The following is a 55,820-nucleotide window of genomic DNA, read 5'->3' as shown; positions in this document are numbered from 1 at the left end:
CCCGCAGAAAATGGCGTACGACCCGGGCCCCCATGCGTGACCGGGTGCACACGCCATTTTTGAGGAGTCTGCCCGGAGGGCCCCCACCCCCACCCACCGGGTAATCCGCGCCGCCCCGCGGGGCAACCCGCACACAAGCCCGTCCGGCGATTGAGGACGGAACCCCGCACCAAGGACACCCCGCACCCCGCAGGGGCCCCACACCCACACCGCCGCCCGCCCAGGGCTACGCCTCAGCGCGCCCGCTCCACCCGCCGCTCGTCCCACACGGGCTCCGTCGTCTCCCGGACGTAACCGTCCGACCCGAAGACCAGGTAGCGGTCGAAGGACTTCGCGAACCACCGGTCGTGCGTGACGGCCATCACCGTCCCGTCGTACACCTCCAGCCCGTCCTGGAGCGCCTCGGCCGACTCCAGGTCCAGGTTGTCGGTCGGCTCGTCCAGCAGCAGCGCGGTCGTGCCGGCCAGCTCCAGGAGCAGGATCTGGAAGCGGGCCTGCTGGCCGCCGGACAGCTTCTCGAACGGCTGGTCCCCCTGCCGTTCCAGCTCGTACCGCCGCAGTACGGACATGGCGCCGCCCCGGTTCTTGGCCTGCTCCGTCCACAGGATCTCGACGAGCGTCTTGCCGAGCAGCTCCGGATGGGCGTGGGTCTGTGCGAAGTGCCCGGGGACCACCCTCGCCCCGAGCTTCCACTCCCCCGTGTGCGCCACCGGCTCGCCCGCCAGCAGCCGCAGGAAGTGGGACTTGCCCGACCCGTTGGAGCCGAGGACGGCGACGCGCTCCCCGTAGTAGATCTCCAGGTCGAACGGCTTCATCAGGCCGGTCAGCTCCAGGTTCTTGCAGGTCACCGCCCGCACCCCGGTACGGCCGCCGCGCAGTCGCATCTTGATGTCCTGCTCGCGCGGCGGCTCCGGCGGCGGACCGGCCTCCTCGAACTTCTTGAAGCGGGTCTGCATCGCGTGGTAGCGGTTCGCCATGTCGGGGCTGTTCGCGGCCTGCTGCCGCATCCGCAGGACGAGCGCCTTCAGCCGGGCCCGCTCCTCCTCCCAGCGGCGCAGCAGTTCCTCGAAGCGCGCGAACCGTTCCTTGCGGGCCTGGTGGTACGTGGCGAAGCCGCCACCGTGCACCCAGACGTCGCTGCCGGCCGGGCTGGGCTCCACGCTGACGATCTTCTGGGCGGCCCGGGAGAGCAGCTCCCGGTCGTGGGAGACGAAGAGGACCGTCTTACGGGTCTCCTTCAGCTTCTCCTCCAGCCAGCGCTTGCCGGGGACGTCCAGGTAGTTGTCCGGCTCGTCGAGCAGCAGCACCTCGTCGGGCCCGCGCAGCAGCGCCTCCAGCACCAGCCTCTTCTGCTCACCGCCCGACAGGGTGCGCACCTCGCGCCACTGCGCCTTCTCGTACGGGACGCCGAGCGCCGCCATGGTGCACATGTCCCAGACCGTCTCGGCCTCGTAGCCGCGCGCCTCCGCCCAGTCGCTCAGCGCCTGCGCGTACGTCATCTGCGCGGCCTCGTCGTCGGTGGTGAGGATCAGCTCCTCGGCCCGGTCGACGGCCTGCGCGGCCTCGCGGATCCGGGGCTGGGCGACGGAGACCAGGAGGTCCCGCACCGTGCGCTCGTCGCGCACCGAGCCGACGAACTGCTGCATCACGCCGAGGCCGCCGCTCACCGACACCGATCCGCCGTGCGGCTGGAGCTCCCCGGCGAGCAGCCGGAGCAGCGTGGTCTTGCCGGCGCCGTTCGCCCCCACGAGGGCCACCACGGCGCCGTCCGCGACGCGGAACGACGCATCGCCGAGCAGCACCCGCCCGTCCGGTAGGTAGTACTCGAGATGGCCTGCTTCAAGATGTCCCATGGACAGCATTGTCACGGGCCGCGAAGCCGTGGCCCAACCGGTTTAGGATGCGGCGCATGAGCTTTGGGCAAGGGGGGCCCTCCTGGGGGCCCGGGGGCACGGGTACTCCGGACTGGGCGGCGCTGGCCGAGGCGTCGGCGGCGCGCGCCAGGCGCAAGAGGTGGCTGATGATCGGCGGGGGCGCGCTGGCCACCGCCGCGGTCGCCGCGATCGTGGCGACGGCGGTCATCTCGACCAACAAGGACGACCCCGGCGGCGCGGCCGGGAAGAACGCGAGCGAGCTGCCGGCGGCGACCGATCTGCCCAGCCGGTCGGCGCAGCCGGAGCCGTCGTTCTCGTCGGTGGCCCCGCCGCCCCCGCCGGACCCCAAGGACTACATATCCGACGTGAAGAAGGACCGGACGCCCGTCACGGTCGACGCCTTCTTCCCCGGCAAGAAGCTGACGATGGGCGACCGCGTCTACTCCAAGGGCGCCACGCACCGCACCACGAACTGCGCCACGACCACTCAGGGCGCACTGGGCTCCATCCTCACGCGCCACGGCTGCGACCAGGTCATCCGGGCCACGTACTCCCGCAGCGGCGTGGCGGTGACCGTCGGGCTCGCCGTGTTCGAGACCGAGGCCCAGGCCAGGAAGGCCGCGCAGCAGGCGAGCGGAGGACTGGCCTCGCTGAGCGGATCGGGAGTGCCGACCTTCTGCCGCGGCGGTGCCGTCTGCCGCCGCACGGCCAACTCCTACGGCCGATATGCCTACTTCACGGTTGGCGGCTTCACCAACGGAAAGAACGTCACCAAGGCGGACAAGAACGTGTTCGCCGTCGGTGACGACCTGACGAACTTCACGTTCCGTCAGATCCGGCACCGCGGCGAGGTCCAGGCCTCGGCGGCGGCCACCGCCCCCGCCACCTGACCTGCCCGTCCTTCGGTTCAGTCACCTCTCCCGGATGCGGAGGACCGCTGCTGTGCGTCTCGTCTTCCTGGTCTCCTTCCTGCGCATCCTGCGCCACCGCGACGCCATCGGCGTCGACCTGGCGCCCGACGAGGCCGTGGTCCTGGACCCGCCGGACGCCTCGCTGCGGGCCGCCCTCACGGCGGCGACGGCCGGCGACCACGCCCCGGCGGCGGAGCTCCTCGCCTCGACGCGGCTACACGCCCAGTGGGAGCGCAGGGACGCGTACGTGAGCCGGCTGGCCCGGACCGCGCTGCACCACGACGGCTGGCTGGACGCCTGGCTGGCGGAGTCCCCCGACGACCCCGACGCGCTCCTCGTCGTCGCCGACTTCCACCTCCACCAGGCCTGGAAGGTCCGGACGGGCGCCCGCGCGAAGGACGTCGAGCGGGACCAGTTCCAGGCCTTCTACGCGCTCCTGGAGGACGCGGTGCCGGTGATCGGCGCCGCGGCCGAGCTCAACCCCGGCGACCCGGTCCCCTGGCGCATCGCGCTCACCCACGCCCGCGGCATGCAGGCCCCGCGCGAGGTGTTCGACGCGTACCTCGCCGAGGCCGAGGCCCGCGACCCGCACCACTTCGGCTGCCACGCGCAGGCGCTGCAGTACCTGTGCGCCAAGTGGTACGGCTCGCACGAGGAGATGTTCCGGTACGCGGAGCGGGTGGCCGCGTCCGCCCCGCCGGGATCGAGGCTGCACGCGCTGCCCCTTCAGGCGGCGCTGGAGTACCGGCTGTCCGAGGCGGACGAGCCGGAGGGCCCCGACCCGTACGGGCCCAAGGTGGAAGCGGCCCTCACCCGCGCCCTGAGCCTCTCCGACACCTACGACGGGGCGGCCGACCGTGAGGCGGCGGGCTTCCGCAACGAACTCGCTCTGCTGCTGATCATGTCGGACCGGCCGGCCGAGGCCCTCGACGTGTTCCGGGCCATCGGCGTGCACGCCACCGAGTACCCGTGGAACCGGCTCGGCGACCCGCGCACCGAGTTCCTCGAAGCGCGGTCCGACGTCCGCCTCGACCTCGCCGCACAGATCCCGTTGTTCGGCCGCCCTCCCGCGCCGCCCGCCACCGCCCCCGACTGGGCGGCCCTCACGCCGCGTGCGGTCGCGATCGTCCCCGCACCCCCGGCCACCGTCGCCCAAGCGGCCCTGATCTGCGGTTTCTCCCTGCGTACGGCCCCGGCGGGCGACGGGTACAGCTATGTCGAGGTGGTCCCCGAGACCGCCCGCGGCCGACGCGCGGCCCTGCTCCCCGAGGAGCCGCTGACCGCGGCGGCGGAGACCTTCACGACCGGTGAGAGCTGGCCCGCCCTCGTCCTGCACCGCACCCCGGAGCGCTGCACCGTCACCGCGCTCCACCAGGGCCGGCAGATCGCGACGTACACCTGGGACGCCGAGTCCCCCGCTCCCGACCACGCCGACGTGCAGGCGGTCGCCGAGGACCTCGCCCATCTGTTCCGGGTGGCGGACCCGCGCCCCCTGGCCCACATCCTGCGCGCCACCGGCGACCCGGTCCGCCACCAGGCCGACCTGGTGACCGCCGTCGGTCTCCCGCCTGTCCCGCCGGGCTTCGGCGGCGACACCGAGGTCCTCGGCGACATCCCCGGCGCGCGGGTGCAGGCCCGCCGCTCGATCCTGGCGGGGATGCGCGACACGATGACGGCGAGCACCGGCAGCCACCCGCCCGCGCCGGATGACGGCGCCCCGCGGTCCACCCGCTGGTGGCTCACCCGTACCGCCGCGCTGGTGGTCGTCGGCGCGGCCGCCGTCCTCGCCTGGTGGAGTCCGCGGATCGGCTGGGTCCGCTCCTCGCTCCTGAGCGGCGCGGCCCTGTACCTGGCGGCCGCCCTCACGACCGCGCTCCACAGACGCAGACGCAGACGTACGGCATCGCAGCCGAACCCCTGAGCGGCATTCAGCAGAACACGCCCTGAGCGGCCGTCAGCAGCAGCCGGCGCCCGGCAGCGTCCGCACATTGCGGGCCTCCACGGCCCGGGCCGCGAGCAACGCATCTGCCGGGTACGCGACTTCCTCCAGCGTCAGCCCGTGCGGCCGCACCACGTGCACCCCGGGATCGCGCACTCCGGCCGCCAGCACCTCGGCCGGCCAGGCGTACGGGCGGCGCCCGTCGCCCACGAACAGCATCGCCCCCACCAGCGCCCGCACCATGTTGTGGCAGAAGGCGTCGGCCTGCACGGTGCCCGTGATGATCCCGGTGGCCTGGTCCCGTGCCCAACTCAGCTTCTGCAGCGTCCGGATGGTCGTCGCACCCTCCCGCTTCTTGCAGTACGCGGCGAAGTCGTGCTCCCCGGTCATGCGCGCCGCCGCGGCGTTCATCGCCTCCACGTCCAACTCCCGGTCGTGCCACAGCACATGACCGCGCACCAGTGGATCGACACCGCCGGGCCCGTCCGAGATCCGGTACGCGTAACGGCGCCACAGGGCCGAGAAGCGGGCGTTGAACCCGGCCGGGGCCTCCTCGATCCGCCGGATCCGCACATCGGGCGCCATCCGGCCGGCCATCCGCCGCAGCAGCTTCTCGGCGTGCTCGGCCCACACCTCGGCCGGCAGGTCCACGTGCGCGACCTGACCCCGGGCGTGCACCCCGGCATCGGTGCGCCCGGCCACGGTCAGGTCGTAGGTGCGCGGGGAGCGGGTCACGGTCCGCAGCGCGTCCTCGATCTCCCCCTGGACGGTCCGACGGCCGGTCTGCTTCGCCCAGCCCGAGAAGTCCTTGCCGTCGTAGGCCAGGTCCAGCCGCACCCGTACGCTTCCGGGCTCCACCACGTCACTCACACCAGCGATCCTCTCAAGATCCGTACACAGCGAAACGGGCCCGCACCGCCCCGAAGGGTGATGCGGGCCCGTCCAGAGGTCTCAGAACGCTCAGGCGTCCTTGGACTCCTCGTCGGCCTCGGCCGGCTTGGCGTCCTCGACGGACTCGACCGGGGTCTCGTCCTTCTTGAGGGCGTCTTCCTTGACCGCACGCTTCGTGGCGGCCTCGGCCTCACCGGTGGCGGCCTGCGCCACGGTCAGGGCCTCGACCAGCTCGATGACGGCCATCGGGGCGTTGTCGCCGCGACGGTTGCCGATCTTGGTGATGCGGGTGTAACCACCGGGGCGGTTCTCGTACCGCGGGGCGATCTCGGTGAAGAGCGTGTGCACGATGCCCTTGTCCGTGATCGACTGCAGCACCAGGCGACGGTTGTGGATGTCGCCCTTCTTCGCCTTGGTGATGAAACGCTCGGCGACCGGACGCAGGCGGCGGGCCTTGGCCTCGGTCGTGGTGATGCGGCCGTGCTCGAACAGCGACTTCGCGAGGTTGTTGAGAAGAAGCTTCTCGTGCGCAGCGCTGCCGCCCAGACGGGCACCCTTGGCGGGCTGAGGCATGGTTTTCTCCTTGTGTGCTGCACCGGCCGTATCAGGTACCGGTGTCAGTTCCCGTGCGGCGGTCGCCACACGGAAGTATGCGGTCGCCGGCCACGATCAAGCCCGTCCGGCGACTGAGGACAGAAGCCCTCGACCGGTCCGGGGCACCCAGGAGACCCGGGCGCCCCGGCCGGAGGCGTACTAGTACTGCTCGGTCTCCACGAAACCGGCGTCCGCGTCGTCGTCCGCGCCGAACGCGTCGGCGGCGGCGGTCGGGTCGAAGCCGGGAGGCGAGTCCTTCAGCGCCAGGCCCATACCGGCCAGCTTCGCCTTGACCTCGTCGATCGACTTCGCACCGAAGTTGCGGATGTCGAGCAGGTCCGCCTCGGAACGGGCCACGAGCTCGCCCACCGAGTGGATGCCCTCGCGCTTGAGGCAGTTGTACGAGCGGACCGTGAGCTCCAGCTCCTCGATCGGCAGCGCCAGATCGGCGGCGAGCGCGGCGTCCGTCGGCGACGGGCCCATGTCGATGCCCTCGGCGTCGATGTTGAGCTCGCGCGCCAGACCGAACAGCTCGACCAGGGTCTTACCGGCCGACGCCATGGCGTCACGGGGACGCATGGCCTGCTTGGTCTCGACGTCGACGATCAGCTTGTCGAAGTCGGTGCGCTGCTCGACACGGGTCGCCTCGACCTTGTACGTGACCTTGAGCACCGGCGAGTAGATGGAGTCGACCGGGATCCGGCCGATCTCCTGGCCCACCTGCTTGTTCTGGACGGCGGAGACGTAGCCGCGACCGCGCTCGACGGTCAGCTCCATCTCCAGCTTGCCCTTGCCGTTCAGCGTGGCCAGGACGAGGTCCGGGTTGTGGACCTCGACACCGGCCGGCGGGGCGATGTCAGCAGCGGTGACCAGGCCGGGACCCTGCTTGCGCAGGTACATCACGACCGGCTCGTCGTGCTCCGAGGAGACGACCAGCTGCTTGATGTTGAGGATGAGGTCGGTCACGTCCTCCTTGACGCCCGGCACGGTGGTGAACTCGTGCAGGACACCGTCGATGCGGATGCTGGTGACAGCGGCACCCGGGATCGAGGAGAGGAGCGTGCGACGCAGGGAGTTGCCGAGCGTGTAGCCGAAGCCCGGCTCCAGCGGCTCGATGACGAACCGCGAGCGGAACTCGTCAACGACCTCTTCGGTCAGCGACGGACGCTGAGCGATAAGCATGTGTGAATCCTTCAGTCGTGGGCGCCCACTATTTGACACCCGACAGATGAAACAAGGATACGGGCGGCACACCCCCGTAGGGGGCATACCGCCCGTACCCACGCTACTGCCGCACGGCCGTCACCGGCCGTGACGGATCAGACGCGGCGACGCTTCGGCGGACGGCAGCCGTTGTGCGGCGTCGGGGTGACGTCCTGGATCGAACCGACCTCCAGGCCAGTGGCCTGCAGGGAGCGGATCGCGGTCTCGCGGCCGGAGCCCGGACCCTTGACGAAGACGTCAACCTTGCGCATGCCGTGCTCCTGCGCGCGGCGGGCGGCCGACTCGGCGGCCATCTGCGCGGCGAAGGGGGTCGACTTGCGCGAGCCCTTGAAGCCGACGTGGCCGGCGGAGGCCCAGGAGATCACGTTGCCCGAGGGGTCCGTGATCGAGACGATGGTGTTGTTGAACGTGCTCTTGATGTGGGCGTGCCCGTGAGCGACGTTCTTCTTTTCCTTGCGACGCACCTTCTTGGCTGCGCCCTGACGACCCTTGGGGGGCATGTCTTGACTCCAGATGGAGAGGGGAGGTGATCGGTCCTACAGCGAAGACCGCTGGATGCTGCGGATGTCCGGCGAACCGGACGCTCGCAGTGCGTCCGCTGAGGACTACTTCTTGCCCGGCTTCTTCTTACCGGCGATCGCGCGACGCGGGCCCTTGCGGGTACGGGCGTTCGTGCTGGTGCGCTGGCCGTGGACCGGCAGACCACGACGGTGGCGGATGCCCTGGTAGCAGCCGATCTCGATCTTGCGGCGGATGTCGCCCTGGATCTCGCGGCGAAGGTCACCCTCGGTGCGGAGGTTGGCGTCCACGTACTCGCGGATCTTGACCAGGTCCTCTTCGGCCAGGTCACGAACGCGGGTGTTCGGGTTCACGCCCGTGGTGGCGAGGATCTCCTTGGACCGGGTGCGCCCGATACCGAAGACGTAGGTGAGGGCAACCTCCACGCGCTTTTCGCGCGGGATGTCAACACCTGAAACGCGTGCCATTCAATGGCTCCAGTTGTCATGTCGGGGGTCTTCCACAGAGCCACTCCCGACCGCCGACCTCTTGCGAGGTGGTACGCCCGGGTCCCCGGCCCCCGCCGGAGGTGTCGTCAGCCGTGGCTTGGACGGGCTCTGCGTATGTACGTTTACGTGCGTCGCGCGAAGTACTGCGAGATGCAGGGGGTCGTGCGTCAGCCCTGGCGCTGCTTGTGGCGCAGGTTGTCGCAGATGACCATGACCCGACCGTGACGGCGGATCACCTTGCACTTGTCGCAGATCTTCTTGACGCTCGGCTTGACCTTCATGGGATGTCAGGTTCTCCGGGTCAGTGCCAGCACCCCGCCGAAGCGAGATGTGGGCAAGATCTACTTGTAGCGGTAGACGATCCGGCCACGCGTCAGGTCGTACGGGGAGAGCTCCACCACGACCCGGTCGTCCGGAAGGATTCGGATGTAGTGCATCCGCATCTTGCCGGAGATGTGCGCGAGGACCTTGTGACCGTTCTGGAGTTCCACCTTGAACATGGCGTTCGGGAGGGACTCGATCACGGTGCCCTCAATTTCGATGGCACCTTGCTTCTTGGCCACGCTTCGCCTTTCGAATCGGCTACCTTGATCGACTTTCGTCACTCGCATGTGGACACACGGATGCACGAGAGCCGACGAGTCAGTCTACGTCAGCGGACTCCAAAAGACGAATCCGTCAAGTTTGCCCACCGCGGGAGATCCTTAGACCTCGCGGGGGCGTCCAATCACCCCAGGGGGTCGGGGGCCGCCTCGACGCCGGCCCCCTCTCAAACGCAGCACTCGCGAGCTCGGCGCCGGGGCGCCTCACAGGCTTCGCACTGCTGCGCCGGGCCCCGCCCGCCGGCCCGACCATCAGCCCAGCGGGTCGGGCGCCGCCTCGACGCCGGCCCCCTCTCAAACACAGCACTCGCGAGCTCGGCGCCGGGGCGCCTCACAGGCTTCGCACTGCCACGCCGGGCCCCGCCCGCCGGCCCGACCATCAGCCCAGCGGGTCGGGGGCCGCCTCGACGCCGTATTGCGCCAGCCTCTCGCGGCCGCAGTCCGGAGCGGTGAGCACCAGCGGACCCTGCTCCGTGAGGGCGATCGAGTGCTCCCAGTGGGAGGACCAGCTGCCGTCGGTCGTGATGACGGTCCACTCGTCCTCCAGCACCTCGGTGCGGGCCGTGCCGAGGGAGACCATCGGCTCGATGGCCAGGCAGAGGCCCGGGACCAGCTTGATGCCCTTGCCGCGCTTGCGGGCGACGTAGTTCAGCAGGTGCGGGTCCATGTGCATCTCGGTGCCGATGCCGTGCCCGCCGTAGTCCTCGATGATCCCGTACTTCCCCGTCGCGGGGCGGGGCTGGCGACGGATGTACGACTCGATCGCCTTCGAGATGTCGACCAGCCGGTTGTTCACCTTCATCGCGGCGATGCCGGCCCACATCGACTCCTCGGTCACCCGGGACAGCTCGACGAGCTCCGGAGCGTGACCGGTGCCGACGAAGGCCGTGTACGCGGCGTCGCCGTGCCAGCCGTCGACGATGGCGCCGGCGTCGATGGAGATGATGTCACCGTCCTTGAGGACGGTCTTGTCGTCCGGGATGCCGTGGACGACGACCTCGTTGACCGAGGTGCAGATCGTCGCGGGGAATCCGCCGTACCCGAGGAAGTTCGACTTCGCACCGTGGTCGGCGATCACCTTGCGGGCGACCTGGTCCAGGTCCTGGGTGGTGGCGCCGGGCACCGCCGCCTCGCGGGTGGCCGCGTGAATGGCAGCGACCACCAGCCCCGCCTCACGCATCTTCGCGATCTGCTCGGGGGTCTTGATCTGCACCATTGCGCGGCGCCTTTCTGCATGAGCGGGGACGGGTGTTCCACGATACGGCCGCAAACAGTCGGCCGCGGCGCCCAAGGACGCCGCGGCCGACTGCACTGCATGTACTGCGGGGGTGCTCTCAGCCCTTGTCGGACTTCAGAGCCTCCATGGCCCGCTCGGTCACCTCGGTGACCTTGCCGAGCGCGGAGATGGTGACCACCAGGTCCTGAGCCCTGTAGTAGTCGATGATCGGCTCGGTCTGCGTGTGGTAGACCTCCAGCCGGGTGCGGACCGTCTCTTCGCTGTCGTCGTCGCGCTGGTACAGCTCGCCACCGCAGATGTCGCAGACACCCTCGGTCTTCGGCGGGTTGTACGTCACGTGGAACACGTGCGCGCTCTCGTTACGGCAGACCCGACGGCCCGCGATCCGCTTCACGACCTCGTCCTCGGGAACCTCGAGGTCGAGTACCGCGTCCAGCTTTACGCCCTCGTCCTTGAGCATCACATCAAGGGCCTCGGCCTGACCCACGTTGCGCGGGAAGCCGTCGAGCAGGAAACCGTTGACCGCGTCCGGCTGGGACATGCGGTCCTTGGCCATCCCGATCGTGACCTCGTCCGGCACCAGCTGCCCCGCGTCCATGAAGGCGCGGGCCTGCTTGCCAAGGTCGGTGCCCTGGCTGATGTTGGCGCGGAAGAGGTCGCCCGTGGAGATGTGCGGAATCGACAGGTTCTTGGCAAGGTACGCAGCCTGCGTTCCCTTGCCGGCACCCGGCGGGCCGACGAGGACGATTCGCATCAGCGGAGGAACCCTTCGTAATTGCGCTGCTGGAGCTGACTCTCGATCTGCTTCACGGTCTCCAGACCCACACCCACGATGATGAGGATGCTCGTCCCGCCGAACGGGAAGTTCTGGTTGGCTCCACCGAAGCCTGCCAACGCCATCGTCGGCACAAGAGCGATCAGACCCAGATACAGCGAGCCCGGCCAAGTGATCCTGTTGAGCACGTAGCTCAGGTACTCGGCAGTAGGTCGACCTGCCCGGATACCCGGGATGAAGCCACCATACTTCTTCATGTTGTCGGCGACTTCCTCGGGGTTGAACGAGATCGCCACGTAGAAGAAGGCGAAGAACACGATCAACAGGAAGTACGCGGTGATGTAGTACGGGTGGTCGCCCTTGACGAAGTGGTCCTGGATCCAGATCGCCCAGCCCGCTTTGGAGTTGGAGAACTGGACGATCAGTGCCGGGATGTAGAGCAGCGAAGAAGCGAAGATGACGGGGATCACACCCGCCTGGTTCACCTTCAGCGGGATGTAGGTGGACGTGCCACCGTACGACCGGCGTCCGATCATGCGCTTCGCGTACTGCACCGGGATACGGCGCTGGGCCTGCTCGACGAAGACGACGAGGGCCACCATCACGAAGCCGATCAGGATGACGGTGCCGAACTCGATCCAGCCGTCCGCGAGCTTGCCACTGGTCTTGATGGCCCAGATGGCGCCGGGGAAGCTGGCGGCGATCGAGATGAACATCAGGATCGACATGCCGTTGCCGATGCCGCGGTCGGTGATCAGCTCACCGAGCCACATGACGGCGGCGGTACCGGCGGTCATCGTGACGACCATGACGATCGTCGTGAAGATCGACTGGTTCGGGACGATCTGGTCGGCGACCGGGCAGCCGCTGAACAGCGCGCCGCTGGTGGCCGTGGCCACCAGGCCGGTGCCCTGCAGGATGGCGAGTGCGACCGTCAGATAACGCGTGTACTGCGTGATCTTCGTCTGGCCGGACTGCCCCTCCTTCTTGAGCGCCTCGAGTCGGGGGATCACCACGGTCAGCAGCTGAAGGATGATGCTGGCCGTGATGTACGGCATGATGCCGAGCGCGAAGATCGTGATCTGCAGCAGTGCACCACCGCTGAACATGTTCACCAGGCCGAAGAGGCTGTTGTTGCCCTTGCTTGCCTGATCAACACAGGTCTGGACGTTCTCGTAGCTCACTCCCGGAACCGGGATGTGTGCCCCGAGCCGGTAGAGCACGATGATGCCGAGCGTGAAGAACAGCTTCTTGCGCAGGTCGGGCGTCTTGAACGCCCGGGCGAACGCGGTGAGCACGGTGCCTCCTGCGACCCCCGCGCAATGCGTAGAGGTGACGGTCTTGAGGATCGACGAATACGTAACGGTCAAAGGTCCCCGGACGCGTGCGCCCAGGGGGTTATCACAGCAACGGACGCCACCTTACCGGCGTACATGCCCCCCTAGGAACGACCAACCGGGGATGCCCCATATGAGAGGCATCCCCGGTCGGATGTTCAGGCCACCGAATGGTCCGAGTTGTCTCAGACGAGCTCGGTGACGGTGCCGCCGGCGGCGGCAATCTTCTCCTTGGCGGAGCCGGAGACGGCGTCAACCGAAACCTGCAGCGCCACGGAGATCTCGCCCTGTCCGAGGACCTTGACGAGGTGGTTGTTGCGCACAGCGCCCTTGGCGACCAGATCGGCCACCGTGACCTCTCCACCCTCGGGGTAGAGCGTCGCGAGCTTGTCCAGGTTCACGACCTGGTACTCGGTGCGGAACGGGTTCTTGAAGCCCTTGAGCTTCGGGAGACGCATGTGGAGGGGCATCTGGCCACCCTCGAAGCGCTCCGGAACCTGGTAACGGGCCTTGGTGCCCTTGGTACCACGACCAGCGGTCTTACCCTTGGACGCCTCACCACGACCCACACGGGTCTTGGCGGTCTTGGCGCCCGGGGCAGGCCGGAGGTCATGCGCCTTCAGCGGCTTGTTCTCCGCCATGTCAGTCGACCTCCTCAACCGTCACGAGGTGGCGGACGGTGTGAACCATTCCGCGGAACTCGGGGCGGTCCTCCTTGACAACCGAGTCGTTCAGGCGCTTGAGCCCGAGCGAACGCAGGGTGTCGCGGTGGTTCTGCTTGCTGCCGATGTACGACTTCGTCTGCGTGATCTTGAGACGGGCCATTACGCACCCGCTCCCGCACGCGCACGAAGCAGAGCCGCGGGGGCGACGTCCTCGAGGGGCAGACCGCGGCGGGCCGCGATCTCCTCGGGACGCTGCAGGCCCTGGAGGGCCGCCACGGTCGCGTGCACGATGTTGATCGGGTTCGAAGAACCGAGCGACTTCGACAGGATGTCGTGAACGCCGGCGCACTCCAGAACGGCGCGCACCGGGCCACCGGCGATAACACCGGTACCGGGGGAAGCAGGCTTGAGCAGAACGACGCCCGCAGCCTTCTCGCCCTGGATCGGGTGAGGGATGGTGCCCTGGATACGCGGAACCTTGAAGAAGTTCTTCTTGGCTTCTTCCACGCCCTTGGCAATGGCCGCGGGAACTTCCTTGGCCTTGCCGTAACCGACACCGACGGTGCCGTCACCATCGCCCACCACGACCAGCGCGGTGAAGCTGAAGCGACGACCACCCTTCACAACCTTGGCGACACGGTTGATCGCGACGACGCGCTCGACGTACGCGGTCTTCTCGGCGGCAGCTGCGCCGCCGTCACGGCCCTTCCGGTCCCGCCGCTCGCCGCCACCGGCACCGCTTCCGCGGCGCTGGGGTCCAGCCATTGGATTTACCTCTCTCTGTTACGTCCGCTGTGCGTAGGAACCGGGGCTTAGAACTTCAGCCCGGCTTCACGGGCGGCGTCAGCCAGAGCGGCAATCCGCCCGGCGTACTGGTTACCACCGCGGTCAAACACGACGGCCTCGACGCCTGCGGCCTTGGCACGCTCGGCGACCAGGGCGCCGACCTGCTTGGCCTGGCTGCTCTTGTCGCCCTCGCCACCACGGATGGAGACGTCCAGGGTCGACGCCGACGCGAGCGTGTGGCCCGCGATGTCGTCGATGACCTGAGCCACCATGTGGCGGTTGGATCGCGTCACAACCAAGCGCGGACGCTCCGGCGAACCGGAGATGTGCTTGCGGACGCGGATGTGGCGACGCTTGAGGGCTGCACGCTTGTAGGCGTCGCCCTTGGCGATCTTCACGCCGTATGCCATCGCTACTTACCAGCCTTTCCGACCTTGCGGCGGATGACCTCGCCGGCGTACTTGACGCCCTTGGCCTTGTACGGGTCAGGCTTCCGCAGCTTGCGGATCTTGGCCGCGGTCTCGCCGACCTTCTGCTTGTCGATGCCCTCGACGGTGAACTTCGTGGGGGACTCCACCTTGAAGGTGATGCCCTCCGGGGCCTCGATCAGGATCGGGTGGCTGTAGCCCAGGGCGAACTCCAGGTTGGAGCCCTTCGCCTGGACGCGGTAACCGACACCACTGATCTCGAGCGCCTTGATGTATCCCGTGGTCACGCCGGTGATCATGTTCGCCACCAGCGTGCGGGACAGGCCGTGAAGGGCCTTGTTCTGACGCTCGTCGTTCGGGCGGGCGACGTTCAGGACGCCGTCCTCACCCTTGGTGACCTCGATCGGCGACGCGACGGTGTGCGAGAGGGTGCCCTTGGGCCCCTTCACCGCGACCGTGCGGCCATCGATGGTGACGTCCACACCGGCGGGAACCTGGATGGGGAGCTTGCCGATTCGCGACATGAGCTATTCCTCCGTTCCCGACTACCAGACGTAGGCGAGGACTTCCCCACCTACGCCCTTCTTGCTGGCCTGCTGGCCGGTCAGGAGACCGTGGGACGTGGAGATGATCGCCACGCCCAGGCCGCCGAGAACCTTCGGCAGGTTGGTGGACTTTGCGTATACACGCAGACCCGGCTTCGAGATTCGCTTGATGCCGGCGATCGAGCGCTCGCGGTTCGGGCCGAACTTCAGCTCGAGGACGAGGTTCTTGCCAACCTCGGCGTCCTCGACCTTCCAGCCCGTGATGAAGCCCTCCTGCTGGAGGATCTCCGCGATGTGCGACTTGATCTTGCTGTGCGGCATCGTGACGTCGTCGTGATACGCCGAGTTCGCGTTACGCAGACGCGTGAGCATGTCTGCGATGGGATCAGTCATGGTCATGAGTTGGCCTTCGGCCTCTCTCGCCGGGGTTTCCTGTATGCGCCATCCCTCTCCCCACTCATAGGCGGGACGGGTGCGGTGCGGGGACCTACGGCGTAGTAAGTCGGTCTTGGGCGGCAGGCGCCCAACCCCACAAGCCTACGGCATGTGAGGCCGGGCTCCTGCCGACCAGATGCTTACCGAGAGTCTCCGGTGATTCCCAACGCCCAAAGGGCGAAGGAGAATTACCAGGAGCTCTTGGTCACGCCCGGCAGCTCGCCACGGTGAGCCATCTCACGAAGGCACACGCGGCACAGGCCGAACTTGCGGTAGACGGAGTGGGGCCGGCCGCAGCGCTGGCAGCGGGTGTACCCGCGAACGCCGAACTTCGGCTTACGGGCGGCCTTAGCGATCAGAGCCTTCTTCGCCACGGTCAGTTCTCCTTGAACGGGAAGCCGAGGTGACGAAGGAGGGCACGACCCTCGTCGTCATTGGTCGCCGTGGTGACCACGGTGATGTCCATGCCCCGGACCCGGTCGATCTTGTCCTGGTCGATCTCGTGGAACATGACCTGCTCCGTGAGACCGAAGGTGTAGTTGCCACGGCCGTCGAACTGCTTCGGCGACAGGCCACGGAAGTCACGGATACGCGGCAGCGCGAGCGACAGCGTACGGTCCAGGAACTCCCACATGCGGTCACCACGGAGGGTGACGTGGCAGCCGATCGGCTGCCCCTCGCGCAGCTTGAACTGCGCGATCGACTTGCGGGCCTTGGTGACGGCCGGCTTCTGACCCGTGATCGTGGTGAGGTCGCGCACGGCGCCGTCGATCAGCTTGGAGTCGCGGGCGGCGTCGCCCACACCCATGTTGACCACGATCTTGACCAGACCGGGGATCTGCATGACGTTCTCGTAGGAGAACTCCTCACGCAGCTTGCCGGCGATTTCCTCGCGGTAGCGCGTCTTGAGACGCGGCGCAGTGGTGGTAGTCATCAGATGTCCTCACCGGTGCGCTTGGCAACGCGGATCTTGTTGCCCTCGTCGTCAAAGCGGTAGCCGACGCGAGTAACGACCTTGTTGCCGTCCTTCTCAACAACCAGCTGCACGTTGCTGACGTGGACGGGGGCCTCGGTCGTCACAATGCCACCGGTCTGCGAACCGCGAGCGGTCTGACCGGCCTTCGTGTGCTTCTTGACCCGGTTGACACCCTCGACGAGGACGCGGTCCTGAGCGGGGTAGGCCACGATGACCTTGCCCTGCTTGCCCTTGTCCTTACCGGTGATGACCTGAACCAGGTCGCCCTTCTTGATCTTCATGCTTACAGCACCTCCGGCGCGAGCGAGATGATCTTCATGAACTTCTTCTCGCGCAGCTCACGGCCCACCGGGCCGAAGATACGGGTGCCGCGGGGGTCGCCGTCGTTCTTCAGAATGACGGCGGCGTTCTCGTCGAAGCGGATGTACGAGCCATCCTGACGACGACGCTCCTTGACGGTGCGAACGATGACGGCCTTGACGACGTCACCCTTCTTCACGTTGCCACCGGGGATCGCGTCCTTGACGGTGGCGACGATGACGTCACCGATGCCCGCGTAGCGGCGACCCGAGCCACCGAGAACACGGATGGTGAGAATTTCCTTCGCACCCGTGTTGTCGGCGACACGCAGTCGCGACTCCTGCTGGATCACGTCTATCTCCTGATCGTCTGCCGGTTCCCGGCGGGGGCCGCTCCGTCACCGGAGCGGACCCCCGCCGAGCCTGGCGGAACCTGCCTGAGGGGAATGCCCCTCAGGAATTACTTGGCCTTCTCGAGGATCTCGACGATGCGCCACCGCTTCGTGGCGGACAGCGGCCGGGTCTCCATCAGGAGGACGCGGTCGCCGACGCCGGCGGCGTTCTGCTCGTCGTGAGCCTTGAGCTTGTTCGTACGGCGGATGACCTTGCCGTACAGCGCGTGCTTGACGCGGTCCTCGACAGCGACGACGACGGTCTTGTCCATCTTGTCGCTGACGACCAGACCCTCACGGGTCTTGCGGAAACCGCGGTCGGTGTTCGTCTCAGTCACAGTCTTCTCGCTCATCAGACGCTCTCCACCGTCTCGATGCCGAGCTCGCGCTCACGCATCAGGGTGTAGATCCGGGCGATGTCCTTACGGACGGACTTGAGCCGGCCGTGGTTCTCGAGCTGTCCGGTCGCCGCCTGGAAGCGGAGGTTGAACAGCTCTTCCTTGGCCTCGCGGAGCTTGTTGAGGAGCTCCTCGTTGCCCAGCTCGCGCAGCTCGGACGCCTTGGTACCGGCCGACATCACGACTCACCTGCCTCGCGCCGAACGATCCGGCACTTCATCGGAAGCTTGTGAGCAGCGCGGGTGAGCGCCTCACGAGCAATCTTCTCGTTCGGGTAGGACAGCTCGAACATCACCCGACCCGGCTTGACGTTCGCGATCCACCACTCGGGAGAACCCTTACCGGAACCCATGCGGGTCTCGGCAGGCTTCTTCGTCAGGGGACGGTCCGGGTAGATGTTGATCCAGACCTTGCCGCCACGCTTGATGTGACGGGTCATCGCGATACGAGCGGACTCGATCTGACGGTTCGTCACGTACGCCGGGGTCAGCGCCTGGATGCCGTACTCGCCGAACGCAACCTGCGTGCCACCCTTGGACATACCGCTGCGCTTCGGGTGGTGCTGCTTGCGGTGCTTGACCCTACGGGGGATCAGCATTTCGGTCAGGCCTCCGTTCCGGTGCTCTCAGCAGCCGGAGCAGCGGCGGACGCCTCGGCCTTGGGGGCCTCGGCGGCCGGAGCCGACTGCTGCGGCTTACGGCCGCGACCGCCACGCTCGCCACCACGGCCACCGCGGCCGGCCGGACGGTCAGCGCCGCCACGGGCCGGGCGGTTGCCCGCACGGGCAGCAGCGTTCTCGGCGCGGACCTCGGCGATGTTCTTGACGTCGCCCTTGTAGATCCAGACCTTCACGCCGATGCGGCCGAAGGTCGTCTTGGCCTCGAAGAAGCCGTAGTCGACGTTCGCACGGAGGGTGTGCAGGGGCACGCGGCCCTCGCGGTAGAACTCCGAGCGGGACATCTCGGCGCCGCCGAGGCGACCGCCGCACTGGATCTTGATGCCCTTGGCGCCGGCCTTCATCGAGCTCTGCATGCTCTTGCGCATGGCACGACGGAAGGAGACGCGGGAGGAGAGCTGCTCGGCGACGGCCTGGGCCACCAGCTGAGCGTCCACCTCGGGGTTCTTGACCTCGAGGATGTTCAGCTGGACCTGCTTGCCGGTCAGCTTCTCCAGCTCGCCACGGATGCGGTCGGCCTCGGCGCCGCGGCGGCCGATGACGATGCCCGGGCGGGCGGTGTGGATGTCAACGCGGACGCGGTCGCGGGTGCGCTCGATCTCGACCTTCGAGATGCCGGCCCGCTCCATGCCCTTCGTCATCATGCGACGAATGGCGACGTCTTCCTTGACGTAGTCCTTGTACAGCTTGTCGGCGTACCAACGGGACTTGAAGTCCGTGGTAATGCCGAGCCGGAACCCGTGCGGGTTTACCTTCTGGCCCATTACCGGGTTCCTTCCTTGCTGCTGACGACCACGGTGATGTGGCTGGTCCGCTTACGGATCCGGTAGGCACGGCCCTGAGCACGCGGACGGAACCGCTTCAGGGTCGGGCCCTCGTCCACGTACGCCTCGCTGATGACCAGCGAAGAGGCGTCAGGGTGGTCGTAGTTGTGTGCAGCGTTGGCGATGGCGCTGTCCAGCACCTTGCCAACCGGCACGCTCGCGGCCTGCGGGGCGAAACGCAGGACCGCCTGAGCCTCCGTGGCATCCATGCCACGGATGAGGTCCACCACTCGGCGGGCCTTCATGGGCGTGACGCGGATGTACCGCGCCTGGGCCCTGGCTTCCATGGTTGTCCCTTCGGTGTGAGTCATAGTCGTTTCCACCCCGCGCTTAGCGGCGCTTCGACTTCCGGTCGTCCTTGACGTGGCCGCGGAAGGTGCGAGTCGGCGAGAACTCGCCGAGCTTGTGGCCGACCATCGACTCGGTGACGAACACCGGGACGTGGATCTTGCCGTTGTGCACCGCGATGGTGTGACCCAGCATGGCCGGGACGATCATCGAGCGACGGGACCAGGTCTTGATGACGTTCTTGGTGCCTGCCTCGTTCTGTACGTCCACCTTCTTGATGAGGTGGCCGTCGACGAAGGGCCCCTTCTTGAGACTGCGCGGCATCTAAACCCGCTCCTAGCGCTTCTTGTTCGTCTTGCGGCGGCGGACGATGTACTTGCTCGATGCCTTCTTCGGCGAGCGAGTACGACCCTCCTTCTGACCCCACGGCGAGACCGGGTGGCGACCACCGGAGGTCTTGCCCTCACCACCACCGTGCGGGTGGTCAACCGGGTTCATCGCGACACCGCGGACGGAGGGGCGAACGCCCTTCCAGCGCATGCGGCCGGCCTTGCCCCAGTTGATGTTCGACTGCTCGGCGTTGCCGACCTCGCCGATGGTGGCGCGGCAGCGGGCGTCGACCAGGCGGATCTCACCCGACGGCATACGAAGGTGGGCCATGGTGCCCTCCTTCGCCAGCAGCTGCACGGAGGCACCCGCGGAACGGGCGAACTTCGCGCCGCCGCCGGGCCGCAGCTCGATGGCGTGGATGGTCGTACCGACCGGGATGTTGCGCAGCGCCAGGTTGTTGCCGGGCTTGATGTCGGCGGCCGGACCGTTCTCGACACGGTCGCCCTGCGTCAGGCCACGCGGCGCGATGATGTAGCGCTTCTCGCCGTCCGCGTAGTGCAGCAGCGCGATGCGCGCGGTGCGGTTCGGGTCGTACTCGATGTGCGCGACCTTGGCCGGCACGCCGTCCTTGTCGTGACGACGGAAGTCGATCACGCGGTAGGCGCGCTTGTGGCCACCACCCTGGTGGCGAACGGTCACACGACCGGTGTTGTTACGGCCGCCCTTGCTGTGCAGGGGGCGGACCAGCGACTTCTCCGGCGTGGACCGCGTGATCTCGACAAAGTCGGCGACGCTGGAGCCACGACGGCCCGGGGTCGTCGGCTTGTACTTGCGGATACCCATTTCTCAGTCCTCGTCCGATTCCGGACGACTCGACCCTCCGTTAGGAGGTCGGGCCGCCGAAGATGTCGATACGGTCGCCCTCAGCGAGGGTCACGATGGCGCGCTTGGTGTCAGCGCGCTTGCCGAAACCGGTCTTGGTGCGCTTGCGCTTACCCTGACGGTTGATCGTGTTGACCCCGGTGACCTTGACCGAGAAGACCGCTTCCACGGCCTGCTTGATCTGGGTCTTGTTGGAGCCGGGCGCGACGATGAACGTGTACTTGTTCTCGTCGAGCAGCGCGTAGCTCTTCTCCGAGACAACCGGCTTGACGAGAACGTCACGCGGGTCGTCGTAGGTCTTGCTGGTAACGGTCGCCTCGCTCATCAGGCGTCGCTCCCTTCGGTCTCAGCGGTCTGGGGGCCAGACACGAAGGACTCGAAGGCGGCCTGGGTGAAGACCACGTCGTCAGAGACGATCACGTCGTACGTGTTCAGCTGGCCCGGCTCCAGGATGTGCACCTGGGGCAGGTTGCGTGCGGAGAGCCACGCGGCCTCGTCGTTGCGGTCGACGACCAGGAGCACGTTCTTGCGCTCCGAGATCTTGCCGAACAGCGACTTGGCGGCCTTCGTGGAGACTCCACCCTCGACCACGCCGGTGACGACGTGGATGCGGGAGTGACGCGCCCGGTCGGAGAGGGCACCGCGCAGGGCGGCGGCCTTCATCTTCTTGGGGGTGCGCTGCGAGTAGTCACGCGGCTGCGGGCCGTGGACGACGCCACCGCCGACGAACTGCGGCGCGCGGGTCGAACCCTGGCGCGCGCGGCCGGTGCCCTTCTGGCGGTACGGCTTGCGCCCACCACCACGGACCTCGCCGCGGGTCTTGGTCTTGTGCGTGCCCTGACGGGCAGCTGCCAGCTGTGCGACGACGACCTGGTGGATCAGCGGAACGCTGGTCTTCGCGTCGAAGATCTCCGCGGGGAGCTCGACGGTACCGGCCTTGTCGCCTGCCGGCGAAAGGATGTCAATGGTGCTCATTACCTCAAGCCCCCTTGGCCGCGGTACGGACCAGGACGAGGCCGCCGTTCGGACCGGGGACCGCGCCCTTGATGAGCAGCAGACCCTTCTCCGCGTCAACCGCGTGGATGGTCAGGTTCTGGGTGGTGACGCGCTCGTTACCCATCCGGCCGGCCATGCGCATGCCCTTGAAGACACGCCCAGGGGTGGCGCAGCCACCGATCGAACCGGGGGAACGGTGCTTGCGCTGGACGCCGTGACCGGCGCCGAGGCCCTTGAAGTTGTGACGCTTCATGACACCGGCGAAGCCCTTGCCCTTGCTCTTGCCCGTGACGTCGACCTTGACGCCGGACTCGAACACCTGGGCGGTGATCTCCTGGCCCAGCGTGTACTCGCTGGCGTCAGGGGTGCGGAGCTCCACCAGGTGGCGGCGGGGGGTCACGTCGGCCTTGGCGAAGTGGCCCTTGAGGGGCTTGTTCACCTTGCGCGGGTCGATCTCGCCGAAGGCGATCTGGACCGACTCGTAGCCGTCGCTGTCGTTCGTACGGACCTGCGTCACGACGCACGGACCGGCCTTGACGACGGTCACCGGGACAACCCGGTTGTTCTCGTCCCAGACCTGGGTCATGCCGAGCTTCTCGCCCAGGACGCCCTTGATGTTCTTGCTCATCTCGGCCCGTCCCCTCAGAGCTTGATCTCGATGTCGACGCCAGCCGGCAGGTCGAGACGCATCAGCGAGTCAACCGTCTTCGGGGTGGGGTCGAGGATGTCGATGAGGCGCTTGTGCGTGCGCATCTCGAAGTGCTCGCGAGAGTCCTTGTACTTGTGCGGCGACTTGATGACGCAGTACACGTTCTTCTCAGTGGGCAGCGGCACCGGGCCCGCGACCGACGCACCAGTGCGGGTCACCGTCTCGACGATCTTCTTCGCCGAGGAGTCGATGACCTCGTGGTCGTAGGCCTTGAGCCGGATGCGGATCTTCTGTCCCGCCATGGCTACTAGTAGTCCTGTCTCTCGTAACGCTCTGGAACCCGAGGTTCTGGTAACTCCGCCTCCGACCCACGCGGTCGGGCGTGTCGCAACCCCTCTACGCAGAAGTCCCGAAGGATTTCCCAACCAAGGGGGTGCGGGCCTGAGACCGCGAAGCCGGGGGTGAAACCCCACCGGGCGCCTGGCCGGTGCCACACATACGCTTCCCGAAAGATTCCCGTACGTCCGGCCCTTACAGGGCCGACGAGTACTGTGGGACTCGCTTCCGGTCCTCCCGGCGGGAGGCGCGCAGCATTGACACTCAACCGAGCAACCTGGTCAGTGTGCCATACGGGGCACGAGCCTGGCCAATCGGGCGGAGATCCTACCCCCCGCGTCGCCGTGGTCAAACGCGGGCGGACGCCGGAGGCCGCCCCGCCCGTGCCACCACCGGGATATTCGGTCGAGCGCCGTGGGCCCCGCCCCTAGTGTGACCTGCCGGGAACGGCGACTCACGGGGGCACGGAACATGCGTACGCACTATCCACGGACACCGCATCTGCCCTGGTCACCCGGGGCCACCTCGGACGACGTGCGCCTCGCCGACCTCGGCGGGCTGACCGGCTCGCAGGTCGTGGTCACCGAGAAGCTGGACGGCGAGAACACCACGCTCTACGCCGACGGGCTGCACGCCCGTTCCCTGGACTCGGCGCACCACCCCTCGCGGGGCCGGGTCAAGGCGCTCCAGAGCCGCATCGGCCCGCGCGTCCCGGCGGGGTGGCGGATCTGCGGCGAGAACATGTTCGCCCGCCATTCGATCCCGTACGAGGACCTGGCGAGCCACTTCTACGGCTTCTCCGTCTGGGAGGGCCAGGTCTGCCTGGACTGGGACCGGACCGTGGACTTCCTGCGGAACCTGGGGATACCGACGCCGCGGGTGCTGTGGCGCGGCGTGTTCGACGCCCGTGCGGAGAAGGCGCTGCGCGCGCTGGAGCTGGACCCGGAACGCCAGGAGGGGTACGTCGTCCGGCCCACCGAGGCCTTTCCGGCCGCGGCGTTCAAGCGGCGGGTGGCGAAGTGGGTGCGGCCGGGCCATGTGACGACGGACACGCACTGGATGCACGCGGAGGTGGTGGAGAACGGGCTGGGACCGGCCGCCGCCCTGTGGGCCGTGCGTTCGGGCGCCCCGGTGGACCCGGCGGCACTGTCCCTCGCCACGGGTGCCGGCCCCGGCGACGCACCGGCCGCCCGCGCGACGGCCGACGCCCTGGACGCACGGGACCGCACCGGTGACGACCGGCTGGCCGGGGTGCTCGCCGCCCTGCTGCACCGCACCCGACGGGCCGCACTCGCGCCGGCGCTCGCCGGGCCGCTCGGGATGCCGCTCGCCCGCCGCGTGGCGGACCTCGTCGAGCTGTATCCCGCCCTGCACCGCCCGTACCCGGACGAGGAGCGCCACGGAGGCCTGGCCCGGATGTCGCTCGCCGCCGACCTGACGGTCCTGCACGCGCTGGCCGGCGCCCTGGCCGACGGGCCCGAGGCCCGTGAGCAGGTGGAGTGGTCGGCCCTGCACGCCCAGGACGTGGCCGAACCGGACGGACTGCCCGAGGCCTTCGCCGGCCTGGAGCCGGACGCCGCCGACCGCTGTCTGGCGCAGGCCCGTGAGGCGTACGCGCGGGGCCGCGTCAGCACCGCCGAGGAAGCGGTCGGCGCGACGTGGCGGTGGCGTTCCGGCGCCTTCCCCTCCCTGATCCACCTGGTCGGGCCCTCCGGCAGCGGAAAGAGCACGTTCGGCCGCGGTCTGCCGGGCATCGCCACGTACCTCTCGCTCGACGACCTGCGCGCGTCCCGCGGATCGCGCGCCGACCAGAGCGCCAACGCGGACGTCCTGCGCGAGGGCCTGCGCCGCCTGGACGCCGCTCTCGTCCCCGGCGCCACCGTGGTCTGGGACGCGACCTCGCTCAACCCGCACCAGCGCTCCCTGGTCCACGCGGTCGCCCACCGCAGGGACGCCCTGATCACCCACGCCGTGGCGTGGGTGGGCGCGGACGAGCTCACCGCGCGCAACGGGCGGCGCGCCCATCCGGTGCCCCCGGACGTCCTCGCCTCCCAGCTGCGCCGCTTCGTCCCCCCGTACCCCGGCCAGGCCCACCGCACCTGGTACATCGGGCCGAGCGGAACCGTGGAGGACCGGGCCTGATGCGCACGAGCGAGGAGATCTACCACCGGGTCCGCTGGGACGCCCGGTTCGACCCGGCGCGCTTCGTCCTGGGCGTCGCGCAGCGCGGCCGGGACCCCAAGCGGGTGCCGCTGGACCGCTTCACCCCGGGCGGCGACATCCCCTGGCACCGGGTGCTGTTCTTCGAGGCGGACGGCGAGGTGGTGTGGGACCGCTCCTCGGGCCTCGACCGGATCGACGCGACGGACGCGGGCCGGGTACGGGCTCCGCGCCGCCTGCCGTCCCCGTACTTCACCTCCCGCGCCCCGCACGCCTTCTCCCCGGCCACGGGCGCCTGGGAACCGGCGCCCGCGGGGCCCCCGGCCCCTTCCGCCCCCCTGACGGTCCTCACCTGGAACACCCTCTGGGACCGGTACGACAGCGATCGCATCGACACCGCCCGGCGGCGCCCGCTCCTGCTGGACGCCCTGCGCGCGGCGGACGCGGACGTCATCGCGCTCCAGGAGGCGGAGCCCGCGCTGCTCGCCCTGCTGCTGGGCCGCGACTGGGTGCGCGACGGGTACGTCCTGGCCACCGACCCTGCCGGCCGCGACGTGGCGGACTGCGGTCTGCTGCTGCTCAGCCGGCTGCCGGTGAGCGAGGCGGGTCTGTACGCCCTCGGGCCGCACAAGGCGGTGGCCGCCGTCGTCGTGGAGACGGCCGAGGGCCCCGTCACGGTGGCGGCGACGCACCTCAGCAGCGACCACTCCCCCGCCGGCGCCGCCCGCCGCGACCGTGAACTCGCCGACCTGGCAACGGGGTTGGCGGGCATCGAGGGCGAGCTGCTCCTCGTGGGCGACTTCAACGACGGCGGCGACCTCCCGCAGCGCCGCCTGGCGATGGCGGATGCCTGGACCGAGGTGCACGGCCCCGCCGACCGCACCCCGACCTTCGACCCGTCCGTGAACCCGCTGGCCGCCGTCTCCTCCCTGTCGGGCCGCGTCTCCCGCCTGGACCGGGTCCTGCTGCGTACGGAACGGCTGCGCGCCCGCTCGGCGGCCCTGACCGGCACGACGCCCGGCCCGGAGGGGCTGTACGTCTCCGATCACTACGGGGTACGGGTGGAGCTGGGCGCAGCCCCTGTGGCTGCCGACGCCGGTCGCGTCGCCGAGCGGGTCGCCGCGGCGCTGTCCGACGCACACGTCGAGGTCGTCGGCTCCCGGCGCATGGGCTGCGCGCTGCCCGGCGCGGACCTGGACCTGGTGGCCGCACTGCCCGGCGCCCCCGATCCGGCAGGGGTACGGCACCGGCTGGCCGCCGCGTTCCCGGAGGCGCGGGACCTGCGCGAGGTGACGGGGGCCCGGGTCCCCGGTCTGCGCTGGCGGCTCGACGGCCTCCGGGTCGACCTGGTCACCGTGGCGACCGGTGCCCTGGCCCCCGCCGAGGCGGTGGCCCGCCGGACCGAGCTGGGCGAGTCGGCGGCGGTGGCCCTGAGCGCGGTGAGCGACGCCGAAGCGGTGCTCGCGGCGGCGGACCCGCACGGGGTCGCCTTCGCCGCCCTCGCCAGGGACGTCAAGGCATGGGCGGCGGCGAGGGGCCTGGACTCCGCGCCCTGCGGAGGGCTGCCCGGCCTCGCCTGGGCCGTCCTCGCGGCCCGGACCGCACACGAGGCGGGGGACCTGCCACCGCTCGCGCTGCTCCGGCACTTCTTCGCGACCTGGGCGGTGTGGGACTGGGACGAGGCGGTGGGCTCGGCGCCTGCCGGGGCCACCGGGGACCCCGTCACGGTGCTGACCCCGACGGCACCGGTGCGCTCCTGCACCACGCAGGTCTCCGCCGCCGGCCGCGACCTCCTCGCCGCCGAGCTCTACCGCGCCTGGGAGATCGTGGAGTCCGCCGAGTCCGTCGACGACGGTGACGACCCGCGTCCCCTGCTCTGCGTCCCGCCGCGGCTCCTCGAACTGCACCCGTCCTGGGCGCTGGCCTCTGTGGCCGCGAACGGTCCGGACGAAGGGCGGCTGCGCGGCAGGCTCCTCGCCCTGTCCGCCGCACTCGCCGACGCGGGCGCCGCCGACTGCCGTATCTGGCCGCGCCCGCTCACCGCCGGCGGGCGCACGGGGTATGCGATCGGACTCGGGACGACCCCGCCACCGGCTCACCGCCTGGCGGAGATCGGGGCGGAGGTGCTGCGGGGCATACGGGGGGCTTCGCTGGCCACGGTCGGGCCAGCGGTGTGGGCGGAGCTCGATCTCGTACCGTGACCGGCCCCACCGGGTCGCGGCCGGCCGCGACCCGGTCAACGGCGACCCGATGAGCCGCGACGTGGCGGCCCACGACGTCCAAAGGCTTTTAAAGAACTCAGGGAAACAACCCCGCCAAACCCCACCCCACCCGTGCCCTGAGCTGCATCACTCGGGCGAGTGAACAATGGCAACTGGGCTGGATTCGAAGCCGGTTGGCTGGCATATGCTCGCCGCGACCACCACAGAACATGAGACGGCCTCGGCCGGGACAGCGAATCCCGACCGAGGCCTGACCACGAGGAAGAGAAGCACCTTCCCGATGGCTTCCCAGCAGATTATCGCGCCCCCGCGCGCCCAGCCCGGCTCCCCCGGCCCTCACCACGACGTCCCGCCGACCTCCGGCGTCATCCACGTCAACGCCCGGCACAGCACCGGCTTCACGGTCATCGGCAACCATCTCGCCCAACACCGCGGCCTCTCCCTCACCGCGATCGGCCTCGCCGCGCACATCCAGTCGCTGCCCGCCGGAGCGAAAGTCGGCATCAAAGCTCTCGCCATCCGCTTCCCGGAAAGCGAGACGCGCATCGCCGCCGCCCTCCGCGAACTGGAAGCCACGGGCTACCTCCACCGCAGCCGCACACGCCTCCCCGACGGCCGCATCATCACCCGCACGACCTCGTACAACCAGCCCGGCACCGCCCCGCCGCCACTCCCCGCACCCCGGCAGAAGCCCCCACCGCCGCGGCCCCGTCAGCCCACGCCCCCGCCGGTCACCGACCCGCACATGACGCGTAGGCCCGCCACCGCCGAACCGCCGCCGCGCACCACCCCGCTCCCTCCCCACTCCCCCGCGGTGGCAGCTCCGGCGGCCCCGGCACCAGCACCAGCACCAGCACCAGCACCAGCACCCGTCATGCCACCCGCCGCCCCCGTCTACGTACCGGCGCCCACCGCCCCCAGGACCCCGGCCCCGCCGCTCCCCCAGCCCCACGCCCCCACCCCGGAGCTCCTCCGCACGGCCACGGCCCTCCTCGCCGACCTACGCCGCCACGCACCCCAACTCACTCTCGCCGAGGCCGACCTCCCCACTCTCGCCCCCGGCATCGCCACCTGGCTCGAACGCGACGCGCATCCCGACACCATCCGCCACGCCCTCACCCAGGACCTCCCCGCCCCCGTCAAACACCCCGCGAAGCTCATCCGCCACCGCATCACCACCCTCCTGCCGCCCCCGCTCCCCGGGACACAGGCCCTCACCCCGCCCCGCCGCAAAGCCCTCGTCATCCCGCTCCAGAACTGCGACACCTGCGACCGCGCCTTCCGCGCCACCCACCCCGGCCACTGCCGCGACTGCCGCACCGAACACACCGGCCTGCACACGGCCGCCTGACGGCGGCCGCCCTCATCCCGAAACGGACCCGCATGGTCAGCTCACCGCACGAGGCGATGCACCGCATCTTCCAGGAGTACCCGGGCCTGTTCTCCCGCGTCTCCGAAGTCCTCGGCGTCGACATCCCACCACCCACCTCCGCCACCGTCCTGCCCACCGACCTCACCGAGAACAGCCCCGTCGAACGCCGCGTCGACACCCTCCTGCGCATCGACACGCAGGATGACGGCCCCTTCCTGCTCGCCATCGAGGCCCAGGGCAAGAAGGACCCGCGCAAGAGCACCAGTTGGCCCTACTACGTCAGCTACCTCCACAACCGGTACAACGGCCTGCCCGTCCTCCTCCTGGTCGTCTGCCAGGACCTCGCCACCGCCCACTGGGCCGCCCGTCCCCTCACCATCGGCCTCCGCCAATGGCAGACGCTCACCCTCAGCCCCCTCGTCGCCGGTCCGCACAACATGCCCGTGATCACCAACGTCGCAGAAGCCCGCAAGGACCTCGCACTCGCCACCCTCGCCGCCATCACACACGCCGACAATCCAGACGTCGGTGCCATACTGAAAACGCTGTCCGCCGCGCTTCGGGACACACCGGAAGCCCTTGCCGACCCGATCGTCGAACTGACCGCACAAGGCCTGGGCAACCGCCCGGCCGCACAACAGTGGAGGAACCTGGTGGCCGTGGACACCTCTTTCTACAAGTCCTTCATGTCCGAAGAAATCCGCGACGAAGGCCGTGCCGAGGGACGTGCCGAGGGACGCGCCGAGGGACGCGCCGAGGGCCTGCTTCTCCTCCTGGACGCACGCGGAATCGCCGTCACCCGCGCAACCCGCGAGCAGATCCGCACCTGCAAGGACCCCCAGCTCCTGCACCACTGGCTCCACCGCGCCGCCACCGCCGCCTCCGCCGACGAAGTCTTCGGCGAGGAGTAGCCCGTCAGCCGCAATGGCCGCCGGGGGGTCGGAATTGCCGACCGGCTCTACGGCGGTCATCGCGGGCCTCCTGGGTGACCCACGGGCCCGGGCCCCGCCCTCCCTCGGGCGTCGTCCTCCATGCCACAGAAAACATGTTGGCCGGACGCCCCTGAGGTGCGACGATGCGGCTGTTTCCCACGCGGAGGGCCGTTGTTCGCTTTCGTCTGCGCGAGGTGCGGTGCCGAGCTGACCGGTCCGCTGTCGCGAGTCTCCCTTCCGGTGCACGCCCATCAGGCCTACGGCAACGGCGTCCAGATGCCGGTGCTCATGGAGGCCGGGACGTTCGCCGTGGACCCAGAACCCTCGGGAGCACCTTGGCGCCTGCGGGAGGAGATCAACCCGGTGGAGGCGGCGGCCCGCGGCATCTACGCACCGCTCTTCTCCCTGTCCGACGGTGCTCCCGGGGCGACCGTGATCGCACCCGGAGATATCCGCGGTACCCGGCTGACCCCCGAAAACGGCAGCGGCGCCTGCTGCGGCCTTGACGGACGCGACGGCCCCAACATGGCCTGCCGGGCATGCGGGCTGGCCGTGGCGACCAGGATCGACGACTGTTCGCTCTGGCAGGCGGTGTGGCTGGCTCCGGACGCCGTGCGCCGCCTCCACACGAACGATGCCGCCGCAGCGCCGCAGTCCTGGGCGGAGCTGTTGGAGGAAGGAAAGAGCACGGCCCCGTTCGAGCCCATCGCCACTTGGGGTGGTTCAGAACTCGGGTCGAGCCACTACTGGTCGTGGAGCCCGCAATGGGAGGCAGCGGCCGGCCACGCCCTCGCCCATGTGCTGGCGGTCTCCGGAATGCGGCCTGTGAGGGTGCCGAACGGCCTGATCGCGGATGTGTTCCAACGCGCCCTCGATGCTCTGCTGCCCGTGGGGCCACCGGCACGGCGCGCCGTCCTCGCCGGACCGGGGCAGCCCGCCCCTGACTCCGCCGCGGACATCCTGCTCGTCCCGGTCCATCCGCAGACGGGGCGGACGTGGGCCCCCGCCCACCGGGCCCCGTCGACCTACCTGGTGCCGCTTCCCCTGGGGGTGTGGCTGTGGATGGCCTCTTCCCGGGAGTACGTGCCGACGCCCTCCTCGGGCCGCCTACCCCGCGACGTCCTCCGTGACGACCCGCTCCCGCCGCGCCCCGCGTTCCTGTTCCGGGCCGACCGGGATATCTTCCGGCACACCCTGGTCCGGTTGCCGGCCGTGCGCGAAACCTGGCTGCGCACCATCCTCGAAGACCTCACGCTCCACAAGTCGGCCGGCCTCTTCTGACAGTCCGGCACGGGCAGCAGCACCGCGCTCCCCCGCCCTCGACCGACCGCCGTCTGCGCCTGCGCCTGCGCCTGCGCCTGCGCCTGCGAAAACTCGTGAGCAACGAAGGACCTTGGACTTTATGCTCTCCAGTGACGGGGCGCGTAGCGCAGTGGTCGTCGCGCCTTCACCGCATGTGGGAGGACGCCGGTTCGAATCCGGTCCGCCCCGTCCCGCCTACGCGTGGTCGCAGCCGCGCGGCCACGGCACCCTCGCACCCGTCGCGTCGGTCACCTGCCCGCCGGCCCGCGACCGGCCGGGACGGGCTGAGGTGCTGCACGGCAGCCGTGGTGTCCGCCCTCCCCGGCGACGTCGACCGGAGGCACCCGCCGCCCCCCTCTGACAGACTCCCGCCATGCATGTACGTACCACTCAAAGCTGGGCCCTGCGCCCCGCCACCCCCGACGACCTCGAAGCCATAGTCGAGCTCCGGGCCGTCGTGATGCGCCCGGATCTCGTCCGCCTCGGCCGCTACGACGAGCACCGGGTACGTCAGCGCATGCGCGACTCCTATCTGCCCGAGTACACGTCGGTGATCGTCGTCGACGGCCAGTTCGGCGGCAGTGTCACCCTGCGCCCCTACGAGGACGGGCACTGCCTGGAGAGCTTCTTCATCGCCGAGGAACTCCACGGGCGGGGCATCGGCTCGGCCGTGCTGAGCGCCCTGCTCTCCCGTACGGACGCCGAAGGGGCGGTCGTCCGCCTCAACGTGCTCCAGGGCAGCGCGGCCCGGCGGCTCTACGAGCGGCACGGGTTCGTCCTGGAGCGGGAGGACCCGGTCGACGTGTTCATGGTGCGCCGGCCTCCCGTACGTACGGCCTGAGACGAGAAGAAGGGCCCCGTCCCACCGCTTGCGCGGCGGGGCGGGGCCCTTCTCGGTGCTCTTGTGCGGAGCTACCAGGTCAGACGCTCAAGGACTTACTTGAGGATCTTGGTGACCTGGCCGGCGCCCACGGTCCGGCCACCCTCACGGATGGCGAACTTCAGGCCCTCTTCCATCGCGACCGGCTGGATCAGCGCGACGTCCATGAGGGTGTTGTCACCCGGCATGACCATCTCGGTGCCCTCGGGAAGGGTCACAACGCCCGTCACGTCCGTGGTACGGAAGTAGAACTGCGGGCGGTAGTTGTTGAAGAAGGGGGTGTGACGGCCACCCTCGTCCTTCGACAGGATGTAGGCCTGGGCCTGGAACTCGGTGTGCGGCGTGACCGAACCGGGCTTGATGATGACCTGGCCGCGCTCGACGTCCTCGCGCTTGATGCCACGGAGGAGCAGACCGACGTTCTCACCGGCCTGGCCCTCGTCGAGCAGCTTGCGGAACATCTCGATGCCGGTGACCGTGGTGGTGGTCTTCTCGGTCTTGATACCGACGATGTCGACGGTCTCGTTGACCTTGAGGACACCACGCTCGATACGACCGGTGACGACGGTGCCACGACCGGTGATCGTGAAGACGTCCTCGATCGGCATCAGGAACGGCTTCTCGACGTCACGCTCGGGCTGCGGGATGGACTCGTCGACGGCCTTCATCAGGTCGAGGACGGTCTGGCCCCACTCCTTGTCACCCTCAAGAGCCTTGAGCGCCGAGACCTTGACGACCGGAAGGTCGTCGCCCGGGAACTCGTACTCGGAGAGGAGCTCACGAACCTCGAGCTCGACGAGCTCCAGGATCTCCTCGTCGTCCACCATGTCGGCCTTGTTCAGCGCGACGACGATGTACGGAACGCCGACCTGGCGGGCCAGGAGCACGTGCTCCTTGGTCTGCGGCATCGGGCCGTCGGTGGCGGCGACCACGAGGATGGCGCCGTCCATCTGCGCCGCACCCGTGATCATGTTCTTGATGTAGTCAGCGTGACCCGGGCAGTCGACGTGCGCGTAGTGACGCGACTCCGTCTGGTACTCGACGTGCGCGATCGAGATGGTGATACCGCGCTGGCGCTCCTCGGGAGCCTTGTCGATCTGGTCGAAGGCCGAGGCCTCGTTCAGGTCCGGGTACGCGTCGTGCAGCACCTTGGTAATGGCGGCCGTGAGGGTCGTCTTACCGTGGTCGATGTGACCGATGGTGCCGATGTTGACGTGCGGCTTAGTCCGCTCGAACTTTGCCTTCGCCACTGGGTCCTCCTGCGGAGTGGTTCTGTACGCCTTGCTTCATCGGCGCCAGGTGATCTTTGCTGGGATGCCGGGTCCCGGGGGCATTCGACGCATTGCATGCGCGCCGCGTCAAATGCCCCACCGGGCTCCGGTGACAAGCCTAAAGCGTGAACTCGGGAGAGTTACTCGCCCTTGGCCTTCGCGATGATCTCCTCGGCGACGTTCCGCGGAACCTCGGCGTAGGAGTCGAACTGCATCGAGTAGCTTGCGCGACCCGAGGTCTTGCTGCGGAGGTCTCCGACGTAGCCGAACATCTCCGAGAGGGGCACGAGGCCCTTCACGACGCGAGCGCCGCTGCGCTCCTCCATGGCCTGGATCTGGCCACGGCGGGAGTTGAGGTCGCCGATGACATCGCCCATGTAGTCCTCGGGCGTGGTGACCTCGACGGCCATCATCGGCTCGAGGAGCACGGGGGACGCCTTGCGGGCACCCTCCTTGAACGCCTGCGAACCGGCGATCTTGAAGGCGAGCTCCGAGGAGTCGACCTCGTGGTAACCACCGTCGAGAAGGGTGACGCGGACGCCGACCATCTCGTAACCGGCCAGGATGCCGAACTGCATGGCTTCCTGGGCGCCCGCGTCCACCGAGGGGATGTACTCCCTGGGGATGCGGCCACCGGTGACCTTGTTGACGAACTCGTAGGACGCGTCGCCACCCTCGATGGGCTCGATGGCGATCTGCACCTTCGCGAACTGGCCGGTACCACCAGTCTGCTTCTTGTGCGTGTAGTCGATGCGCTCGACGGCCTTGCGGATCGTCTCGCGGTACGCGACCTGCGGCTTGCCGACGTTCGCCTCGACGCGGAACTCGCGCTTCATGCGGTCGACGAGCACCTCGAGGTGAAGCTCGCCCATACCACCGATGATGGTCTGGCCGGTCTCCTCGTCGGAGTGCACCTGGAAGGACGGGTCCTCCTCGGAGAGGCGCTGGATGGCGACACCCAGCTTCTCCTGGTCACCCTTGGACTTGGGCTCGATGGCGACCTGAATGACCGGCGCCGGGAAGTCCATGGACTCCAGGATGACCGGGTTCTTGTCGTCACACAGCGTCTCACCGGTGGTGGTCTGCTTCAGGCCCATGACGGCGATGATGTCACCGGCGCCCACCGACGCGATCTCCTCACGCTTGTTCGCGTGCATGCGGTAGATCTTGCCGATGCGCTCCTTCTTGCCCTTGACCGAGTTCAGCACCGCGGTGCCGGCCTCGAGGCGACCGGAGTAGATCCGGACGAAGGTGAGCTTGCCGAGGTGCGGGTCGCTAGCGATCTTGAACGCCAGGCCGGAGAACGGCTCGTCGTCCGAGGGCTTGCGCTTGATGACGACCTCGGGGTCCTTGACGTCGTGGCCTTCGATGGCCTCGACGTCCAGGGGGGAAGGCAGGTAGCGGACGACCGCGTCGAGCAGGGGCTGAACGCCCTTGTTCTTGAACGCGGTGCCACAGAACACCGGGGTGACGGTGACCGAGTCGGCACTGCCCTTCGACGCGAGGGTGATCCGGCGGATCGCCTCGTGCAGCTGCTCCTCGGTGGGCTCGACGCCCTCCAGGTACAGCTCCATCATCGCGTCGTCGTTCTCGGAGACGGCCTCAAGGAGCTTGCCGCGCCATTCCTCGGCGGCTTCCTTGTGCGTGTCCGGGATGTCGATCGTGTCGTACATCTCGCCCTTGGCGGCCTCTTCGGGCCACACGAAGGCCTTCATCGACACGAGGTCGACGACGCCCTTGAAGTCGGCCTCTGCGCCGATGGGGAGCTGCATGACGAGCGGGACGGCACCAAGGCGGTCGACGATCATGTCGACACAACGGTGGAACTCGGCACCGGTGCGGTCGAGCTTGTTGACGAAGCAGATACGCGGCACGCCGTAGCGGTCCGCCTGACGCCACACGGTCTCGGACTGCGGCTCGACGCCGGCCACACCGTCGAACACGGTGACGGCGCCGTCGAGGACGCGGAGCGAACGCTCCACCTCGACGGTGAAGTCGACGTGACCCGGGGTGTCGATGATGTTGATGGTGTGGTCAACATCGTTGAGCGGCCAGTGGCAGGTCGTCGCGGCGGACGTGATCGTGATGCCGCGCTCCTGCTCCTGCTCCATCCAGTCCATCGTGGCAGCGCCGTCGTGGACTTCACCGATCTTGTAGCTCACACCGGTGTAGAAGAGGATCCGCTCAGTGGTGGTCGTCTTGCCCGCGTCGATGTGGGCCATGATCCCGATGTTGCGGACCTTGGCCAGGTCAAGCGAAGTGGTGGCCATAAGGCTCAATCTTCTCTCGGTCTCGATGGGGTAAGCGACTACCAGCGGTAGTGCGCGAAGGCCTTGTTGGACTCGGCCATCTTGTGGGTGTCCTCGCGCTTCTTGACGGCAGCGCCAAGACCGTTGGAGGCGTCGAGCAGCTCGTTCATGAGGCGCTCGGTCATGGTCTTCTCGCGACGGGCGCGGGAGTAACCCACGATCCAGCGCAGCGAGAGGGTGGCGGCACGACCGGGCTTGACCTCGATCGGCACCTGGTAGGTGGCGCCACCGACACGGCGGGACTTGACCTCGAGCGAGGGCTTGACGTTCTCAAGCGCGCGCTTCAGCGTGATGACCGGGTCAGCGCCGGTCTTCTCGCGGAGGCCTTCCATGGCGCCGTACACGATCCGCTCGGCGGTGGAACGCTTGCCGTCGAGGAGGATCTTGTTGATCAGCGAGGTGACAAGAGGAGAGCTGTAGACCGGGTCGATGATGACCGGGCGCTTCGGGGCGGGGCCCTTACGAGGCATTCTTACTTCTCCTTCTTGGCGCCGTAGCGGCTGCGGGCCTGCTTGCGGTTCTTGACACCCTGGGTGTCGAGCGAGCCGCGGATGATCTTGTAACGAACACCCGGCAGGTCCTTCACACGGCCACCACGCACGAGCACGATCGAGTGCTCCTGCAGGTTGTGTCCCTCACCCGGAATGTAGGCCGTGACCTCGATGCCGGAGGTCAGACGCACACGCGCGACCTTACGGAGAGCCGAGTTCGGCTTCTTCGGGGTGGTCGTGAAGACACGCGTGCAGACGCCACGACGCTGGGGCGAACCCTCGAGCGCGGGCGTCTTGTTCTTCTCGACCTTGTCCTGCCGGCCCTTCCGGACCAGCTGCTGAATCGTAGGCACTACTTCTCCGGTTTCTGTGTGCCGTCGGTGAAACTAACCTGGAACGTCACCGACCCACGCGGTCGGGTGTGTCGGATACTGCGGGCCACTCCCCTGGAGCAGTGGAAGCACAGATCGCGGTGACCAAAGACGGGCTCGCCATGCGGCTGAAGACACGCACGCGAGACCAGGCACACCCCAGGCACAAGGTCTGAGCGTACCTACCTCACGGACCTGGGTCAAAACAAATGCTGCCCGCCCCGGCCCGCCGGGCCGGCCGCCCGGCTTGTCCTGACCCGTGCAGGGCTCCACAGGGCCCCTCACGGGCCTCTGAGCGCCCTCCGGGTGCCTGGACCACCGTACGCCCGCCCCGCGGGAGTGACGCATCGCACGCCGGAGGGCGGCCACCCCGTGTGCACGGGATGACCGCCCTCCGGTCGTATCAAGCGACTCGCTTACTGGTTGTACGGACCGTAGTCGTAGTCCTCCAGCGGAACGGCCTGGCCGGAGCCCGTGCCGAACGGCGAGTAGTCGATGTCGTCGTAGCCGACGGCCGAGTACATCGCGGCCTTGGCCTCCTCGGTCGGCTCGACCCGGATGTTGCGGTAGCGGGACAGACCCGTACCGGCCGGGATGAGCTTACCGATGATGACGTTCTCCTTGAGGCCGATCAGGGAGTCGGACTTGGCGTTGATCGCCGCGTCCGTCAGGACCCTGGTCGTCTCCTGGAAGGAAGCCGCGGACAGCCACGACTCCGTCGCCAGCGAGGCCTTGGTGATACCCATCAGCTGCGGACGACCGGAGGCGGGGTGACCGCTCTCCTGGACCACACGACGGTTCTCGGTCTCGAACTTCGAACGCTCGACGAGCTCGCCCGGCAGCAGCTCCGCGTCGCCGGACTCGATGATCGTCACGCGGCGGAGCATCTGCCGGATGATGATCTCGATGTGCTTGTCGTGGATCGACACGCCCTGCGAGTTGTAGACCTTCTGGACTTCGCCGACCAGGTGGACCTGGACCGCGCGCTGACCGAGGATCCGCAGCACGTCGTGCGGGTTGGTGGCGCCCACGGTGAGCTTCTGGCCCACCTCGACGTGGTCGCCCTCGCCCACCAGCAGACGGGCACGCTTGGAGATCGGGAAGGGAATCTCGTCGCTGCCGTCGTCCGGCGTGACCACGAGCTTCTTGGTCTTCTCGGTCTCCTCGATCCGGACCCGGCCCGCGGACTCCGAGATCGGGGCGACACCCTTGGGCGTACGGGCTTCGAAGAGCTCGACGACTCGGGGCAGACCCTGGGTGATGTCGTCACCGGCCACACCACCGGTGTGGAAGGTACGCATCGTCAGCTGGGTGCCGGGCTCACCGATGGACTGGGCGGCGATGATGCCGACCGCCTCACCGATGTCGACCAGCTTGCCGGTGGCGAGCGAGCGTCCGTAGCAGAAGGCACAGGTGCCGACCGCGGACTCACAGGTCAGGACCGAGCGGGTCTTGACCTCCTCGACGCCGGCGCCCACCAGGGCGTCGATCAGGACGTCACCGAGGTCGACGTTGGCAGGCGCGATGACCTTGCCGTCGACGACGACGTCCTCGGCGAGCATGCGGGCGTACACCGAGGTCTCGACGTCGTCCGTCTTGCGGAGCACGCCGTCGGCGCCCTTGACCGCGATCTTCAGCTTGAGGCCACGGTCGGTGCCGCAGTCCTCCTCGCGGATGATCACGTCCTGCGAGACGTCCACCAGACGACGGGTCAGGTAACCCGAGTCGGCGGTACGCAGGGCGGTGTCCGCCAGACCCTTACGGGCACCGTGCGTGGAGATGAAGTACTCCAGAACGGTGAGGCCCTCACGGAAGGACGCCTTGATGGGACGGGGAATCGTCTCGTTCTTGGCGTTGGACACCAGACCACGCATACCGGCGATCTGACGCATCTGCATCATGTTTCCTCGGGCACCCGAGTCAACCATCATGAAGATGGGGTTCGTCTTGGGGAAGTTCGCGTTCATCGCCTCGGCGACCTCGTTGGTCGCCTTGGTCCAGATCGCGATGAGTTCCTGCGTGCGCTCGTCCTTGGTGATCAGACCGCGCTCGTACTGCTTCTGGACCTTCTCGTCCTGGTCCTCGTAGCCCTTGACGATGGCCTTCTTGGCCTCGGGCACGACGATGTCCGAAACGGCGACGGTGACGCCGGAACGGGTGGCCCAGTGGAAGCCCGCCGCCTTCAGGTTGTCGAGCGTCGCCGCCACGATGACCTTGGGGTAGCGCTCGGCGAGGTCGTTGACGATCTCGGAGAGCTGCTTCTTGCCGACCGAGTAGTCGACGAACGGGTAGTCCTCGGGCAGCAGCTCGTTGAAGAGCGCGCGGCCCAGGGTCGTCCGCAGCCGGAAGGTGTCACCCGGCTGGTACTCGGGCTCGCCCTCCTCGGCGACCGGCGGCACCCAGCCACGCGGCGGGATGGTGCCCACCGGGAAGCGGATGTCGACGGGCGACTGGAGCGCCAGCTCGCCGGCGTCGAACGCCATGATCGCCTCGGCCGTGGAGCCGAACGCACGGCCCTCGCCCTTGGTGTCACGGAGCTCGCCGTCGGTGGTCAGGAAGAACAGACCCAGCACCATGTCCTGCGTAGGCATGGTGACGGGACGGCCGTCGGCCGGCTTCAGGATGTTGTTCGAGGACAGCATCAGGATGCGGGCCTCGGCCTGCGCCTCCGCGGAGAGCGGCAGGTGCACGGCCATCTGGTCACCGTCGAAGTCCGCGTTGAACGCGGTGCAGACGAGCGGGTGGATCTGGATGGCCTTGCCCTCGACCAGCTGCGGCTCGAAGGCCTGGATGCCGAGGCGGTGCAGGGTGGGCGCACGGTTCAGCAGCACCGGGTGCTCGGCGATGACCTCTTCGAGGACGTCGTAGACCACGGTGCGGCCGCGCTCGACCATGCGCTTGGCCGACTTGATGTTCTGCGCGTGGTTCAGGTCCACCAGGCGCTTCATCACGAACGGCTTGAAGAGCTCCAGCGCCATCGCCTTCGGCAGACCGCACTGGTGCAGCTTCAGCTGCGGACCGACGACGATCACGGAACGCGCGGAGTAGTCCACGCGCTTGCCGAGGAGGTTCTGACGGAAACGACCCTGCTTGCCCTTGAGCATGTCGCTCAGGGACTTGAGCGGGCGGTTACCGGGACCGGTGACCGGGCGACCGCGGCGGCCGTTGTCGAACAGCGCGTCGACGGCCTCCTGCAGCATCCGCTTCTCGTTGTTCACGATGATCTCGGGGGCACCGAGGTCAAGGAGACGCTTGAGGCGGTTGTTGCGGTTGATCACACGGCGGTACAGGTCGTTCAGGTCGGAGGTCGCGAAGCGGCCACCGTCCAGCTGCACCATCGGACGCAGGTCCGGCGGGATGACCGGCACGCAGTCGAGCACCATGCCCTTGGGCTTGTTGCTGGTCTGCAGGAACGCGGAGACGACCTTGAGGCGCTTGAGCGCACGGGTCTTCTTCTGGCCCTTGCCGGTACGGATGATCTCGCGGAGGCGCTCGGCCTCCTCGTCGAGGTCGAACGACTCGAGGCGCTTCTGCAGGGCGGCAGCGCCCATGCAGCCGTCGAAGTACGTGCCGAAACGGTCACGCAGCTCGCGGTAGAGCAGCTCGTCGCCCTCGAGGTCCTGGACCTTGAGGTTCTTGAAGCGGCTCCACACCTCGTCGAGACGGTCGATCTCGCGCTGCGCACGGTCGCGCAGCTGCTTCATCTCACGCTCGGCGCCTTCGCGCACCTTGCGGCGCACGTCGGCCTTGGCGCCCTCGGCCTCGAGCTCGCCGAGGTCGGTCTCGAGCTTCTTGGCACGGTTCTCGAGGTCCGAGTCGCGACGGTTCTCGATCTGCTGGCGCTCGACGGAGACGTGGGCCTCCAGCGACGGGAGGTCGCGGGTGCGGCGCTCCTCGTCCACGAACGTGATCATGTACGCGGCGAAGTAGATGACCTTCTCGAGGTCCTTCGGCGCGAGGTCCAGCAGGTAGCCCAGGCGCGACGGGACGCCCTTGAAGTACCAGATGTGGGTGACGGGAGCGGCAAGCTCGATGTGGCCCATGCGCTCACGGCGCACCTTGGCGCGCGTGACCTCGACGCCACAGCGCTCACAGATGATGCCCTTGAAGCGGACACGCTTGTACTTGCCGCAGTAGCACTCCCAGTCCCGGGTCGGACCGAAGATCTTCTCGCAGAAGAGTCCGTCCTTTTCGGGCTTGAGCGTGCGGTAGTTGATGGTCTCCGGCTTCTTCACTTCGCCGTGGGACCAGGTCCGGATGTCGTCCGCGGTGGCAAGGCCGATCCGCAGCTCGTCGAAGAAGTTGACGTCGAGCACTTGTCGTCAATCCCTCTTTCGGGGGTTCGAGCCCCCTCGCGTCACGCGAGAAATCGGGGCACTTCAGCAATGGTCTGAACGGGTCCGGGGAGAGCCGGCCGGATCACGGGGATCCGGCCGGCCAACCCGTCAGACCTCTTCGACGCTGCTCGGCTCGCGCCGGGACAGGTCGATACCGAGCTCCTCCGCCGCGCGGAAGACGTCCTCGTCCGTGTCGCGCATCTCGATGGACATGCCGTCCGAGGACAGCACCTCCACGTTGAGGCAGAGCGACTGCATTTCCTTGATGAGCACCTTGAAGGACTCGGGAATGCCCGGCTCGGGGATGTTCTCGCCCTTGACGATCGCCTCGTAGACCTTCACGCGGCCGGTGACGTCGTCGGACTTGATCGTCAGCAGTTCCTGGAGGGCGTAAGCGGCGCCGTAAGCCTCAAGGGCCCACACCTCCATCTCACCGAATCGCTGCCCACCGAACTGCGCCTTACCACCCAGCGGCTGCTGCGTGATCATGGAGTACGGACCGGTCGAACGGGCGTGGAGCTTGTCGTCGACCAGGTGGTGCAGCTTGAGGATGTACATGAAGCCGACCGAGACCGGCTCCGGGAACGGCTCGCCGGAGCGGCCGTCGAACAGCTGGGCCTTGCCGGAGGGCTGCACCAGGCGGTCGCCGTCGCGGTTCGGGATCGTGGCCTCGAAGAGACCGGAGATCTCGTCCTCGCGCGCACCGTCGAAGACGGGCGTGGCGACGTTGGTGCCGGGGGCGACCTGGTCGGCGCCGATGGCCTGCAGGCGCTTGGCCCACTCGTCACCGAGGCCGGAGACGTCCCAGCCGCGGCTGGCGAGCCAGCCGAGGTGGATCTCCAGGACCTGTCCCGGGTTCATTCGGGACGGGACACCCAGCGGGTTGAGGATGATGTCGACCGGGGTGCCGTCCTCCAGGAACGGCATGTCCTCGATCGGGAGGATCTTCGAGATGACGCCCTTGTTGCCGTGACGGCCGGCGAGCTTGTCACCATCGGTGATCTTGCGCTTCTGCGCGACGTAGACGCGGACCAGCTGGTTCACGCCCGGCGGCAGCTCGTCGCCCTCTTCGCGGTCGAAGACGCGGACGCCGATGATCTTGCCGATCTCGCCGTGCGGCACCTTCAGCGAGGTGTCGCGCACCTCGCGCGCCTTCTCACCGAAGATCGCGCGGAGCAGGCGCTCCTCGGGGGTCAGCTCGGTCTCGCCCTTGGGCGTGACCTTGCCGACGAGGATGTCACCGGCCGTGACCTCGGCGCCGATGCGGATGATGCCGCGCTCGTCGAGGTCCGCGAGGACCTCTTCGGAGACGTTCGGGATGTCCCGGGTGATCTCCTCCGGGCCGAGCTTGGTGTCACGGGCGTCGACCTCGTGCTCCTCGATGTGGATCGAGGAGAGGACGTCGTCCTGCACGAGGCGCTGCGACAGGATGATCGCGTCCTCGTAGTTGTGACCCTCCCACGGCATGAACGCCACGAGCAGGTTCTTGCCGAGGGCCATCTCACCGTTCTCGGTGGCCGGTCCGTCGGCGAGTACCTGGTCGGCGACGATCCGGTCGCCCTCGGAGACGACGACCTTCTGGTTGACCGAGGTGCCCTGGTTGGAGCGCATGAACTTCGCGATGCGGTACGTGGTGTACGTGCCGTCGTCGTTGGTCACGGTGATGTAGTCCGCGGAGACCTCCTGGACCACACCGTCCTTCTCGGCCTTCAGCACGTCACCGGCGTCGGTGGCGCAGCGGTACTCCATGCCGGTGCCGACGAGCGGCGCCTCCGACTTGATGAGCGGCACCGCCTGACGCATCATGTTCGCGCCCATGAGGGCACGGTTGGCGTCGTCGTGCTCCAGGAAGGGGATCATCGCGGTGGCGACGGACACCATCTGGCGCGGCGAGACGTCCATGTAGTCGACTTCGGTGCCGGGCACGTAGTCGACCTCTCCGCCACGACGGCGGACCAGGACGCGGGGCTCGGTGAAGCGCAGCTCGTCGGAGAGCGTCGCGTTCGCCTGGGCGATGACGTAACGGTCTTCCTCGTCGGCCGTGATGTAGTCGACCTCGTCGGTGACCTGGCCGTCGACGACCTTGCGGTACGGCGTCTCGATGAAGCCGAACGCGTTGACGCGGCCGTACGAGGCGAGCGAACCGATCAGGCCGATGTTCGGGCCTTCAGGGGTCTCGATCGGGCACATGCGTCCGTAGTGGGACGGGTGCACGTCACGGACCTCGAAGCCGGCCCGCTCACGGGAGAGACCACCCGGGCCAAGAGCCGACAGGCGGCGCTTGTGGGTGAGACCCGACAGCGGGTTGTTCTGGTCCATGAACTGCGACAGCTGGCTGGTGCCGAAGAACTCCTTGATGGAGGCGACGACCGGCCGGATGTTGATCAGGGTCTGCGGCGTGATCGCCTCGACGTCCTGGGTCGTCATCCGCTCGCGGACGACGCGCTCCATACGAGCCAGACCCGTGCGGACCTGGTTCTGGATGAGCTCGCCGACGTTGCGCAGACGACGGTTGCCGAAGTGGTCGATGTCGTCGGTCTCGACGACGATCTCCCGGCCGGACTCGCCGGTCGTCTCGGTCTCACCGGCGTGCAGCTTGACCAGGTACTTGATGGTCGCGATGACGTCGTCGGTGGTGAGCACCCCGGCGTCCAGCGGCTCATCGGCGCCGAGCTTCTTGTTCACCTTGTAGCGGCCGACCTTCGCGAGGTCGTAGCGCTTCGGGTTGAAGTAGAGGTTCTCGAGCAGCGTCTGAGCGGCCTCGCGGGTCGGCGGCTCGCCCGGGCGGAGCTTGCGGTAGATGTCGAGCAGCGCGTCGTCCTGGCCCTGGGTGTGGTCCTTCTCCAGGGTGGCGCGCATGGACTCGTACTCGCCGAACTCCTCGAGGATCTGCTCGGTGCTCCAGCCGAGAGCCTTCAGGAGGACGGTGACGGACTGCTTGCGCTTGCGGTCGATGCGGACACCGACCATGTCGCGCTTGTCGATCTCCATCTCCAGCCAGGCACCCCGGGACGGGATGATCTTGGCGGAGAAGATGTCCTTGTCGGACGTCTTGTCGATCGAGGAGTCGAAGTAGACACCCGGCGAGCGGACCAGCTGCGACACGACGACACGCTCGGTGCCGTTGATGACGAAGGTGCCCTTGTTGGTCATGAGCGGGAAGTCGCCCATGAAGACCGTCTGGGACTTGATCTCGCCGGTCTCGTTGTTGGTGAACTCGGCCGTGACGAAGAGCGGGGCGGCGAACGTGAAGTCGCGCTCCTTGCACTCGTCGATCGAGTTCTTGGGGGGCTCGAAGCGGTGGTCGCGGAACGTAAGCGACATCGACCCGGAGAAGTCCTCGATCGGTGAGATCTCCTCGAAGATCTCCTCCAGGCCGGACTTGGTGGGGACGTCTTGTCCACTGTCCAGAGCAGCCTCGACGCGAGCCTTCCAGGCGGCATTGCCGAGGAGCCAGTCAAAGCTCTCGGTCTGCAGCGCGAGGAGGTTCGGAACCTCGAGGGGCTCCTTGATCTTTGCAAAAGAGATGCGCAGCGGGGCGGTGCTGGCACCGTTGTTCGTATTCGCGGTCGAGGCGTTGCGCGAGGCGGCCAAGAGGGGGTCCTTCCGAGGGCTCGGACTCACTACGCGCGTACCGGTCCCAAACTGGACAGGTGGACAGATATCCCAGGTGAGGGATGTGCGGTCCACGGTGCACAAGATGGGTATGCCCCTGGTGACGGGCAGGAGGCAGCTAACAGGCAGCGCAAAGGGTCAGTGTAGCCAAACGCCACACTGATGTCCAGTCGGGGTTCTCAGAGACCCACGTTGCTCGCAACAGCTGTTCTCAACACCTATGTCTAGCCCTGCGCGGGGTGCGCTCTTCTTTACTGCCCTCTTCGCCATCGATCCATGCCTCGGATTCGGATCGATGTGACGACGCGCATCGAGAATTGCGCGCCTCGTGCGGTTCGTCAAGGCCCCCCAGCCGGGCGGGGCCCCGCGACCCGCGTCCCGCCGCCCTTCGGCGCCACCCGTGCTCCCCACGAGAGGCGCACGGCGAAGATCACCATACTCGTCACCGCGCGAAGAGCAAGGCACCCGCCGCGGGTACGCCAAAAGGCGACCACCCGTACGGGTGATCGCCTTTCGCGAAGTGACGTCCGTGCCTCGCGGCACGGGGTCCAGAGGAGTCAGAAGACTCGCTGGGTCACTTGACCTCGACGGAGGCGCCGGCGGCCTTGAGGGACTCGGCAGCCTTCTCGGCGGCCTCCTTGGCGACCTTCTCGACGACGGGCTTCGGGGCGCCGTCGACGAGGTCCTTGGCCTCCTTCAGGCCGAGGGAGGTCAGCTCACGCACGACCTTGATGACCTGGATCTTCTTGTCACCGGCGGCGGTGAGGATGACGTCGAACTCGTCCTTCTCCTCCGGGGCCTCAGCGACGGCACCCGGGCCGGCGGGGCCGGCGACGGCGACGGCCGCGGCGGCGGTGACGTCGAACTTCTCCTCGAAGGCCTTCACGAACTCGGAGAGCTCGATGAGGGTGAGCTCCTCGAACTGGGCGAGCAGGTCTTCCTGGCTGAGCTTCGCCATGATGGCGTCCTTCCACTATTCGGCAGGTGCCGGATGTATATGTCGGCGGGCGTACGTGGGGCCCGCTGGACCGCTGAGCGAAATTACTCGGCGGCCTCGGCGGGAGCCGGCGTACCGGCACCGCCCTGCTCCTCCAGCTTGACGCGAAGCGCTTCCGCGGTGCGGACGAACTTCGACGGCAGGGCCTGGAAGAGCTGCGCAGCCTGAGTCTGCTTGCCCTTCATGGCGCCGGCCAGCTTGGCGAGCAGAACCTCGCGGGACTCGAGGTCCGCGAGCTTCTTGATCTCATCGGCGGACAGCGCCTTACCGTCAAGGACACCGCCCTTGATGATGAGGTTGGGGTTGTCCTTGGCGAAGTCACGAAGACCCTTCGCCGACTCCACCGGGTCACCGGTGACGAAGGCAACCGCCGTCGGACCTGCGAACAGGTCGTCCAGCGTGTCGATCCCGGCCTCGTTGGCCGCAATCTTGGTCAGCGTGTTCTTCACCACGGCGTACTGGGCGTTCTCACCGAGCGAACGGCGCAGCTGCTTGAGCTGTGCCACGGTGAGACCCCGGTACTCGGTCAGCACGGCGGCGTTCGAGCTGCGGAACTGGTCCGCGAGCTCGGCTACCGCTGCAGCCTTGTCGGGCCTTGCCATGAGCGTCGGCCTCCTTCCGGGTGATGAGGACCGCTCAAAAGGGCCCGGAAAAGACGAAACGCCCCGGCGCAGGCGCCAGGGCGAAGCTCGACCGAACGAAGTCCGGGAGCTTTTCCACAGTCACCTGCGCAGGTCGTCCGCATTCAACGGATCCTTCGGTTGCCGTCACCCTTGCGGGTTCCGGACAACGACCAGCGGTCTTTGGCTTCTGCAGAAGAGTACGCGACACGGGTCGCGCCGAGCAAATCCGTCCCGGTTCGGGCGGTCCGGAAGGTTTGAGCGGCCCGATTACGAGGCAGTGCCGCCCGAGCCCTGCTGCTGCTTGAGCAGCTCCTTGAACGCGACGGTCTCCCCGGCCGGCGGCCGCTCGACGGAGACCTTGGTCCCGTAGTCGCTGTAGAAGACCGTCGTGTTGAGCTCCCCGGTCTTCATCTGCCCGCGCTCGCTCTTCTTCACCAGCAGGTCGTTCTCGTCGACCCAGATGTCGACCGTCTCCGTGGTCATCCCGGCGTCGTTGAGCTGCTTCTTGAGCGCGGCCAGCTGTCCGGCGTCCAGCTTCGAGTTCTTGGCCGTCAGGTCCGCCACGTCGACCGTGCCGGAGTAGTGCGTGGTGGCGACACCGCGGACCTTCTCCTTGCCGACCTCCTTCACGTCGCCGGAGGCCAGCAGCGACTTCACTCCCTGGTCGGGAGTGGTGTTCTGCATCTGGTCCTTCATCGCCGCCCCGGCGGCGCCCCCGAGCTCGGCGAGGTCGTCGTAGGAGTAGCTGATCCAGCGCTTGCCGCCGGTCTGCTGGGCCAGGGCCGCGCCCATGTCCGCCGCGTAGCCGTCCTTGAAGTAGCGGGCCTGCATCGTGCCGTTGCCGCCGGCCTTCTTCATGGTGTCGGCCATCGCACCGCCGGTGTACGTGATCTCCATCGCGCCGGTGATGCCGTCACTCCAGTCCAGGGACCCGGTCTGCTTCATGGACATGGCACTGCCCATGACCGCGGTGCCCTCGATCTTCGCCGAGTTCGCCGCGCCGGTCTTCTTCTGCACGTCGAGCAGCGCGGCGATCGCGTCGGTCTTGACGACACCGCTGCCGCGGCTGGCCTCCTTGCCCTTGGCCTTGCCGCCGTCGTCGTCCGAGCCGCCACAGGCCGCCACCGACGTCAGCGCCGCCGCCACGGCCACGGCCACACCCACGCGCCGTACGGTACTGGTCCTCATGTCCCCATCCACCCCTCGTTCGGCTCCCGGTGGTCCGCACGCCGGCGCGCGGCTCCGACAGCCACTGGTTCCGTACATACGAGGACGGGCCCCGCACCTCTAAAGGTTGCGGGGCCCGTCAATGTCACACGTGACACGGCGGTCGTACGAGCACGGTGGCTCAGACGGCGGCCGGGTCCTCCTCGACGAGGAGGTTACGGGTGCGGTTGGCGTCCAGCGGGATGCCGGGGCCCATCGTGGTGGCCAGGGTGGCCTTCTTGATGTAGCGGCCCTTGGCGGCGGACGGCTTCAGACGGAGGATCTCCTCCAGCGCCGCTGCGTAGTTCTCCACCAGCTTGGTCTCGTCGAACGAGGTCTTGCCGATGATGAAGTGCAGGTTCGAGTGCTTGTCGACGCGGAACTCGATCTTGCCGCCCTTGATGTCGTTGACAGCCTTCACGACGTCGGGGGTGACGGTGCCGGTCTTCGGGTTCGGCATCAGACCACGCGGACCGAGCACGCGGCCGAGACGGCCGACCTTGCCCATGAGGTCCGGGGTCGCGACGACGGCGTCGAAGTCCAGACGGCCCTTCGCCACCTCGTCGATGAGCTCGTCGGCGCCGACGATGTCGGCGCCCGCGGCTTCCGCGGCCGCAGCACGGTCACCGGTCGCGAAGACCAGGACCCGGGCGGTCTTGCCGGTGCCGTGCGGGAGGTTCACGGTGCCACGGACCATCTGGTCGGCCTTGCGCGGGTCAACACCCAGGGCAAACGCGACCTCGACGGTGCTGTCGAACTTCGTGGAGGCGGTGTCCTTGGCGATACGGACGGCCTCGAGCGGGGCGTAGTTCCGCGCCCGGTCGATCTTGGCGTCCGCAGCGCGGAGGTTCTTGCTGCGCTTCACTTCTACTCCTGTACGAGTTGCACCATGCGGCTACCGCCGCGTGGCAGAGTGTGGAGTCGTGGTGCGGACCAGCGCTTGGCCCTACCACTCATGACTGGGGGCTGAATCAGCCTTCGACCGTGATGCCCATGGAACGGGCGGTGCCGGCGATGATCTTCGACGCGGCGTCGAGGTCATTGGCGTTCAGGTCGGGGAGCTTCGTCGTGGCGATCTCGCGGACCTGGGCGGCCGTCAGCTTGGCAACCTTGGTCTTGTGCGGCTCGCCGGAGCCCTTGTCCACACCCGCGGCCTTGAGGATCAGCTTGGCGGCCGGCGGAGTCTTGGTGATGAAGGTGAAGGAGCGGTCCTCGTAGACCGTGATCTCCACCGGCACGACCATGCCACGCTGCGACTCGGTCGCGGCGTTGTAGGCCTTGCAGAACTCCATGATGTTGACGCCGTGCTGACCCAGTGCGGGGCCGACCGGCGGGGCCGGGTTGGCCGCACCGGCGTTGATCTGGAGCTTGATAAGCCCCGTGACCTTCTTCTTCTTGGGAGGCATGTGCTCTCTCCGGGTCCTAGTGAGAGTTTTTCGCCGTCATCCGGTCATCCGGATGCAGGCATACCGCACAACGATAACGGGTATAGCTGCGCGACCAAAAACCGAGCAGGTCAGACCTGCTGTGACAGCCGGTCTGACCTGCTCGGTAGGCATGTGTCCAGAAGCTGGCGGGAAGCGCTAGTTCTTCTGGATCTGGTCGAAGCTGAGCTCGACCGGGGTCTCACGGCCGAAGATCTCGACGAGACCCTTGACCTTCTTCGAGTCGGCGTTGATCTCGTTGATCGTCGCCTGCAGGGTCGCGAACGGACCGTCGGTGACGGTGACCGAGTCGCCCACCTCGAAGTCCAGCACCTGGACCTCGACCTTGCGGGACGGAGCCGGCTTGCCCTCGGCCTCGGCCGCCTCGCGGGCGGCCTTCTCCTCGGCCTCGGGGGCGAGCATCTTGACGATCTCGTCCAGGGTCAGCGGGTACGGGTCGTAGGCGTTGCCCACGAAGCCGGTGACGCCGGGCGTGTTGCGGACGACGCCCCAGGACTCGTTCGTCAGGTCCATGCGCACCAGGACGTAACCCGGGAGCTTGTTCTGGCGGACGTTCTTGCGCTCGCCGTTCTTGATCTGGACGATTTCCTCCTCAGGCACCTCGGCCTGATAGACGAACTCCTCCACGTTCAGCGAGACGGCGCGCTGCTCCAGGTTGGCCTTCACACGCTTCTCGTAACCGGCGTACGTGTGGATGACGTACCACTCGCCCGGGAGGCCGCGGAGCTCCTCGCGCAGGGCGGTGACGGCGTCGACGGGCTCGGCCGGCTCGGCCTCTTCCTCGTCGGCCTCGTCCTCGTCGGCGGCTTCCTCGGCCTCGGGGTTCTCGTCCTCGTCGTCATCACCGGCTTCGGCCTCGGCGGCCTCGTCGGCGGACTCCTCGGGGTGCACGGCGGCCTGCTCGGCGGGCTCGCCCGCGGCGGCGTCGGCAGCTTCAGCCTGGTCCGGCTCCACAGCGTCCGCCGCCTCGACGATGTCGAGCTCGTCCTCGGCGGACTCGAAGGCGCCCGCCGTCGGCTCGACGGCGTCGTTCAGGTTCGGGTCAGACACGGTGGCTGCTTCTTCCTGGATACAAATGGGTGGAACATGCGAAAGGGGCGCCCATGAGGCGCCCTCCGCGGGATCAGCCGAAGACGTACTTGATGACCCGCTGGAATCCGAAGTCAATCACGGTAACAAGACCAATCATGACGACCACGAACACGATCACCACTGAGGTGTATGTCGTCAGCTGATTGCGGGACGGCCAGACGACCTTGCGCAGCTCGGCGACGATCTGGCGGTAGAACAGCGCGAGACGGCCCAGAGGGCCCTTCTTGCCGCGCTTGCCGCCCTTCCGGGTCTTCTTCTTCGACTCGGGGACTTCGTCCTCGGCATCAGGCATGTCGATGGAGCCCACGGCGTCCGTCACGCTTCTCACCTGATTCCGGGTCATGGCCGTGCCGCGCCCGGTGGAGCCGCACGGCGGTGCATTGAAGTACGTACATGCGCACACATCCTGGCGAAGGAGTGTGTAGCAGGGCCGGAGGGACTTGAACCCCCAACCGCTGGTTTTGGAGACCAGTGCTCTACCAATTGAGCTACGACCCTTTGTGGTTTCCACCAACCTACCGCATGTTCCCGGATGCCCCGGGTGCAGGAACGGTGCGGCTGATGAAGGCCAACGACAGGTGAGTGTACGTGCTCAGCGGCCCGGCGTCGAACAGATAGCTCCCGACCGCTCCTGTCCGATGCTGTCCGGTTGTCAGTCCGCATGCTGTCCGAGTGCTGTCCGGTCCCTGAAACCCCTGTGCCGACGGGGAATACGGTCTGGGAGCATGGGGGCATGAGCGCTGCTACTTCTCCCTCCGAGCGCCGGGTCTCCGCCCGCATCGGTGCCATCTCCGAGTCCGCCACCCTCGCCGTCGACGCCAAGGCCAAGGCCCTCAAGGCCGCCGGCCGTCCGGTGATCGGCTTCGGTGCCGGCGAGCCCGACTTCCCGACCCCCGGCTACATCGTCGACGCGGCGGTCGAGGCCTGCCGCAACCCGAAGTACCACCGCTACACCCCGGCGGGAGGGCTCCCCGAGCTCAAGGCCGCCATCGCGGAGAAGACGCTGCGCGACTCCGGCTACGAGGTCGACGCCTCCCAGATCCTGGTGACCAACGGCGGCAAGCAGGCCATCTACGAGGCGTTCGCCGCGATCCTCGACCCGGGTGACGAGGTCATCGTCCCGGCGCCGTACTGGACCACCTACCCCGAGTCGATCCGTCTCGCCGGCGGCGTTCCGGTGGAGGTCGTCGCCGACGAGACCAGCGGTTACCGGGTCTCCGTGGAGCAGCTGGAAGCGGCGCGTACGGAGCGTACGAAGGTCGTCCTGTTCGTCTCCCCGTCGAACCCGACCGGCGCGGTCTACAGCGAGGCGGACGCCGAGGCGATCGGCAAGTGGGCCGTCGAGCACGGCCTGTGGGTGCTGACCGACGAGATCTACGAGCACCTGGTCTACGGCGACGCGACGTTCACCTCGCTGCCCGCGATCGTGCCCGAGCTGCGCGACAAGTGCATCGTGGTCAACGGCGTCGCCAAGACGTACGCGATGACCGGCTGGCGCGTGGGGTGGATCGTCGGCCCCAGGGACGTGGTGAAGGCCGCGACCAACCTGCAGTCGCACGCCACCTCCAACGTCTCCAACGTCGCCCAGGTCGCGGCGCTGGCCGCCGTCTCCGGAAACCTGGACGCGGTCGCCGAGATGCGCACCGCCTTCGACCGGCGCCGGCAGACCATCGTGCGGATGCTCAACGAGATCGACGGCGTCCTGTGCCCGGAGCCCGAGGGCGCGTTCTACGTGTACCCGTCGGTGAAGGAGCTGCTCGGCAAGGAGATCCGCGGCAAGCGCCCGGCCACCTCGGTCGAGCTCGCGGCGCTGATCCTGGACGAGGCCGAGGTCGCGGTCGTACCGGGCGAGGCCTTCGGCACGCCGGGATACCTGCGTCTTTCGTACGCGCTGGGTGACGACGACCTCGTCGAGGGCGTCTCCCGGATCCAGAAGCTGCTGGGCGAGGCCAAGGCCTAGGCGCTCCCGCCTTCCTGTTTTCACGGCGACCCCTGGCTCCGGCCGGGGGTCGCTTCGTCGTTCGCTTACGTGTCCGGTGGGCAACCCGATCGGGAAAGCGGCTACCGCGACACCCCGTCCGTGCGGCAAGATCCTTGAATGGAGCGTGATGTACGGCTGTTGCCCAAGGCCCACCTGCACCTGCATTTCACCGGGTCGATGCGGCCCTCGACGCTGCTCGAACTCGCCGACAAGTACGGCGTGCGGCTGCCCGAGGCCCTGACCAGCGGCGAGCCGCCGAGGCTGCGGGCGACGGACGAGCGCGGCTGGTTCCGTTTCCAGCGGCTCTACGACCTCGCCCGGTCCTGTCTGCGGGCACCCGAGGACATCCAGCGGCTGGTGCGCGAGGCCGCCCAGGAGGACGTGGCGGACGGCTCCGGCTGGCTGGAGATCCAGGTCGACCCCACCTCGTACGCGCCCCTGCTCGGCGGGCTCATCCCGGCGATCGAGATCATCCTGGACGCGGTGGACGGCGCGTCGCGTGAGACCGGGCTGCCGATACGGGTGGTGATCGCCGCCAACCGCATGAAGCACCCCCTGGACGCCAGGACCCTGGCGCGGCTGGCGGTGCGGTACGCGGACCGGGGTGTCGTCGGGTTCGGGCTCTCCAACGACGAGCGGCGCGGCATGGCCCGGGACTTCGACCGGGCCTTCGCCATCGCGAGGGAGGGCGGCCTGCTGGCGGCTCCGCACGGGGGTGAGCTGTCGGGTCCGGCCAGCGTCCGCGACTGCCTGGACGACCTCGACGCGTCGCGCGTCGGGCACGGGGTCAGGGCCGCCGAGGACCCCCGGCTGCTGCGGAGACTGGCCGAGCGCGGAGTCACTTGCGAGGTGTGCCCGGCGTCGAACGTGGCGCTCGGCGTCTACGAGAAGCCGTCCGACGTACCCCTGCGCACTCTGTTCGAGGCCGGTGTGCCGATGGCGCTCGGCGCGGACGACCCGCTGCTCTTCGGCTCCCGCCTGGCCGCGCAGTACGACCTCGTGCGCCAGCACCACGCGTTCACCGACGAGGAGCTGGCGGAGCTGGCGCGTCAGTCGGTGCGGGGTTCGGCGGCGCCCGGGTCGGTGCGGGCCGAGCTCTTGTCGGGCGTCGACGACTGGCTGGCCAAGCCGGCGGGCTGATCCGCCCGCTGCCCCGTGAGCCCGCTCAGCAGCGTGCGGGCTAGGGAGGCGGCGAAGTCGTCGAGCGGCTGCGGGGGGCCGCCGGTCTCCGTGGCGTCGTAGGCGAAGGCCCGCTGGGAGCAGGCCCCCAGCAGCAGGGAGGCGGCGGCGTACGTGTCGGCGTCGGCCCGTACCCGGCCCGCGGACTGTTCGGCGCGCAGATAGGCGTCCACTCCGCGGATGGGTATGTGGGGGCCGGTTCCCAGCTCTCGCATCGCGGCGTTGTGGCGCTCCTTGAGCCTGGGCTCGGCGTAGAGGGACGCGGCGATCGGGAAGCTCTGCTCGTAGAAGAGGGCGGCCTCGCGGGCGATCTCGGTGAGGTTTCGCTCCACCGTGCGCTCCCCCTCCCCCGGGTCGGCCATCAGGCGCTTCAGGATGCCGTCGAGCTTGGGCAGGCGTTCCCTGAGCACCACCACGAAGAGCTCTTCCTTGCTCGGGAAGTGCTTGTAGAGGGCGGCCTCCGAACAGCCGGCGGCCCTGGCGATCTCCTTGGTGGTGGCCCGGGCCAGCCCGATGGTGAGCATCAGCTGGTGGGCGGCGTCGATGATGCGGGCGCGGGCCGGCTTCTGCTCCATGGGCACTCCGACGAAGCTTGACGAGTGGGTGAGTATCCGCCCACTCTAGGGGTGAGTGAATACTTACCCACCCGAGGAGGGTGTGCCATGAGGCTCACGGTGTTCGGTGCGACAGGCGGTATCGGGCAGGAGATCGTCCGCCAGGCGGTGGCGGCGGGGCACGAGGTGACGGCGGTGGTCCGCGATCCCGCGCGGCTGCCGGTGCCGCTCTCCGATGTCACGGTTCACACGACGGCCCGCGTGGACGATCCGGAGGCGGTGCGCGAGGCGGTCGCGGGCCGGGACGCGGTGCTCTCCGGCCTGGGCGCGAAGGGCCGGAAGGCCGGCGGGATCGCCGAGCGGCTGACCCGTAGCGTCCTGACGGCCATGGAGGCGGAGGGCACGCGGCGGCTGCTCGTGGTGAGCGCCGCCCCGGTCGCCCCCGAACCGCCGGACGACCCGCTGCTCGACCGGATGATGCGCTCGGCGATCGGCGCGATCCTGAAGGAGGTCTACGCGGACCTCACCGCCATGGAGGCCGCGCTGGCGGCCTCCGCGACGGACTGGACGTCGGTGCGCCCGCCGAAGCTCACCAACGGCCCGCTGACGGGCGTCTACCGCACCGTCGTCGGCGGCAATCCGCGCAGCGGACGGTCCATCTCCCGGGCCGACGTCGCGCACGCGATGCTGGCACTGACCGATGACGCCGCAGCGGTGAAGCAGGGGGTGGGAGTGGCGTACTGACGGAGTCGGGCGTGATCGGCCCCGGGCTCACGCGGACGGCACGCTCACGGCGGCCGTACGCGACCGGCTACAGGCTCACGCCGACGGTCACCGGTTCGTTGACGAGCGTGACGCCGAAGGCCGCGTGGACCCCGGCGACCACTTCGCGCGCCAGGGCCAGCAGGTCCTCGGTGCTCGCCGCGCCCCGGTTGGTGAGGGCGAGGGTGTGCTTGGTGGAGATGCGGGCCGGGCCGGAGCCGTATCCCTTGGTGAAACCGGCCCGGTCGATGAGCCAGGCCGCCGAGGTCTTGGTGCGTCCCCCGCCCGCGGGGAAGGCGGGGGGCGTCACATCCGGTCCGAGGCGTTCCGCCACGCGGGCGAGGAAGGCCTCGAACTGCGCCGGGTCCAGGATCGGGTTGGTGAAGAAGGACCCGGCCGACCAGGTGTCGTGGTCCTCGGGGTCGAGCACCATGCCCTTGCCGGCCCGGAGCCGGAGCACCGTTTCGCGGGCGGCCGCGGCGGGAACGCGCTCCCCCTCCTCGACACCCATGGCGCGCGCCGTTTCGGGGTACTTGAGGGGCGCGGACAGACCGCCCGCCTCTTCCAGCCCGAAGCGGACACGCAGCACCACGAACCGGTCGGGTTCGGCCTTGAAGCGACTGTGCCGGTACGCGAAGGCGCACTCGGAGTTCGGGATGGTGACCGTTTCCCGGGTGTGCCGGTCGTAGGCGACGACCTCCGTGATGGTGGACGACACCTCCTGCCCGTACGCCCCGACGTTCTGGATCGGCGTGGCCCCCGCCGAGCCGGGGATGCCGGCCAGGCATTCGAGGCCCGCCAGTCCGGCCTCCACGCTGCGGGTGACGGCGTCCGTCCAGACCTCCCCGGCGGCCAGTTCGAGCGTGGCCCCGTCCAGGACGAAGCCCTTGGTCGCGATGCGCAGGGCGGTGCCCTCGAAACCCTTGTCGCCGATGACCAGGTTGCTGCCGCCGCCGATGACCAGGAGCGGGGTGCCGCTGTCGTCGGCCTCGCGCACGGCCTCGACCACTTCGGCGTCGGTCGTCGCGGTCAGGAGGCGGGCTGCGGGTCCGCCGAGCCGGAAGGTGGTCAGGGGGGCGAGGGGCGCGTCGTGGAGTTCCTGCACGGGGACAAGAGTACGGTCCGCGCCCCCGGCGTCAGGCCGGGGCCGCGGACCGCGCCGGCGCGATGGCTCCTCAGGCGGCTACCGGGACCCGCGCCTCGGCCCGGTCGGGCTCCTGCGCCGGGGTGCTGCGCCGGCCCGGGATCATCAGGGCGACGAGCGCGGCGAGGGCGACCACCGCGGCGCCGATCCAGACCGCGGGAACGGTCCCGTCCGTGAAGGACCGCGCGGTGCCGTAACCGCCCTGCGAGGAGAAGACCGTGGAGAGCACGGCGACCCCGAGGGCGCCGCCGACCTCGCGCAGCGCGTTGCTGGCACCGGAGGCGATGCCCTGTTCACCGGGGCGGACGCTGGACATCACCAGGGTGGCGGCGGGGGCGAAGTACAGGGCCATTCCGACGCCGCCGACGATCAGGCCGGGCAGCTGCGAGGCGTAGGAGGCGTCGGGCGCGAGAGCCATGGCGAACAGGCCGAGGCCGGCGGCCTGGAGGGCGAGGCCGGTCACGACCACGGGGCGGCCGCCGAAGCGGTCGGCGAGTATCCCGGCGATGGGTGAGACCAGCATCGGCATCCCGGTCCAGGGCAGCATCCGCAGGCCCGCCTCGGTGGGCGAGTAGCCCAGGACTCCCTGGAGGTACTGGCTGAGCAGGAAGATCGAACCGAACATGCCGAGGAACATCAGCAGGCCGGCCATGTTGATCCCGAAGAACGCCCGGTTCTTGAAGAGGCGCATGGGCAGCATCGGGTTCTTCGCGTGGAAGCCGTGGTGGACGAAGCCGCCGATGAGTGCGGCACCGGCGATCAGGGCGGTGAGGACGGTGGGACTGGTCCAGCCGTCGGCGTGGGCGTTCACCAGGCCGTAGACGATCCCGAAGAGGCCGCCGCTCACCAGGAGGGTGCCGGGGACGTCGAGCCGGGAGTCCGGGGCGTGGGACTCGGCCAGGCGCAGCCGGGCGAGCGGCAGCAGGACCAGGCCGATCGGGACGTTCAGCCAGAAGATCCACTGCCAGGAGAGGTGTTCGGTGAGGCTGCCGCCGACGAGCGGCCCACTGGCCACGGCCAGTCCGGTGACGGCGCTGAAGATGCCCAGCGCGGCGCCGCGCCGGGCGGGCGGCACGGCGGCGGTGAGCAGGGTGAGCGTCAGCGGCATCATGATCGCCGCGCCCACGCCCTGGACCGCGCGGAAGGCGATCAGTTCATTGATCCCGGGCGACAGCGCGGCTGCGGCGGAGGCACCGGTGAAGACGGCGAGTCCGACGGTGAAGAGCCGGCGCCGGCCGAACCGGTCACCCAGGGACGCGCCGAACATCAGCAGGACGGC

General features: G+C 68.5%; 59 protein-coding genes and 2 tRNA genes (1 of these 61 only partly in view). 12 read left to right on the top strand and 49 right to left on the bottom strand.

What is annotated here, in order from left to right:
• Window positions 1-233: 233 nt before the first annotated feature.
• Window positions 234-1,853 carry an ATP-binding cassette domain-containing protein gene (locus ABZ454_RS21565; RefSeq protein ID WP_359539971.1) on the bottom strand — a complete coding sequence of 540 codons (1,620 nt, stop codon included), beginning with the start codon at window positions 1,851-1,853 and terminating at the stop codon, window positions 234-236.
• Between the two features lie 56 nt (window positions 1,854-1,909).
• Here ABZ454_RS21565 and ABZ454_RS21560 point away from each other — a divergent pair, with 56 nt between their 5' ends.
• Window positions 1,910-2,764, top strand: coding sequence for a hypothetical protein (locus ABZ454_RS21560; protein WP_356321951.1), 855 nt, complete (start codon window positions 1,910-1,912; stop codon window positions 2,762-2,764).
• Between the two features lie 52 nt (window positions 2,765-2,816).
• Complete coding sequence (locus ABZ454_RS21555) at window positions 2,817-4,706, top strand: hypothetical protein (protein ID WP_359539968.1); 1,890 nt, start codon at window positions 2,817-2,819, stop codon at window positions 4,704-4,706.
• A 33-nt stretch (window positions 4,707-4,739) separates the two neighbouring features.
• Here the strand turns inward: ABZ454_RS21555 and truA are convergent, their stop codons facing one another.
• From truA to rpsJ, 31 genes are all read right to left on the bottom strand, one after another.
• The gene (gene truA / locus ABZ454_RS21550; RefSeq protein ID WP_359539966.1) at window positions 4,740-5,594 is read right to left on the bottom strand and encodes a tRNA pseudouridine(38-40) synthase TruA; all 855 of its coding nucleotides are present in this window, start codon (window positions 5,592-5,594) and stop codon (window positions 4,740-4,742) included.
• Between the two features lie 90 nt (window positions 5,595-5,684).
• On the bottom strand, window positions 5,685-6,188 hold the full coding sequence (gene rplQ / locus ABZ454_RS21545) for a 50S ribosomal protein L17 (protein WP_136328425.1): 504 nt from the start codon (window positions 6,186-6,188) through the stop codon (window positions 5,685-5,687).
• Window positions 6,189-6,368: 180 nt separating this feature from the next.
• Complete coding sequence (locus ABZ454_RS21540) at window positions 6,369-7,391, bottom strand: DNA-directed RNA polymerase subunit alpha (protein WP_003966937.1); 1,023 nt, start codon at window positions 7,389-7,391, stop codon at window positions 6,369-6,371.
• 137 nt (window positions 7,392-7,528) lie between these two features.
• Window positions 7,529-7,933, bottom strand: coding sequence for a 30S ribosomal protein S11 (rpsK, locus tag ABZ454_RS21535; RefSeq protein ID WP_003956432.1), 405 nt, complete (start codon window positions 7,931-7,933; stop codon window positions 7,529-7,531).
• Between the two features lie 105 nt (window positions 7,934-8,038).
• Window positions 8,039-8,419 carry a 30S ribosomal protein S13 gene (rpsM, locus tag ABZ454_RS21530; RefSeq protein WP_014047799.1) on the bottom strand — a complete coding sequence of 127 codons (381 nt, stop codon included), beginning with the start codon at window positions 8,417-8,419 and terminating at the stop codon, window positions 8,039-8,041.
• 188 nt (window positions 8,420-8,607) lie between these two features.
• On the bottom strand, window positions 8,608-8,721 hold the full coding sequence (rpmJ, locus tag ABZ454_RS21525) for a 50S ribosomal protein L36 (RefSeq protein WP_003956441.1): 114 nt from the start codon (window positions 8,719-8,721) through the stop codon (window positions 8,608-8,610).
• A gap of 60 nt (window positions 8,722-8,781) precedes the next feature.
• Complete coding sequence (infA, locus tag ABZ454_RS21520; RefSeq protein WP_003956442.1) at window positions 8,782-9,003, bottom strand: translation initiation factor IF-1; 222 nt, start codon at window positions 9,001-9,003, stop codon at window positions 8,782-8,784.
• Window positions 9,004-9,421: 418 nt separating this feature from the next.
• Window positions 9,422-10,258 (bottom strand): type I methionyl aminopeptidase, encoded by an 837-nt coding sequence (gene map / locus ABZ454_RS21515; RefSeq protein WP_356321948.1) that lies wholly within the window; start codon window positions 10,256-10,258, stop codon window positions 9,422-9,424.
• A 118-nt stretch (window positions 10,259-10,376) separates the two neighbouring features.
• Window positions 10,377-11,033: an adenylate kinase gene (locus tag ABZ454_RS21510; protein ID WP_359539964.1), complete on the bottom strand. Its 657-nt coding sequence runs from the start codon at window positions 11,031-11,033 to the stop codon at window positions 10,377-10,379.
• Window positions 11,033-12,352: a preprotein translocase subunit SecY gene (gene secY / locus ABZ454_RS21505; protein ID WP_356322372.1), complete on the bottom strand. Its 1,320-nt coding sequence runs from the start codon at window positions 12,350-12,352 to the stop codon at window positions 11,033-11,035. Before secY ends, ABZ454_RS21510 begins: the two co-directional genes overlap by 1 nt.
• A gap of 224 nt (window positions 12,353-12,576) precedes the next feature.
• Entirely contained in the window at window positions 12,577-13,032 is a 456-nt protein-coding gene (gene rplO, locus ABZ454_RS21500) for a 50S ribosomal protein L15 (RefSeq protein ID WP_018550610.1), read from the bottom strand.
• A gap of 1 nt (window position 13,033) precedes the next feature.
• On the bottom strand, window positions 13,034-13,216 hold the full coding sequence (gene rpmD, locus ABZ454_RS21495) for a 50S ribosomal protein L30 (RefSeq protein ID WP_003966943.1): 183 nt from the start codon (window positions 13,214-13,216) through the stop codon (window positions 13,034-13,036).
• A complete protein-coding gene (rpsE, locus tag ABZ454_RS21490) occupies window positions 13,216-13,821 on the bottom strand; it encodes a 30S ribosomal protein S5 (protein WP_018101216.1) in 606 nt (201 codons plus the stop codon). Before rpsE ends, rpmD begins: the two co-directional genes overlap by 1 nt.
• 47 nt (window positions 13,822-13,868) lie before the next feature.
• Window positions 13,869-14,252 carry a 50S ribosomal protein L18 gene (gene rplR, locus ABZ454_RS21485; RefSeq protein ID WP_018550612.1) on the bottom strand — a complete coding sequence of 128 codons (384 nt, stop codon included), beginning with the start codon at window positions 14,250-14,252 and terminating at the stop codon, window positions 13,869-13,871.
• A gap of 2 nt (window positions 14,253-14,254) precedes the next feature.
• Entirely contained in the window at window positions 14,255-14,794 is a 540-nt protein-coding gene (rplF, locus tag ABZ454_RS21480; RefSeq protein ID WP_148020235.1) for a 50S ribosomal protein L6, read from the bottom strand.
• A 21-nt stretch (window positions 14,795-14,815) separates the two neighbouring features.
• Complete coding sequence (rpsH, locus tag ABZ454_RS21475) at window positions 14,816-15,214, bottom strand: 30S ribosomal protein S8 (RefSeq protein WP_018519291.1); 399 nt, start codon at window positions 15,212-15,214, stop codon at window positions 14,816-14,818.
• A 224-nt stretch (window positions 15,215-15,438) separates the two neighbouring features.
• Complete coding sequence (locus ABZ454_RS21470) at window positions 15,439-15,624, bottom strand: type Z 30S ribosomal protein S14 (protein WP_003948630.1); 186 nt, start codon at window positions 15,622-15,624, stop codon at window positions 15,439-15,441.
• Window positions 15,625-15,626: 2 nt separating this feature from the next.
• The gene (gene rplE, locus ABZ454_RS21465) at window positions 15,627-16,184 is read right to left on the bottom strand and encodes a 50S ribosomal protein L5 (protein ID WP_018550615.1); all 558 of its coding nucleotides are present in this window, start codon (window positions 16,182-16,184) and stop codon (window positions 15,627-15,629) included.
• Window positions 16,184-16,507 (bottom strand): 50S ribosomal protein L24, encoded by a 324-nt coding sequence (rplX, locus tag ABZ454_RS21460; protein WP_018550616.1) that lies wholly within the window; start codon window positions 16,505-16,507, stop codon window positions 16,184-16,186. Before rplX ends, rplE begins: the two co-directional genes overlap by 1 nt.
• 2 nt (window positions 16,508-16,509) lie before the next feature.
• On the bottom strand, window positions 16,510-16,878 hold the full coding sequence (gene rplN, locus ABZ454_RS21455) for a 50S ribosomal protein L14 (protein WP_003966950.1): 369 nt from the start codon (window positions 16,876-16,878) through the stop codon (window positions 16,510-16,512).
• Between the two features lie 107 nt (window positions 16,879-16,985).
• Window positions 16,986-17,270, bottom strand: coding sequence for a 30S ribosomal protein S17 (gene rpsQ / locus ABZ454_RS21450; protein WP_073786784.1), 285 nt, complete (start codon window positions 17,268-17,270; stop codon window positions 16,986-16,988).
• Window positions 17,270-17,494, bottom strand: coding sequence for a 50S ribosomal protein L29 (gene rpmC / locus ABZ454_RS21445; protein ID WP_014047786.1), 225 nt, complete (start codon window positions 17,492-17,494; stop codon window positions 17,270-17,272). Before rpmC ends, rpsQ begins: the two co-directional genes overlap by 1 nt.
• Complete coding sequence (gene rplP / locus ABZ454_RS21440) at window positions 17,494-17,913, bottom strand: 50S ribosomal protein L16 (protein ID WP_003966953.1); 420 nt, start codon at window positions 17,911-17,913, stop codon at window positions 17,494-17,496. Before rplP ends, rpmC begins: the two co-directional genes overlap by 1 nt.
• Window positions 17,914-17,918: 5 nt before the next feature.
• The gene (gene rpsC / locus ABZ454_RS21435) at window positions 17,919-18,755 is read right to left on the bottom strand and encodes a 30S ribosomal protein S3 (RefSeq protein ID WP_148020233.1); all 837 of its coding nucleotides are present in this window, start codon (window positions 18,753-18,755) and stop codon (window positions 17,919-17,921) included.
• Window positions 18,755-19,102, bottom strand: coding sequence for a 50S ribosomal protein L22 (gene rplV / locus ABZ454_RS21430; RefSeq protein ID WP_026290933.1), 348 nt, complete (start codon window positions 19,100-19,102; stop codon window positions 18,755-18,757). Before rplV ends, rpsC begins: the two co-directional genes overlap by 1 nt.
• 43 nt (window positions 19,103-19,145) lie before the next feature.
• Entirely contained in the window at window positions 19,146-19,427 is a 282-nt protein-coding gene (gene rpsS / locus ABZ454_RS21425; protein WP_003966956.1) for a 30S ribosomal protein S19, read from the bottom strand.
• 12 nt (window positions 19,428-19,439) lie between these two features.
• Window positions 19,440-20,276 (bottom strand): 50S ribosomal protein L2, encoded by an 837-nt coding sequence (rplB, locus tag ABZ454_RS21420; protein ID WP_145765090.1) that lies wholly within the window; start codon window positions 20,274-20,276, stop codon window positions 19,440-19,442.
• 40 nt (window positions 20,277-20,316) lie between these two features.
• A complete protein-coding gene (rplW, locus tag ABZ454_RS21415) occupies window positions 20,317-20,640 on the bottom strand; it encodes a 50S ribosomal protein L23 (protein ID WP_356322373.1) in 324 nt (107 codons plus the stop codon).
• Window positions 20,640-21,290 carry a 50S ribosomal protein L4 gene (gene rplD, locus ABZ454_RS21410; protein WP_018550621.1) on the bottom strand — a complete coding sequence of 217 codons (651 nt, stop codon included), beginning with the start codon at window positions 21,288-21,290 and terminating at the stop codon, window positions 20,640-20,642. The genes rplW and rplD overlap by 1 nt, the downstream gene beginning before the upstream one ends.
• 4 nt (window positions 21,291-21,294) lie before the next feature.
• Window positions 21,295-21,939: a 50S ribosomal protein L3 gene (rplC, locus tag ABZ454_RS21405; protein ID WP_136328436.1), complete on the bottom strand. Its 645-nt coding sequence runs from the start codon at window positions 21,937-21,939 to the stop codon at window positions 21,295-21,297.
• A gap of 14 nt (window positions 21,940-21,953) precedes the next feature.
• Window positions 21,954-22,262: a 30S ribosomal protein S10 gene (gene rpsJ, locus ABZ454_RS21400; RefSeq protein ID WP_003948644.1), complete on the bottom strand. Its 309-nt coding sequence runs from the start codon at window positions 22,260-22,262 to the stop codon at window positions 21,954-21,956.
• Window positions 22,263-22,767: 505 nt separating this feature from the next.
• Between rpsJ and ABZ454_RS21395 the strand changes: the two genes are divergently transcribed.
• The 7 genes from ABZ454_RS21395 (at window position 22,768) to ABZ454_RS21365 (ending at window position 31,125) form a co-directional block, all read left to right on the top strand.
• Window positions 22,768-24,438: an RNA ligase family protein gene (locus tag ABZ454_RS21395; protein WP_359539958.1), complete on the top strand. Its 1,671-nt coding sequence runs from the start codon at window positions 22,768-22,770 to the stop codon at window positions 24,436-24,438.
• Window positions 24,438-26,657, top strand: coding sequence for a poly(A) polymerase (locus tag ABZ454_RS21390; RefSeq protein ID WP_359539956.1), 2,220 nt, complete (start codon window positions 24,438-24,440; stop codon window positions 26,655-26,657). Before ABZ454_RS21395 ends, ABZ454_RS21390 begins: the two co-directional genes overlap by 1 nt.
• Window positions 26,658-26,958: 301 nt before the next feature.
• A complete protein-coding gene (locus tag ABZ454_RS21385) occupies window positions 26,959-28,029 on the top strand; it encodes a helix-turn-helix domain-containing protein (RefSeq protein ID WP_359539954.1) in 1,071 nt (356 codons plus the stop codon).
• Window positions 28,030-28,061: 32 nt separating this feature from the next.
• Window positions 28,062-28,961 carry a hypothetical protein gene (locus tag ABZ454_RS21380; protein WP_359539952.1) on the top strand — a complete coding sequence of 300 codons (900 nt, stop codon included), beginning with the start codon at window positions 28,062-28,064 and terminating at the stop codon, window positions 28,959-28,961.
• Window positions 28,962-29,153: 192 nt separating this feature from the next.
• Window positions 29,154-30,263, top strand: a complete 1,110-nt coding sequence (locus tag ABZ454_RS21375; RefSeq protein WP_359539949.1) for a hypothetical protein — start codon at window positions 29,154-29,156, stop codon at window positions 30,261-30,263.
• Window positions 30,264-30,399: 136 nt separating this feature from the next.
• Window positions 30,400-30,473 (top strand) — tRNA-Ala (locus ABZ454_RS21370).
• Between the two features lie 184 nt (window positions 30,474-30,657).
• A complete protein-coding gene (locus ABZ454_RS21365) occupies window positions 30,658-31,125 on the top strand; it encodes a GNAT family N-acetyltransferase (protein WP_359539947.1) in 468 nt (155 codons plus the stop codon).
• Window positions 31,126-31,220: 95 nt separating this feature from the next.
• On the opposite strand, the gene tuf is transcribed toward ABZ454_RS21365, so the two are convergent.
• The 14 genes from tuf to ABZ454_RS21295 form a co-directional block, all read right to left on the bottom strand.
• Window positions 31,221-32,414 carry an elongation factor Tu gene (gene tuf / locus ABZ454_RS21360; RefSeq protein WP_250299265.1) on the bottom strand — a complete coding sequence of 398 codons (1,194 nt, stop codon included), beginning with the start codon at window positions 32,412-32,414 and terminating at the stop codon, window positions 31,221-31,223.
• Window positions 32,415-32,575: 161 nt separating this feature from the next.
• Window positions 32,576-34,705, bottom strand: coding sequence for an elongation factor G (gene fusA, locus ABZ454_RS21355; RefSeq protein ID WP_356322380.1), 2,130 nt, complete (start codon window positions 34,703-34,705; stop codon window positions 32,576-32,578).
• A 38-nt stretch (window positions 34,706-34,743) separates the two neighbouring features.
• Complete coding sequence (rpsG, locus tag ABZ454_RS21350) at window positions 34,744-35,214, bottom strand: 30S ribosomal protein S7 (RefSeq protein ID WP_014154599.1); 471 nt, start codon at window positions 35,212-35,214, stop codon at window positions 34,744-34,746.
• A 2-nt stretch (window positions 35,215-35,216) separates the two neighbouring features.
• Complete coding sequence (gene rpsL, locus ABZ454_RS21345) at window positions 35,217-35,588, bottom strand: 30S ribosomal protein S12 (protein WP_003948652.1); 372 nt, start codon at window positions 35,586-35,588, stop codon at window positions 35,217-35,219.
• Between the two features lie 434 nt (window positions 35,589-36,022).
• Window positions 36,023-39,922, bottom strand: coding sequence for a DNA-directed RNA polymerase subunit beta' (locus ABZ454_RS21340; protein WP_356322381.1), 3,900 nt, complete (start codon window positions 39,920-39,922; stop codon window positions 36,023-36,025).
• Between the two features lie 129 nt (window positions 39,923-40,051).
• Window positions 40,052-43,537, bottom strand: coding sequence for a DNA-directed RNA polymerase subunit beta (gene rpoB, locus ABZ454_RS21335; RefSeq protein WP_356322382.1), 3,486 nt, complete (start codon window positions 43,535-43,537; stop codon window positions 40,052-40,054).
• A 595-nt stretch (window positions 43,538-44,132) separates the two neighbouring features.
• Entirely contained in the window at window positions 44,133-44,516 is a 384-nt protein-coding gene (gene rplL / locus ABZ454_RS21330) for a 50S ribosomal protein L7/L12 (protein ID WP_356322383.1), read from the bottom strand.
• 83 nt (window positions 44,517-44,599) lie between these two features.
• Window positions 44,600-45,157, bottom strand: a complete 558-nt coding sequence (rplJ, locus tag ABZ454_RS21325) for a 50S ribosomal protein L10 (RefSeq protein ID WP_356322384.1) — start codon at window positions 45,155-45,157, stop codon at window positions 44,600-44,602.
• 288 nt (window positions 45,158-45,445) lie between these two features.
• Window positions 45,446-46,366 (bottom strand): hypothetical protein, encoded by a 921-nt coding sequence (locus tag ABZ454_RS21320; RefSeq protein WP_359539943.1) that lies wholly within the window; start codon window positions 46,364-46,366, stop codon window positions 45,446-45,448.
• Window positions 46,367-46,526: 160 nt separating this feature from the next.
• The gene (gene rplA, locus ABZ454_RS21315) at window positions 46,527-47,249 is read right to left on the bottom strand and encodes a 50S ribosomal protein L1 (RefSeq protein WP_356322386.1); all 723 of its coding nucleotides are present in this window, start codon (window positions 47,247-47,249) and stop codon (window positions 46,527-46,529) included.
• Between the two features lie 106 nt (window positions 47,250-47,355).
• Window positions 47,356-47,790 (bottom strand): 50S ribosomal protein L11, encoded by a 435-nt coding sequence (gene rplK, locus ABZ454_RS21310; protein ID WP_010058817.1) that lies wholly within the window; start codon window positions 47,788-47,790, stop codon window positions 47,356-47,358.
• Between the two features lie 177 nt (window positions 47,791-47,967).
• Window positions 47,968-48,879, bottom strand: coding sequence for a transcription termination/antitermination protein NusG (nusG, locus tag ABZ454_RS21305; protein ID WP_356322387.1), 912 nt, complete (start codon window positions 48,877-48,879; stop codon window positions 47,968-47,970).
• A gap of 73 nt (window positions 48,880-48,952) precedes the next feature.
• On the bottom strand, window positions 48,953-49,240 hold the full coding sequence (gene secE, locus ABZ454_RS21300; RefSeq protein ID WP_356322388.1) for a preprotein translocase subunit SecE: 288 nt from the start codon (window positions 49,238-49,240) through the stop codon (window positions 48,953-48,955).
• Between the two features lie 106 nt (window positions 49,241-49,346).
• Window positions 49,347-49,419 (bottom strand) — tRNA-Trp (locus ABZ454_RS21295).
• Between the two features lie 235 nt (window positions 49,420-49,654).
• Between ABZ454_RS21295 and ABZ454_RS21290 the strand changes: the two genes are divergently transcribed.
• Window positions 49,655-50,881, top strand: a complete 1,227-nt coding sequence (locus ABZ454_RS21290; RefSeq protein ID WP_359539939.1) for a pyridoxal phosphate-dependent aminotransferase — start codon at window positions 49,655-49,657, stop codon at window positions 50,879-50,881.
• Between the two features lie 138 nt (window positions 50,882-51,019).
• Complete coding sequence (locus ABZ454_RS21285) at window positions 51,020-52,042, top strand: adenosine deaminase (protein WP_359539937.1); 1,023 nt, start codon at window positions 51,020-51,022, stop codon at window positions 52,040-52,042.
• On the opposite strand, the gene ABZ454_RS21280 is transcribed toward ABZ454_RS21285, so the two are convergent.
• Window positions 51,952-52,656: a TetR/AcrR family transcriptional regulator gene (locus tag ABZ454_RS21280; protein WP_359539935.1), complete on the bottom strand. Its 705-nt coding sequence runs from the start codon at window positions 52,654-52,656 to the stop codon at window positions 51,952-51,954. The two genes, ABZ454_RS21285 and ABZ454_RS21280, sit on opposite strands and share 91 nt — an antisense overlap.
• Window positions 52,657-52,743: 87 nt before the next feature.
• On the opposite strand from ABZ454_RS21280, the gene ABZ454_RS21275 reads away from it, so the two are divergent.
• Window positions 52,744-53,379, top strand: a complete 636-nt coding sequence (locus ABZ454_RS21275) for an NAD(P)H-binding protein (RefSeq protein WP_359539933.1) — start codon at window positions 52,744-52,746, stop codon at window positions 53,377-53,379.
• Between the two features lie 67 nt (window positions 53,380-53,446).
• Here the strand turns inward: ABZ454_RS21275 and ABZ454_RS21270 are convergent, their stop codons facing one another.
• On the bottom strand, window positions 53,447-54,502 hold the full coding sequence (locus tag ABZ454_RS21270) for a UDP-N-acetylmuramate dehydrogenase (protein WP_359539930.1): 1,056 nt from the start codon (window positions 54,500-54,502) through the stop codon (window positions 53,447-53,449).
• Window positions 54,503-54,572: 70 nt separating this feature from the next.
• Window positions 54,573-55,820, bottom strand: partial view of a DHA2 family efflux MFS transporter permease subunit gene (locus tag ABZ454_RS21265; protein WP_359539927.1) — the 3' portion only. It continues 183 nt past the right edge of the window; 1,248 of the gene's 1,431 nt are visible here — the last part of the coding sequence; the start codon falls outside the window, past its right edge; the stop codon is at window positions 54,573-54,575.

Source organism: Streptomyces sp. NPDC005803 (assembly GCF_040630435.1).
Taxonomy (GTDB): Bacteria; Actinomycetota; Actinomycetes; order Streptomycetales; family Streptomycetaceae; genus Streptomyces.
This window is presented reverse-complemented; position numbering and strand designations above follow the sequence as displayed.

Bases quoted from the DNA above. Each gene is read 5' to 3' on its own strand.
- ABZ454_RS21565 (WP_359539971.1), bottom strand. From the start codon at position 1,853: ATGGGACATCTTGAAGCAGGCCATCTCGAGTACTACCTACCGGACGGG.
- ABZ454_RS21560 (WP_356321951.1), top strand. From the start codon at position 1,910: ATGAGCTTTGGGCAAGGGGGGCCCTCCTGGGGGCCCGGGGGCACGGGT.
- rplQ (WP_136328425.1), bottom strand. From the start codon at position 6,188: ATGCCTCAGCCCGCCAAGGGTGCCCGTCTGGGCGGCAGCGCTGCGCAC.
- ABZ454_RS21540 (WP_003966937.1), bottom strand. From the start codon at position 7,391: ATGCTTATCGCTCAGCGTCCGTCGCTGACCGAAGAGGTCGTTGACGAG.
- rpsK (WP_003956432.1), bottom strand. From the start codon at position 7,933: ATGCCCCCCAAGGGTCGTCAGGGCGCAGCCAAGAAGGTGCGTCGCAAG.
- rpsM (WP_014047799.1), bottom strand. From the start codon at position 8,419: ATGGCACGCGTTTCAGGTGTTGACATCCCGCGCGAAAAGCGCGTGGAG.
- rpmJ (WP_003956441.1), bottom strand. From the start codon at position 8,721: ATGAAGGTCAAGCCGAGCGTCAAGAAGATCTGCGACAAGTGCAAGGTG.
- map (WP_356321948.1), bottom strand. From the start codon at position 10,258: ATGGTGCAGATCAAGACCCCCGAGCAGATCGCGAAGATGCGTGAGGCG.
- ABZ454_RS21510 (WP_359539964.1), bottom strand. From the start codon at position 11,033: ATGCGAATCGTCCTCGTCGGCCCGCCGGGTGCCGGCAAGGGAACGCAG.
- rplO (WP_018550610.1), bottom strand. From the start codon at position 13,032: ATGGCGGAGAACAAGCCGCTGAAGGCGCATGACCTCCGGCCTGCCCCG.
- rpmD (WP_003966943.1), bottom strand. From the start codon at position 13,216: ATGGCCCGTCTCAAGATCACGCAGACGAAGTCGTACATCGGCAGCAAG.
- rpsE (WP_018101216.1), bottom strand. From the start codon at position 13,821: ATGGCTGGACCCCAGCGCCGCGGAAGCGGTGCCGGTGGCGGCGAGCGG.
- rplR (WP_018550612.1), bottom strand. From the start codon at position 14,252: ATGGCATACGGCGTGAAGATCGCCAAGGGCGACGCCTACAAGCGTGCA.
- rplF (WP_148020235.1), bottom strand. From the start codon at position 14,794: ATGTCGCGAATCGGCAAGCTCCCCATCCAGGTTCCCGCCGGTGTGGAC.
- rpsH (WP_018519291.1), bottom strand. From the start codon at position 15,214: ATGACCATGACTGATCCCATCGCAGACATGCTCACGCGTCTGCGTAAC.
- rplE (WP_018550615.1), bottom strand. From the start codon at position 16,184: ATGACTACCACCACTGCGCCGCGTCTCAAGACGCGCTACCGCGAGGAA.
- rplX (WP_018550616.1), bottom strand. From the start codon at position 16,507: ATGAAGATCAAGAAGGGCGACCTGGTTCAGGTCATCACCGGTAAGGAC.
- rpsQ (WP_073786784.1), bottom strand. From the start codon at position 17,270: ATGAGCGAGAAGACTGTGACTGAGACGAACACCGACCGCGGTTTCCGC.
- rpmC (WP_014047786.1), bottom strand. From the start codon at position 17,494: ATGTCGGCCGGTACCAAGGCGTCCGAGCTGCGCGAGCTGGGCAACGAG.
- rplP (WP_003966953.1), bottom strand. From the start codon at position 17,913: ATGCTGATCCCCCGTAGGGTCAAGCACCGCAAGCAGCACCACCCGAAG.
- rpsC (WP_148020233.1), bottom strand. From the start codon at position 18,755: ATGGGCCAGAAGGTAAACCCGCACGGGTTCCGGCTCGGCATTACCACG.
- rplV (WP_026290933.1), bottom strand. From the start codon at position 19,102: ATGGAAGCCAGGGCCCAGGCGCGGTACATCCGCGTCACGCCCATGAAG.
- rpsS (WP_003966956.1), bottom strand. From the start codon at position 19,427: ATGCCGCGCAGTCTCAAGAAGGGGCCCTTCGTCGACGGCCACCTCATC.
- rplB (WP_145765090.1), bottom strand. From the start codon at position 20,276: ATGGGTATCCGCAAGTACAAGCCGACGACCCCGGGCCGTCGTGGCTCC.
- rplW (WP_356322373.1), bottom strand. From the start codon at position 20,640: ATGAGCGAGGCGACCGTTACCAGCAAGACCTACGACGACCCGCGTGAC.
- rplD (WP_018550621.1), bottom strand. From the start codon at position 21,290: ATGAGCACCATTGACATCCTTTCGCCGGCAGGCGACAAGGCCGGTACC.
- rplC (WP_136328436.1), bottom strand. From the start codon at position 21,939: ATGAGCAAGAACATCAAGGGCGTCCTGGGCGAGAAGCTCGGCATGACC.
- rpsJ (WP_003948644.1), bottom strand. From the start codon at position 22,262: ATGGCGGGACAGAAGATCCGCATCCGGCTCAAGGCCTACGACCACGAG.
- ABZ454_RS21395 (WP_359539958.1), top strand. From the start codon at position 22,768: ATGCGTACGCACTATCCACGGACACCGCATCTGCCCTGGTCACCCGGG.
- ABZ454_RS21390 (WP_359539956.1), top strand. From the start codon at position 24,438: ATGCGCACGAGCGAGGAGATCTACCACCGGGTCCGCTGGGACGCCCGG.
- ABZ454_RS21385 (WP_359539954.1), top strand. From the start codon at position 26,959: ATGGCTTCCCAGCAGATTATCGCGCCCCCGCGCGCCCAGCCCGGCTCC.
- ABZ454_RS21380 (WP_359539952.1), top strand. From the start codon at position 28,062: ATGGTCAGCTCACCGCACGAGGCGATGCACCGCATCTTCCAGGAGTAC.
- ABZ454_RS21365 (WP_359539947.1), top strand. From the start codon at position 30,658: ATGCATGTACGTACCACTCAAAGCTGGGCCCTGCGCCCCGCCACCCCC.
- fusA (WP_356322380.1), bottom strand. From the start codon at position 34,705: ATGGCCACCACTTCGCTTGACCTGGCCAAGGTCCGCAACATCGGGATC.
- rpsG (WP_014154599.1), bottom strand. From the start codon at position 35,214: ATGCCTCGTAAGGGCCCCGCCCCGAAGCGCCCGGTCATCATCGACCCG.
- rplL (WP_356322383.1), bottom strand. From the start codon at position 44,516: ATGGCGAAGCTCAGCCAGGAAGACCTGCTCGCCCAGTTCGAGGAGCTC.
- rplJ (WP_356322384.1), bottom strand. From the start codon at position 45,157: ATGGCAAGGCCCGACAAGGCTGCAGCGGTAGCCGAGCTCGCGGACCAG.
- ABZ454_RS21320 (WP_359539943.1), bottom strand. From the start codon at position 46,366: ATGAGGACCAGTACCGTACGGCGCGTGGGTGTGGCCGTGGCCGTGGCG.
- rplK (WP_010058817.1), bottom strand. From the start codon at position 47,790: ATGCCTCCCAAGAAGAAGAAGGTCACGGGGCTTATCAAGCTCCAGATC.
- ABZ454_RS21290 (WP_359539939.1), top strand. From the start codon at position 49,655: ATGAGCGCTGCTACTTCTCCCTCCGAGCGCCGGGTCTCCGCCCGCATC.
- ABZ454_RS21285 (WP_359539937.1), top strand. From the start codon at position 51,020: ATGGAGCGTGATGTACGGCTGTTGCCCAAGGCCCACCTGCACCTGCAT.
- ABZ454_RS21280 (WP_359539935.1), bottom strand. From the start codon at position 52,656: ATGGAGCAGAAGCCGGCCCGCGCCCGCATCATCGACGCCGCCCACCAG.
- ABZ454_RS21275 (WP_359539933.1), top strand. From the start codon at position 52,744: ATGAGGCTCACGGTGTTCGGTGCGACAGGCGGTATCGGGCAGGAGATC.